The 56,047-nt window shown below is 73.4% G+C and carries 52 protein-coding genes, 3 tRNA genes and 1 pseudogene (1 of these 56 running past the window's edge); 31 read left to right on the forward strand and 25 right to left on the reverse strand.

What is annotated here, in order from left to right:
• Positions 1–338: 338 nt before the first annotated feature.
• From AB0I11_RS00930 to AB0I11_RS00940, 3 genes are all read right to left on the reverse strand, one after another.
• Positions 339–956 (reverse strand): DedA family protein, encoded by a 618-nt coding sequence (locus AB0I11_RS00930; protein WP_357308561.1) that lies wholly within the window; start codon positions 954–956, stop codon positions 339–341.
• Between the two features lie 154 nt (positions 957–1,110).
• Complete coding sequence (locus tag AB0I11_RS00935) at positions 1,111–1,944, reverse strand: MaoC/PaaZ C-terminal domain-containing protein (protein WP_357310050.1); 834 nt, start codon at positions 1,942–1,944, stop codon at positions 1,111–1,113.
• A gap of 401 nt (positions 1,945–2,345) precedes the next feature.
• On the reverse strand, positions 2,346–3,704 hold the full coding sequence (locus tag AB0I11_RS00940; protein WP_357308564.1) for a 3-oxoacyl-ACP reductase: 1,359 nt from the start codon (positions 3,702–3,704) through the stop codon (positions 2,346–2,348).
• Between the two features lie 54 nt (positions 3,705–3,758).
• Here AB0I11_RS00940 and AB0I11_RS00945 point away from each other — a divergent pair, with 54 nt between their 5' ends.
• From AB0I11_RS00945 to AB0I11_RS00955, 3 genes are all read left to right on the forward strand, one after another.
• Positions 3,759–5,051 carry an acetyl-CoA C-acetyltransferase gene (locus tag AB0I11_RS00945; RefSeq protein WP_357308567.1) on the forward strand — a complete coding sequence of 431 codons (1,293 nt, stop codon included), beginning with the start codon at positions 3,759–3,761 and terminating at the stop codon, positions 5,049–5,051.
• Between the two features lie 113 nt (positions 5,052–5,164).
• Positions 5,165–5,683, forward strand: coding sequence for a SigE family RNA polymerase sigma factor (locus AB0I11_RS00950; protein WP_357308570.1), 519 nt, complete (start codon positions 5,165–5,167; stop codon positions 5,681–5,683).
• Complete coding sequence (locus tag AB0I11_RS00955; protein ID WP_357308573.1) at positions 5,680–6,966, forward strand: hypothetical protein; 1,287 nt, start codon at positions 5,680–5,682, stop codon at positions 6,964–6,966. The genes AB0I11_RS00950 and AB0I11_RS00955 overlap by 4 nt, the downstream gene beginning before the upstream one ends.
• Before the next feature lie 101 nt (positions 6,967–7,067).
• Here AB0I11_RS00955 and AB0I11_RS00960 read toward each other — a convergent pair whose 3' ends face one another.
• A complete protein-coding gene (locus AB0I11_RS00960; RefSeq protein ID WP_357308576.1) occupies positions 7,068–9,386 on the reverse strand; it encodes a right-handed parallel beta-helix repeat-containing protein in 2,319 nt (772 codons plus the stop codon).
• 176 nt (positions 9,387–9,562) lie between these two features.
• Between AB0I11_RS00960 and purB the strand changes: the two genes are divergently transcribed.
• Entirely contained in the window at positions 9,563–10,987 is a 1,425-nt protein-coding gene (gene purB, locus AB0I11_RS00965; protein ID WP_357308579.1) for an adenylosuccinate lyase, read from the forward strand.
• A 70-nt stretch (positions 10,988–11,057) separates the two neighbouring features.
• Here the strand turns inward: purB and AB0I11_RS00970 are convergent, their stop codons facing one another.
• Positions 11,058–11,579, reverse strand: coding sequence for a YbjQ family protein (locus tag AB0I11_RS00970; RefSeq protein WP_357310056.1), 522 nt, complete (start codon positions 11,577–11,579; stop codon positions 11,058–11,060).
• 70 nt (positions 11,580–11,649) lie between these two features.
• Positions 11,650–12,333, reverse strand: a complete 684-nt coding sequence (locus AB0I11_RS00975) for a DUF1986 domain-containing protein (protein WP_357308583.1) — start codon at positions 12,331–12,333, stop codon at positions 11,650–11,652.
• Positions 12,334–12,803: 470 nt separating this feature from the next.
• Here AB0I11_RS00975 and purS point away from each other — a divergent pair, with 470 nt between their 5' ends.
• From purS to AB0I11_RS00995, 4 genes and pseudogenes are all read left to right on the forward strand, one after another.
• Complete coding sequence (purS, locus tag AB0I11_RS00980; RefSeq protein ID WP_357308586.1) at positions 12,804–13,067, forward strand: phosphoribosylformylglycinamidine synthase subunit PurS; 264 nt, start codon at positions 12,804–12,806, stop codon at positions 13,065–13,067.
• Complete coding sequence (purQ, locus tag AB0I11_RS00985) at positions 13,064–13,747, forward strand: phosphoribosylformylglycinamidine synthase subunit PurQ (protein WP_357308589.1); 684 nt, start codon at positions 13,064–13,066, stop codon at positions 13,745–13,747. The genes purS and purQ overlap by 4 nt, the downstream gene beginning before the upstream one ends.
• Positions 13,748–13,874: 127 nt before the next feature.
• Positions 13,875–16,253, forward strand: a pseudogene (gene purL, locus AB0I11_RS00990) (phosphoribosylformylglycinamidine synthase subunit PurL); the annotation flags it as partial.
• Between the two features lie 445 nt (positions 16,254–16,698).
• On the forward strand, positions 16,699–17,448 hold the full coding sequence (locus AB0I11_RS00995) for a 2-phosphosulfolactate phosphatase (protein WP_357308592.1): 750 nt from the start codon (positions 16,699–16,701) through the stop codon (positions 17,446–17,448).
• Between the two features lie 239 nt (positions 17,449–17,687).
• Here the strand turns inward: AB0I11_RS00995 and AB0I11_RS01000 are convergent, their stop codons facing one another.
• On the reverse strand, positions 17,688–19,808 hold the full coding sequence (locus tag AB0I11_RS01000; RefSeq protein WP_357308595.1) for a carboxypeptidase-like regulatory domain-containing protein: 2,121 nt from the start codon (positions 19,806–19,808) through the stop codon (positions 17,688–17,690).
• Between the two features lie 163 nt (positions 19,809–19,971).
• Between AB0I11_RS01000 and AB0I11_RS01005 the strand changes: the two genes are divergently transcribed.
• From AB0I11_RS01005 to amcA, 5 genes are all read left to right on the forward strand, one after another.
• Positions 19,972–20,340 carry a sterol carrier family protein gene (locus AB0I11_RS01005; RefSeq protein WP_357308598.1) on the forward strand — a complete coding sequence of 123 codons (369 nt, stop codon included), beginning with the start codon at positions 19,972–19,974 and terminating at the stop codon, positions 20,338–20,340.
• A 152-nt stretch (positions 20,341–20,492) separates the two neighbouring features.
• Complete coding sequence (gene purF, locus AB0I11_RS01010) at positions 20,493–22,043, forward strand: amidophosphoribosyltransferase (protein WP_357308601.1); 1,551 nt, start codon at positions 20,493–20,495, stop codon at positions 22,041–22,043.
• Between the two features lie 60 nt (positions 22,044–22,103).
• Positions 22,104–23,258 carry a phosphoribosylformylglycinamidine cyclo-ligase gene (gene purM / locus AB0I11_RS01015; protein ID WP_357308604.1) on the forward strand — a complete coding sequence of 385 codons (1,155 nt, stop codon included), beginning with the start codon at positions 22,104–22,106 and terminating at the stop codon, positions 23,256–23,258.
• 125 nt (positions 23,259–23,383) lie between these two features.
• Positions 23,384–24,487, forward strand: a complete 1,104-nt coding sequence (amcB, locus tag AB0I11_RS01020; protein ID WP_357310065.1) for a cyclophane-forming radical SAM peptide maturase AmcB — start codon at positions 23,384–23,386, stop codon at positions 24,485–24,487.
• Positions 24,456–24,692: a multiple cyclophane-containing RiPP AmcA gene (amcA, locus tag AB0I11_RS01025; protein ID WP_357308607.1), complete on the forward strand. Its 237-nt coding sequence runs from the start codon at positions 24,456–24,458 to the stop codon at positions 24,690–24,692. Before amcB ends, amcA begins: the two co-directional genes overlap by 32 nt.
• 149 nt (positions 24,693–24,841) lie before the next feature.
• On the opposite strand, the gene AB0I11_RS01030 is transcribed toward amcA, so the two are convergent.
• Both AB0I11_RS01030 and AB0I11_RS01035 read right to left on the reverse strand, forming a co-directional pair.
• Positions 24,842–25,057: a DUF3073 domain-containing protein gene (locus AB0I11_RS01030; RefSeq protein WP_046567332.1), complete on the reverse strand. Its 216-nt coding sequence runs from the start codon at positions 25,055–25,057 to the stop codon at positions 24,842–24,844.
• Positions 25,058–25,359: 302 nt separating this feature from the next.
• A complete protein-coding gene (locus AB0I11_RS01035; protein WP_357308611.1) occupies positions 25,360–26,442 on the reverse strand; it encodes a Glu/Leu/Phe/Val dehydrogenase dimerization domain-containing protein in 1,083 nt (360 codons plus the stop codon).
• A 169-nt stretch (positions 26,443–26,611) separates the two neighbouring features.
• Here AB0I11_RS01035 and AB0I11_RS01040 point away from each other — a divergent pair, with 169 nt between their 5' ends.
• Together AB0I11_RS01040 and AB0I11_RS01045 are read left to right on the forward strand one after the other, a co-directional pair.
• Entirely contained in the window at positions 26,612–27,451 is an 840-nt protein-coding gene (locus AB0I11_RS01040) for a hypothetical protein (RefSeq protein WP_357308614.1), read from the forward strand.
• 254 nt (positions 27,452–27,705) lie between these two features.
• Entirely contained in the window at positions 27,706–27,915 is a 210-nt protein-coding gene (locus tag AB0I11_RS01045; RefSeq protein ID WP_007073996.1) for a BldC family transcriptional regulator, read from the forward strand.
• A gap of 102 nt (positions 27,916–28,017) precedes the next feature.
• Here the strand turns inward: AB0I11_RS01045 and AB0I11_RS01050 are convergent, their stop codons facing one another.
• Entirely contained in the window at positions 28,018–28,398 is a 381-nt protein-coding gene (locus tag AB0I11_RS01050; RefSeq protein WP_357308617.1) for a PPOX class F420-dependent oxidoreductase, read from the reverse strand.
• Between the two features lie 161 nt (positions 28,399–28,559).
• On the opposite strand from AB0I11_RS01050, the gene AB0I11_RS01055 reads away from it, so the two are divergent.
• Positions 28,560–29,300: a class I SAM-dependent methyltransferase gene (locus AB0I11_RS01055; RefSeq protein WP_357310076.1), complete on the forward strand. Its 741-nt coding sequence runs from the start codon at positions 28,560–28,562 to the stop codon at positions 29,298–29,300.
• Positions 29,301–29,349: 49 nt separating this feature from the next.
• Here the strand turns inward: AB0I11_RS01055 and AB0I11_RS01060 are convergent, their stop codons facing one another.
• Positions 29,350–29,637: a hypothetical protein gene (locus AB0I11_RS01060; protein WP_357308620.1), complete on the reverse strand. Its 288-nt coding sequence runs from the start codon at positions 29,635–29,637 to the stop codon at positions 29,350–29,352.
• Between the two features lie 162 nt (positions 29,638–29,799).
• On the opposite strand from AB0I11_RS01060, the gene AB0I11_RS01065 reads away from it, so the two are divergent.
• Both AB0I11_RS01065 and AB0I11_RS01070 read left to right on the forward strand, forming a co-directional pair.
• Entirely contained in the window at positions 29,800–30,657 is an 858-nt protein-coding gene (locus tag AB0I11_RS01065) for a 3-hydroxyacyl-CoA dehydrogenase family protein (protein WP_357308623.1), read from the forward strand.
• Positions 30,654–31,397 carry an enoyl-CoA hydratase/isomerase family protein gene (locus AB0I11_RS01070; RefSeq protein WP_357308626.1) on the forward strand — a complete coding sequence of 248 codons (744 nt, stop codon included), beginning with the start codon at positions 30,654–30,656 and terminating at the stop codon, positions 31,395–31,397. The genes AB0I11_RS01065 and AB0I11_RS01070 overlap by 4 nt, the downstream gene beginning before the upstream one ends.
• Positions 31,398–31,452: 55 nt before the next feature.
• Here AB0I11_RS01070 and AB0I11_RS01075 read toward each other — a convergent pair whose 3' ends face one another.
• Entirely contained in the window at positions 31,453–32,805 is a 1,353-nt protein-coding gene (locus AB0I11_RS01075; RefSeq protein WP_357308629.1) for an ABC transporter substrate-binding protein, read from the reverse strand.
• Between the two features lie 166 nt (positions 32,806–32,971).
• Between AB0I11_RS01075 and AB0I11_RS01080 the strand changes: the two genes are divergently transcribed.
• Entirely contained in the window at positions 32,972–33,361 is a 390-nt protein-coding gene (locus AB0I11_RS01080; protein ID WP_046567346.1) for a hypothetical protein, read from the forward strand.
• Between the two features lie 36 nt (positions 33,362–33,397).
• Positions 33,398–34,102: a DUF2786 domain-containing protein gene (locus AB0I11_RS01085; protein ID WP_357308632.1), complete on the forward strand. Its 705-nt coding sequence runs from the start codon at positions 33,398–33,400 to the stop codon at positions 34,100–34,102.
• Between the two features lie 10 nt (positions 34,103–34,112).
• Here AB0I11_RS01085 and AB0I11_RS01090 read toward each other — a convergent pair whose 3' ends face one another.
• Complete coding sequence (locus tag AB0I11_RS01090; protein ID WP_357308635.1) at positions 34,113–34,628, reverse strand: SRPBCC family protein; 516 nt, start codon at positions 34,626–34,628, stop codon at positions 34,113–34,115.
• Positions 34,629–34,904: 276 nt separating this feature from the next.
• On the opposite strand from AB0I11_RS01090, the gene AB0I11_RS01095 reads away from it, so the two are divergent.
• Both AB0I11_RS01095 and AB0I11_RS01100 read left to right on the forward strand, forming a co-directional pair.
• Positions 34,905–36,008 (forward strand): hypothetical protein, encoded by a 1,104-nt coding sequence (locus AB0I11_RS01095; RefSeq protein ID WP_357308638.1) that lies wholly within the window; start codon positions 34,905–34,907, stop codon positions 36,006–36,008.
• A gap of 102 nt (positions 36,009–36,110) precedes the next feature.
• Positions 36,111–36,548: a VOC family protein gene (locus AB0I11_RS01100; protein ID WP_357308641.1), complete on the forward strand. Its 438-nt coding sequence runs from the start codon at positions 36,111–36,113 to the stop codon at positions 36,546–36,548.
• A 178-nt stretch (positions 36,549–36,726) separates the two neighbouring features.
• Here the strand turns inward: AB0I11_RS01100 and AB0I11_RS01105 are convergent, their stop codons facing one another.
• Both AB0I11_RS01105 and AB0I11_RS01110 read right to left on the reverse strand, forming a co-directional pair.
• Positions 36,727–39,840, reverse strand: coding sequence for a S8 family serine peptidase (locus tag AB0I11_RS01105; RefSeq protein WP_357308644.1), 3,114 nt, complete (start codon positions 39,838–39,840; stop codon positions 36,727–36,729).
• Between the two features lie 185 nt (positions 39,841–40,025).
• Positions 40,026–42,356, reverse strand: coding sequence for a helix-turn-helix domain-containing protein (locus AB0I11_RS01110; RefSeq protein ID WP_357308648.1), 2,331 nt, complete (start codon positions 42,354–42,356; stop codon positions 40,026–40,028).
• Between the two features lie 179 nt (positions 42,357–42,535).
• Between AB0I11_RS01110 and AB0I11_RS01115 the strand changes: the two genes are divergently transcribed.
• The 4 genes from AB0I11_RS01115 (at position 42,536) to AB0I11_RS01130 (ending at position 44,615) form a co-directional block, all read left to right on the forward strand.
• The gene (locus AB0I11_RS01115; protein WP_357308651.1) at positions 42,536–43,381 is read left to right on the forward strand and encodes an MOSC N-terminal beta barrel domain-containing protein; all 846 of its coding nucleotides are present in this window, start codon (positions 42,536–42,538) and stop codon (positions 43,379–43,381) included.
• A 151-nt stretch (positions 43,382–43,532) separates the two neighbouring features.
• Positions 43,533–43,745 carry a hypothetical protein gene (locus AB0I11_RS01120; protein WP_357308654.1) on the forward strand — a complete coding sequence of 71 codons (213 nt, stop codon included), beginning with the start codon at positions 43,533–43,535 and terminating at the stop codon, positions 43,743–43,745.
• A gap of 94 nt (positions 43,746–43,839) precedes the next feature.
• Positions 43,840–44,454: a class I SAM-dependent methyltransferase gene (locus AB0I11_RS01125; protein ID WP_357308657.1), complete on the forward strand. Its 615-nt coding sequence runs from the start codon at positions 43,840–43,842 to the stop codon at positions 44,452–44,454.
• Positions 44,451–44,615 (forward strand): hypothetical protein, encoded by a 165-nt coding sequence (locus tag AB0I11_RS01130; RefSeq protein WP_357308660.1) that lies wholly within the window; start codon positions 44,451–44,453, stop codon positions 44,613–44,615. Before AB0I11_RS01125 ends, AB0I11_RS01130 begins: the two co-directional genes overlap by 4 nt.
• A gap of 117 nt (positions 44,616–44,732) precedes the next feature.
• Here the strand turns inward: AB0I11_RS01130 and AB0I11_RS01135 are convergent, their stop codons facing one another.
• Positions 44,733–45,233, reverse strand: coding sequence for a DUF402 domain-containing protein (locus AB0I11_RS01135; RefSeq protein ID WP_357308662.1), 501 nt, complete (start codon positions 45,231–45,233; stop codon positions 44,733–44,735).
• A 238-nt stretch (positions 45,234–45,471) separates the two neighbouring features.
• Between AB0I11_RS01135 and AB0I11_RS01140 the strand changes: the two genes are divergently transcribed.
• A complete protein-coding gene (locus tag AB0I11_RS01140) occupies positions 45,472–46,002 on the forward strand; it encodes a hypothetical protein (protein ID WP_357308667.1) in 531 nt (176 codons plus the stop codon).
• 220 nt (positions 46,003–46,222) lie between these two features.
• Here AB0I11_RS01140 and AB0I11_RS01145 read toward each other — a convergent pair.
• From AB0I11_RS01145 to AB0I11_RS01180, 8 genes are all read right to left on the reverse strand, one after another.
• A tRNA-Phe gene (locus AB0I11_RS01145) sits at positions 46,223–46,296 on the reverse strand.
• A gap of 75 nt (positions 46,297–46,371) precedes the next feature.
• A tRNA-Asp gene (locus AB0I11_RS01150) sits at positions 46,372–46,445 on the reverse strand.
• Between the two features lie 32 nt (positions 46,446–46,477).
• Positions 46,478–46,550, reverse strand: a tRNA-Glu gene (locus AB0I11_RS01155).
• Between the two features lie 155 nt (positions 46,551–46,705).
• The gene (locus tag AB0I11_RS01160) at positions 46,706–47,494 is read right to left on the reverse strand and encodes a polysaccharide deacetylase family protein (RefSeq protein WP_357308672.1); all 789 of its coding nucleotides are present in this window, start codon (positions 47,492–47,494) and stop codon (positions 46,706–46,708) included.
• A 77-nt stretch (positions 47,495–47,571) separates the two neighbouring features.
• Positions 47,572–48,510 (reverse strand): MerR family transcriptional regulator, encoded by a 939-nt coding sequence (locus AB0I11_RS01165; RefSeq protein ID WP_357308675.1) that lies wholly within the window; start codon positions 48,508–48,510, stop codon positions 47,572–47,574.
• On the reverse strand, positions 48,500–49,126 hold the full coding sequence (gene idi, locus AB0I11_RS01170) for an isopentenyl-diphosphate Delta-isomerase (RefSeq protein WP_357308678.1): 627 nt from the start codon (positions 49,124–49,126) through the stop codon (positions 48,500–48,502). The genes AB0I11_RS01165 and idi overlap by 11 nt, the downstream gene beginning before the upstream one ends.
• A gap of 55 nt (positions 49,127–49,181) precedes the next feature.
• A complete protein-coding gene (crtI, locus tag AB0I11_RS01175; protein WP_357308681.1) occupies positions 49,182–50,663 on the reverse strand; it encodes a phytoene desaturase family protein in 1,482 nt (493 codons plus the stop codon).
• Positions 50,664–50,691: 28 nt separating this feature from the next.
• Positions 50,692–51,846, reverse strand: coding sequence for a polyprenyl synthetase family protein (locus tag AB0I11_RS01180; protein ID WP_357308684.1), 1,155 nt, complete (start codon positions 51,844–51,846; stop codon positions 50,692–50,694).
• Between the two features lie 65 nt (positions 51,847–51,911).
• On the opposite strand from AB0I11_RS01180, the gene AB0I11_RS01185 reads away from it, so the two are divergent.
• The 3 genes from AB0I11_RS01185 (at position 51,912) to AB0I11_RS01195 (ending at position 54,055) form a co-directional block, all read left to right on the forward strand.
• Positions 51,912–52,838 carry a phytoene/squalene synthase family protein gene (locus AB0I11_RS01185; RefSeq protein ID WP_357308687.1) on the forward strand — a complete coding sequence of 309 codons (927 nt, stop codon included), beginning with the start codon at positions 51,912–51,914 and terminating at the stop codon, positions 52,836–52,838.
• Positions 52,839–52,901: 63 nt separating this feature from the next.
• A complete protein-coding gene (locus tag AB0I11_RS01190) occupies positions 52,902–53,486 on the forward strand; it encodes a sigma-70 family RNA polymerase sigma factor (RefSeq protein WP_357308691.1) in 585 nt (194 codons plus the stop codon).
• Positions 53,483–54,055: a hypothetical protein gene (locus AB0I11_RS01195; protein ID WP_357308694.1), complete on the forward strand. Its 573-nt coding sequence runs from the start codon at positions 53,483–53,485 to the stop codon at positions 54,053–54,055. The genes AB0I11_RS01190 and AB0I11_RS01195 overlap by 4 nt, the downstream gene beginning before the upstream one ends.
• A 78-nt stretch (positions 54,056–54,133) precedes the next feature.
• Here AB0I11_RS01195 and AB0I11_RS01200 read toward each other — a convergent pair whose 3' ends face one another.
• Positions 54,134–55,234 carry a serine hydrolase domain-containing protein gene (locus AB0I11_RS01200; protein WP_357308697.1) on the reverse strand — a complete coding sequence of 367 codons (1,101 nt, stop codon included), beginning with the start codon at positions 55,232–55,234 and terminating at the stop codon, positions 54,134–54,136.
• A gap of 91 nt (positions 55,235–55,325) precedes the next feature.
• On the opposite strand from AB0I11_RS01200, the gene AB0I11_RS01205 reads away from it, so the two are divergent.
• A protein-coding gene (locus tag AB0I11_RS01205) for an FAD-dependent oxidoreductase (RefSeq protein WP_357308702.1) crosses the window boundary here: on the forward strand, positions 55,326–56,047 show its start. Its footprint extends 763 nt past the window's final position; only the first 722 of its 1,485 coding nucleotides appear in the window; it begins with the start codon at positions 55,326–55,328; the stop codon falls past the right edge of the window.

Consider the following 56,047-nt stretch of genomic DNA (forward strand, 5'->3'; position numbering starts at 1 on the left):
GCGGGCGGCGTCACGGATTGCGGCAGAGTGGGCCCTCAGGTCGCGCCGAGACCACCCTTTGCCGCATTCCGTGGCCGCTCCGAGCGGCCGAGCGGGTCGAGCTGGTCGGGCCGGTCGAGGCGGTCGGGCGGCGCGGGCGGCGTCACGGATTGCGGCAGAGTGGGCCCTCAGGCCGTGCGGAGAGCACCGTTTGCCGCATTCCGTGGCCGGACCGGGCGGAGCGAGCGGGCCGAGCGGACCGAGCGGACCGGGCGGAGCGAGCGGACCGGGGCGGAGCGGGCGGAGCGAGCGGACCGGGGCGGAGCGGGCGGAGCGGGCGGACGGGTGGGGCGGGTGGGTCAGCGGCGGATGGTGGCGCGGGCTCGGGCCCGCCGGTGGGCCCACCGGGCGGCTTCCAGCAGGCCGGCGACCAGCACCGAGAGGCCGACGCCGACGAGCAGGCCCTGGAACGGGTGGTGGGCGAAGGCGAGGCCGCCGAACCAGCCGAGCAGCCCGCAGTAGGTCCCCCAGACGGCGCAGGCCAGCGCGTCGTACATCAGGAAGGAGCGGATCGGGTAGCGGACCGCGCCCATGGTGAGGGTGACGGCGGTGCGGCCGCCCGGGACGTACCGGGCGGTGGTGAGGATCGCCCCGCCGCGCCGGTCGACCGCCCGGCGGGCCCACTCGGAGCTGGCCCGGCGTCGGCTGTCGGCGGGCAGCCGGGCCAGCCGGTGCGCGCCGCCGCCGCGCCCGATGGCGTACGAGATGTGGTCGCCGACGAGTGCGCCGAAGCTGGCGGCCAGGATCACCCCGACCAGGTGCGGTTCGCCGTTGGCCGCGAAGACCCCGGCGGTGATGGCCACGGTCTCGCCCGGTACCGCCGGGAAGAACGCGTCGACCGCGGTGACCGCGATGATCAGCAGGTACACCCACGGCGAGGCCACCGTCTGGTACAGCAGGTCGAGCGCGTCCCCCATCCCCCCATGCTCGGGGGTGCCCGGTCGGGCGGGGCCTCTTCCGGTGCAAAAGGGGTAAACCGGGGCCCCGCCGGGACTGGCCAGGGCTAGTCGGGGCCCCGCCGGGGCTAGCCGGGGCCCGCCGGGGCTAGCCGTGGGCCGCCGGGGCCCCGGCTCAGCGGATGGTGCCCACCAGGTGCGGTCGGCCGTCCCGGGCGCTGTGCAGCGCGAAGTCCCAGTCCGCGCCGGTGGCACCGGCGCTGAAGGCAACCGTGGACGGCAGCGGCACCGGCAGCTTGAACGCCACGTCCACCGTGTACGCCTCCGGCAGCCGGCCCTCCAGCGCCGCCAGGCAGCGGGCCTTGCTCCACATCCCGTGCGCGATCGGGCCGGGGAAGCCGAACAGCCGCGCCCCGAGCCGTGAGGTGTGGATCGGGTTGTGGTCGCCGGAGACCCGGGCGTAGTCGGTGCCCACCCGCGGCGTCACCCGCCACTGGGCGGACGCGGCCGGCGGTGCCGGGCGGTCACCCCGGTCGCGCCGCGGGCCACCGCCCGCCGAGCGCCCCTTCCCGAGGTACGTCGAGACGCCCCGCCAGACCTCCTCGCCGGCGACCGAGCCGACCAGCACCACGTCGAGCTGCCGGCCCCGCTCGTGCGGGCGCAGGTTCTCGGCGTACGTGCGGAAGTCCACGGTCTCGCCGGCGTCGACCGGCCGGTGCACGGTGATCCGGTTGGCCACGTGCACCACCCCGGTCAGCGGGATGGGGAACTCCGGCACCGTCATCAGTCGCAACGCCAGCGGGAAACCCAGCACATGCAGGTAGGTGGCCGGCAGCCGGTCGGCCAGCCGGAACCCGCACACCCGGTCGTAGTCGGCGAGGTGCCCGGGGTCGACGGTGACCCCGCCGACCGCCAGCTCCACCTCGGGTACGTCCTGCCCGCGCCGGCGGCCCATCCCGGGCAGCACCCCGAGCAGGGCCCGCCGGTAGAGCGCGCCGGGCGCCGGCATCCGCCCCAGCTCGATCCGGGCCCGCCCGTCCGGCCCGCCGGGCGCGGCGGCGGTCAGCGTGGCCGCCGACCGGCTCGCGGCGGACAGGTCGTGGGTCACGCCCGCCAGCGCGGAGAGGTCCTGGGTCGCCTCGGCCGAGAGCGCGGGCGGCTCCGCCGCGCCGGGCTCCGCCGCGCGCGGATCGGCGCCCGCGTCCAGCTGCGCCGGGTGCGGACCGGCGCCCGCGTCCAGCTGCGCCGGGTGCGGACCGGCGCCCGCGTCCATCCGCGCCGGGTGTGGATCGGCGCCCGCGCGCAGGGCGTTGCGGGCGGAGGTGAGGTCCTGGGTGGGGCCCTCGATCAGCTCGTGTACCGACAGTTCCGCGGCCGGCTCCTCCGACGGTCGCTGCTTACGCCACGCCATCACGCCCCCAGCAGGCTCTGGCCGCAGACCCGGACGATGTTGCCGCTGACCGCGCCGGTGGCCGGCCAGGAGAGCCAGCCGATCGTCTCGGCCACGTCCACCGGCAGGCCGCCCTGGGCCATGCTGTTCATCCGCCGGCCCGCCTCCCGGATCATCAGCGGGATCCGCGCGGTCAGCCGGGTCTCGATGAAACCGGGCGCCACCGCGTTGAGGCTGATGCCCCGCTCCCGCAGCACCGGGGAGAGCGAGTCGACCAGCCCGATCACGCCGGCCTTGCTGGTCGCGTAGTTGGTCTGGCCCCGGTTGCCGGCGATGCCGGCGATCGAGGAGACCGAGACGATCCGGCCCCCGGCCGGGATCAGGCCGCGTTCCAGCAGCACGTCGTTGATCCGCTCCTGGCTGGACAGGTTCACGTCGAGCACCGAGTCCCACCGGTCGGCGTCCATCCGGCCCAGCGTCTTGTCCCGGGTGATGCCCGCGTTGTGCACCACCACGTCGACCCGGCCGTGCCGGGACGCCAGGTGCTCGGCCAGCCGGGTCGGCGCGTCCGGCGCGGTCAGGTCGAGTTGCAGCGCGCTGCCGCCGATCTCGTTGGCGACCGCGGCCAGTTCGTCCCCGGCCGCCGGGATGTCCAGCGCCACCACCTGGGCGCCGTCCCGGGCGAGCACCGTGGCCAGCGCCGCGCCGATGCCGCGGGCGGCGCCGGTGACCAGTACGACCTGACCGTCCAGCGGCCGGTCCCAGTCGGCCGGCGCGACGGCGGTGCCGGCGCCGACCCGGATCACCTGACCCGAGACGTACGCGGACCGGCCGGAGAGCAGGAAGCGCAGCGTCGACTCCAGACTGACCGGGGTGCCGGCGTCGGCGTCCTTCGTCACGTACACCAGTTGCGCCGTGACGCCCCGGCCGAACTCCTTGCCGATGCTGCGGGTCAGCCCTTCCAGGGCCCGCTGGGCGGTGGCCTCGCGGGGGGAGCCGCACTCGGCCGGCGGGGTGCCCAGCACGATCACCCGGCCGCTGGGCGCCAGCGCCCGGGCGTGCGGGTGGAAGAAGTCGTAGAGCTGGCGGAGCCCGGTGGAATCGGTGATGCCGCTGGCGTCGTACACCAGGGCGGCGAAGCGGGCGGCGGCGTCGGAGTCGGCGGCCGGGTCGACCAGCTCGACCCCGGCGGCGGTCAGCACCTTGCCCACCGGGTCGGCGAGCCGGCCGCCGGTGGCGGAGCCGAGCAGGACCGGCCCGGGAACGAGTGGGTCGCCGGGCGTGTGTCGGCGCAGTCGGGGCGGGTCGGGCAGCCCGAGGCGCTTGACCAGCGCGCGACCGGCCCCCGTCTGGACGAAGCTCGCGTACCTGTCGGTCATAGGCGTAGCCTACTGGCGAGTAGGGTTCGGGCAACAGCTACCAGGAGGCTGATCGTGCAGAGTGTCCGGCGGGTCGCGGTCATCGGCGGCAACCGCATCCCCTTCGCCCGGTCCAACTCGCGCTACGCGCAGGCGTCCAACGCGGACATGCTCGGCGCGGCGCTGGACGGCCTCGTCGCCCGGTTCGGCCTGGCCGGCCAACGGGTCGGCGAGGTGGTCGCCGGCGCGGTGCTCAAGCATTCCCGGGACTTCAACCTCACCCGCGAGGTGGTGCTCGGCTCCCGGCTCGACCCGCACACCCCCGCGTACGACATCCAGCAGGCCTGCGGCACCGGGCTGGAGGCGGCCATCCTGGTCGCCAACAAGATCGCCCTCGGGCAGCTCGAGGTCGGCATCGCCGGTGGCGTCGACACCACCTCCGACGCGCCGCTGGCGATCAACGAGGACCTGCGGCGGACGCTCATCCAGCTCAACTCCGCCCGCACCCTCGGCGCGCGGCTGAAGCTCGCCGCGAAGCTCCGCCCGCTTCAGCCGTTCAAGCCGGAGATCCCGCGCAACGCCGAGCCGCGTACCGGGCTCTCCATGGGTGAGCACGCCGCGCGGACGGCGCTGCGCTGGAACATCGACCGGCAGGCCCAGGACGAGTTGGCGCTCCGCTCGCACCAGCGGCTCGCCGCCGCGTACGACAAGGGGTTCTTCGACGACCTGATGACCCCCTACCTGGGGCTCACCCGCGACCAGAACCTCCGCCCGGACACCACCCTGGAGAAGCTCGGCTCGCTCAAGCCGGTCTTCGGCACCAGGGGCGCGGACGCCGAGCGGGCCACCATGACCGCCGGCAACTCCTCCCCGCTCACCGACGGCGCGTCCACCGTGCTGCTCGCCTCCGAGGAGTGGGCGCGGGAGCACCACCTGCCCGTGCTGGCCTGGTTCTCCTGGTCCGAGACCGCCGCCGTCGACTTCGTACACGGCGACGAGGGGCTGCTGATGGCCCCCGCGTACGCGGTGCCCCGGATGCTGGCCCGGGCCGGACTGACGTTGCAGGACTTCGACTACTACGAGATCCACGAGGCGTTCGCCTCGCAGGTGCTGGCCACCCTGGCCGCCTGGGAGTCGCCGGAGTTCTGCAAGGAGCGGCTCGGCCTGGACGCGCCGCTCGGCTCGATCGACCGGGACAGGCTCAACGTCAACGGCTCCTCGCTGGCCGCCGGGCACCCGTTCGCGGCCACCGGCGGGCGGATCGTGGCCACCCTGGCCAAGCTCCTGGAGCAGAAGGGCAGCGGGCGGGGTTTGATCTCCATCTGCGCCGCCGGCGGGCAGGGCGTGACCGCGATCCTGGAGCGCTGACCGGCGGGGCGACCGGCCCCCCGCGGTCGGCGAGAAATTTCCGGTGGACCGGGCAACCGGCGCGGCCCGGTCCACCGTCCCTTGGACATGACGCGATCGACGGGCCCCGGCTGGTGAACCGGCGCGACGAGGACGAGTACCGGGAGTTCGTGCGCGTCCGGCTGGAGCCGCTGCGCCGGACCGCGTACCTGCTCTGCCGCGACTGGCACACCGCGGACGACCTGGTCTCCATCACCCTCGGCAAGCTCTACCGCCACTGGCGCCGGGTGCGCGTCGCGGAGAACCCCGACGCGTACGTGCGGGGTGTGCTCACCAACGCGTGGCTGGACGAGCGCCGCCGTCCCTGGCGGCGGGAGCGGGCCACCGACGAACTGCCCGACCAGCCCGACGCGGCGGTCCCGACGGCGGACCTGGCCGACCGGGCGGCGCTGCTGGGGCTGCTGCACGAGTTGCCGCCCGGCCGGCGCGCGGTGATCGTCCTGCGCTTCTACTGCGACCTGTCGGTCGCCGAGACCGCCGACGCGCTGGGCGTCAGCCCCGGCACGGTGAAGAGCCAGGCGGCCCGCGGTCTGGCGGCGCTGCGCGCCCTGGCCGGCACTCCGTCATCTCGTTCCGGCAAGGAGTGGACATGAGCTACCGGCAGGTGCTGGACGAGGCGATCGGCGCCTCTCCCCTCTCCACCATCGATGTCGACGGGGTGATCCGGCGGGAGCGCCGGGCACGGCGGCACCGCTGGGCCGCCACGGGTACCGCCGCGGCGGTGGCGGCGGTCATCGCGGCCGGCTGGATGCTGGCCCCCGGCGGTGCGCCGCGACCGCCAGCCCCGGCCGCTCCCACGGTCGCCCCGGTACCGGGGACGCTGGACGACGAGATCCGCATCGACCGCGCCGTCATCGACGCGGTTACCCGCGTCGCACCGGCGGTGGCGTGGGTACGCCCGCTCGGTGTCGCCGATCCCGACGCGCCCACCCCCCTGCCGCATCCTGGTGGGGTGGACCTGGACACCCGGGTGCTGTACCAGAAGGCGGGCCGGATCGCGGCCGACCGCACGGAGGCGGTGCTGGAGGTGCAGCTGCTGCGGGACGGTGCCCGGTTCTTCCGGCCCCGCACCTGCGACGCCACCGCACTCGCCCCGGATCTGGTCTGCGCGGAGAGCACCGGCCCGGCCGGGGAGCCGGTCCTCACCCTCGAGCGGCGCCTGCGGCAGACGGGCCGTGACGACCGGCGCTCCGGGCAGCACGACCGCCTGGTGCGGGTCCTCCGCTCGGACGGCGCGCTGGTCACCGTGTCGCTCAGCAGCAGGACGCCGGACGATGCCCTGCCGATGACAGTGGCGCAGCAGCAGGCGGTCGCGCTCGACCCCGCCGTCGCGCTGGCTCCGTTGCCTCCCGGCATGGTGACGCCGGCATCGCCGGGCCTGTCCACGTCCGGCCGGTCCGCCGACCAGACCCGGATCGACAACGCGGTCTTCGCCGCACTGCGGCGGCATGTGCCGGGTGTCCGAGGTGCGGGCGGCCCGGACGGCACCTCCGCCGACCTGCGGTCCATCTGGACGGACAGCGGGGGCGAGAACACCGCCGACGCCTACTGGGGGCAGGGGCGGATCCTGGTCGGCACCGCGGCCGGCGTCCTCTCGGTGCAGATCTGGCGGGCCGATCCCGGCATCTTCGGGAACCTGAGCTGCGGAAAGGAGAGCGACGTCTACACCTGCGCGGCCGGGACCGGACCGCACGGCGAGAGGTACCGGACGGTCACCAACACCGGCGGAACCGCCGAGCGGACCGTCGAAGTCCGCCGCCGGGACGGCTCGTGGCTCGCGGTGACCCTTGACAGTGACCAGGACACCTTTCCGCTGACCGTCGCCCAGCACCAGGCCGTCGCCTTCGACACCGCGATCGCGCTGCGCGCGAAGTAGCCGCGGTCGGGGCCGGGCGGCGGGAGCCGCCGTCCCGGCCGACTGGCGCGCCGACGCCCGCCCGGGAGATCCCGGACGGGCGTCGGTTGTGCGGCGCGCGGTCAGCGCAGCAGGAACCGCTGCTGGGTGCCTGTCGTGCTGCCGCTCGCGATGAGCGGGTTGGTCCGCAGCGCCGTGACGTACCGGTTGTTCGCCCCGGCCTTGATGCTCACCGTGCCGTCGGTGTTGCGGACGATCGTGAACCGTTCCCAGGAGCCGACGGTGGCGCGGATCGCGATCAGCGGTTTGGCGCCGGCGCCGTCCGCGCTGACGAAGCGGTTGTTCGCCCCGGCGAAGAGGGCGACCTGCCCGTTGCCGAGATCGACCAGGTCGAACTGCTCCGTGCGGCTGGCGCTGGTACGGCTGGCGGTCAGCGGCTTGGTGCCGGCGCTGTCCGCGGTGACGTAGAGCTTGTTCGACAGCGCCCGGAGCGACCGGTTCGCGTCGGCGACGTTGACCCGGTAGAACTTCTCCGTCGTGCCGATCGTTGTCTTGTCGGCGAGCAGCAGGAAGGAAAAGTCCGGCGCGGCGCTCACGTAGCGGCCGGTGACCACCGACCTGAGGCTGATGCTGCCGTCGGCGTTGGTGACCAGGCTGAACTTCTGCACCTCCGCGATGCTGACAGCGGTCATGCTCACGCTGCGGGTGTCGTAGAGGTCGACCCCGAGGTACTTCCCGGACGCCCGGGACAGGAGGGCGACCTGACCGTTGCCGGCGTCCGCGAGGTCGAAGTGCCCGGTAGTGCCCAGACCGGTGCCGGTCGCGGTGAGGGACGTCGGGACGGTGCCCCGGTCCACGTACCGGAGGTTGCCGAGAGCGAGCAGCCCGACGGTGCTGGTCCGCCGCAGCACGTTGATCGTTTCCGCCCGCGTGCCCGACCGGCCGTCGGTGCCGATGACCGTGGTCGAGATGCCGTAGTCGCCCGGCCCGGCGTACCGGTGCGAGACGACCGGTGAGGTCTGCGTGACGGTCGTCCCGTCGCCGAAGACGAACCGGTAGGACGCGATCGGCGCGAAGCCCGGCTCCGACGCGGAGGCGTCGATCGTCACCTGGATGTCGGCGAGATTGAGGGAGACACTGGTACGGGCCACCGGGTTGCGGATCGTCTCGAGCGCGCCCCGGTCGGCGTACGGGACCGGGCCGGCGCCGGTGTTCGGCACTCCCGGATCGTCGGCGCGGGCGGTGCCCACCCGGTCGGTCTCCGGGTAGCCGGCGGCCGCCGAGTTGGCGGAGTCGATGGCGTCCCGGCTGAGCCCGGTCTCCCGGTCGTGGCCGGCCTGACCGGACACGGTCCGGAACCACGACAGGCTCGTCAGGCTGCCGCCCCACCCGTAGATCGTCCCGGACGTCGTCTCGCGGTGGTAGGCGTTGTTGTAGTCGACCACGGTGTCCTTGACCGCGTCGTCCCGCACCTGGAGCTCCGCGCCGAACTCCACCCCCACCTCGCAGCCGGTCTGCCCGAACGGGCCGTTCATGTAGAGCACGTTGTTCTGCACCGACACGCCGCTCGACGTCCCGTCGACCCGGATGCCGTCGCCGCACCGGTCCCGCACGGTGTTGTTGGTGATCGCCGTGCCGGCGGCGCCGTGGTTGCGGATGCCGTGACCGGGGCCGCCGGCGATCTGGTTGTTCACCACCACCGTGCCGCTCGCTCCGGTCTCGACGGCGATGGCCGTTCCGCTGAAGCCGGAGATGACGTTGCTGCGGACGATGTTGCCGGCCCCGGCGACCTGGATACCGACGCTGTGGTCGGCCAGGGAGGCGTAGGTGGCGCCGGTGAGACTCAGGGCCGACAGGGTGACTCCGCTGGTGGCGGCGTCCAGGGTCACGCCCGCCGCCAGCGCCTGCCCGGTGACGTAGGCGCGGGTGATGGTCGACCGGGTGACGCCGGAGAGCCGGACGGCGGGTTGGGTACCGGCGGAAACGCTGAAGCTGCCGCCCTCGATGACGATGCCGGACGCGTTGCGGATGTCGAGCGCCGGGAGTTCCGTCGCCTGGGTGGCCTGGAACCTCTGGATCGTGATGTCGTGCTGGCCGTCGATGGTGATGCCACCCGTCGCGCCGATCAGGTAGGCGTTGGAGCTCGACGAGCTGCGGAAGACGATCGGCTGCTCCGGCGTGCCCGACCGGGCGATCGTGAGGTGCTCGCGGTAGGTGCCCGACCCCACGTCGACGGTCTGCCCGGGGCCGACGATCGCGGCGGCCGGCGCGATGGAGCAGAACGGCTGGGCCAGGGTGCCGGGACCGGTGTCCGAGCAGGCGGTGGAGAACTGCCGGACGTAGAAGACCGTCGGCTCGTCGGCCCGGGCGGCGGTGGTGGGAAGGAGTAGGCCGCCGGTCACCGCGGCGGCGGTGAGCGCGGCGAGGGATGTTCTGCGCATGCCTGGTCCTCGGGTGGAGAGGATGAGGAGTCGGACCGAGCCGACAGGTGCGCTAGATCATCTCGCATCGGCCGGGTTTTCCGCTGCCCCGCCGGCGCGGGAATCCGCCGCTCAGCCCCGCGCCGCGGTGGTGACCCCGCCCGGCGGTGGCAGGGGCGTACGGGAGAATGAGGGCCGTGACGACGATCCCGAACGTGCTCGCCAACCGGTACGCCTCACCCGAACTGGTCGCCCTCTGGTCGCCGGAGGAGAAGGTCCGCATGGAGCGGCGGCTCTGGCTCGCCGTACTCAAGGCCCAGCGGGACCTCGGCGTGCCGGTGCCGGACGGCGTGGTCGAGGCGTACGAGCGGGTGGTCGACGACGTCGACCTGGCCTCCATCGCGGCGCGCGAGCGGGTCACCCGGCACGACGTGAAGGCCCGGATCGAGGAGTTCAGCGCGCTCGCCGGGCACGAGCACGTGCACAAGGGGATGACCTCCCGGGACCTCACCGAGAACGTCGAGCAGTTGCAGATCCGCGCCTCGTTGGAGCTGATCCGGGACCGGGTGGTCGCCACCCTGACCCGGCTGGGCTGGCACGCGGGCGAGTACTCCGCGCTGGTGCTGACCGGCCGGTCGCACAACGTCGCCGCGCAGGCCACCACGCTGGGCAAGCGGTTCGCCTCCGCGGCCGAGGAGCTGTTGATCGCGTACGAGCGGCTGGAGGACCTGATCGGCCGGTACCCGCTGCGCGGGATCAAGGGGCCGGTGGGCACCGCCGCCGACCAGCTCGACCTGTTCGACGGCGACGCCGACAAGGTGGCCGAGCTGGAGCGCCGGGTCGCCGGGCACCTGGGCTTCGCCCGGGTGCTGGACAGCGTCGGCCAGGTCTACCCGCGCTCGCTGGACTTCGACGTGCTCTCGGCGCTGGCCCAGGTCGCCGCCGCGCCGTCGTCGCTGGCCACCACGATCCGGCTGATGGTCGGCCAGGAGCTGGTCACCGAGGGCTTCAAGCCGGGCCAGGTGGGTTCCAGCGCCATGCCGCACAAGATGAACACCCGCTCCTCGGAGCGGGTGAACGGCTTCGCGGTGATCATCCGCGGCTACCTGTCGATGGTCGGCGAGCTGGCCGGCGACCAGTGGAACGAGGGGGACGTCTCCTGCTCGGTGGTCCGCCGGGTCGCGCTGCCGGACGCCTTCTTCGCCGCCGACGGACTGTTCCAGACCTTCCTCACCGTGCTCGACGAGTTCGGGCCGTACCCGGCGGTGATCAACCGGGAGCTGGAGCGCTTCCTGCCCTTCCTGGCCACCACGAAGATCCTGGTCGCCGCCGTGCGTCGGGGCGTCGGCCGGGAGGTCGCCCACGAGGTGATCAAGGAGCACGCGGTGGCCGTGGCGCTGGCCATGCGGGAGAAGGGCGCCCCGGAGAACGACCTCTTCGACCGGCTCGCCGCGGACGGCCGCCTCGGCCTGACCCGCGCCGAGATCGACTCCCTGGTCGCCGACCGCAACGCCTTCGTCGGCGCGGCCGCCACCCAGGTCGACCGGGTGACCGCCCGCATCACCAGGATCGTCGAGCGCCACCCGGAAGCCGCCGCCTACTCCCCACCCCCCATCCTCTAACCCCCTGGTTGATCAAGGGGTTTGCGACGAAAACTCCCTGATCAACGAGGCGGGGCGCGGGGTGGGGTGGTCAGGCGCCGGGGGTGGGGGTTTCGGCGGCGGTGGCGAGGTTGGGAGCGCTGGCCGGTTCGGCGATGCCGCCGGGCGCGCTGGTGATCTCCGGCTCGTGCGCCGTCTCGGCGGCCACCATGGGCTGGTCGGGCGGCATCACGTCCGGCGTCTTGGGCACCACGATCACCGCGGTGCCGTACGCGCAGATCTCCATCCACATCTCGCCGCAGTCCCGGCTGTCGAACCGCATGCCGATCACCGCGTTCGCGCCGAGCCGGCGGGCCTCCTCGCCGAGCCGGGCCACCGAGTCGGTACGCCAGCGGGTCAGGTTGTCGGGCGCCATCGGGTCGTACGCGCCACCGCGCAGGTTCTTGACGCCCTCGCGGTACGGGTTCCGGGTCCTTGCCATCGAGGAGACCACTTCGCCGAGGATCTGGCGGATCTCATAGCCGGGCAGTTGATCCGTCGTCACGACCAGCACATTTCCGATGCTGTCAGCCGTCCGGCGGCCGGTTCGCGAGCCGTGTTCAGCTGACCGGATGCTGCAAAACGGCGCGGCGCGGACGGTCGGGGTGCCACCGACCCATCCGCGCCGCTCCGGGCGTTAACCGTCAGACACCGGCCACCGAGGTGATCCAGGACCGGTTGTACGCCACACTGCCGTAGTTCTGGATGCTCACGCCGTCGGCCGTGGAGGCCACGCCGACCTGCCGGCCGTTGTAGAACTGCGGCCCGCCGGAGTCGCCCCGCCAGGCGTTGCCGCTGATCTTCGTGCTCCGGATCGCCTGGCCGCCGTACGCGTCGGTGGCGCTGGTGCTGGTGACCTGGACGGTGGCGGTCTTGAGCTGGCTGGCCGCGCTGCACCCGCTGTAGCAGGTCATGCCCCAGCCGTAGATCGAGTTGGTCGACCCGACCGGCGGGTTGCTGGTGGCCAGCGTGACGGCGCTGGTGCTGACCGTGCTGGAGAGCCGCAGCAGGGCCAGGTCGTTGCGGGTGTACGAGGCGCTCACCGTGCGGGTGACCCCGCCGGAGGCGCGGTAGACGCTGCCGACCCGGACGGACATGGTGCCGCTGACGCAGTGCCGGGCGGTGAGCACCCACTGCGCGGCGATGACGCTGCCCGAGCAGGTGAACGATCCGTTGCTGAAGACCGCGGCGGCCCAGGGGGCGGACGAGACGGTGCTGCCACCGATGATCGGCTGCGGACCGGCCGGGGCGGCGACGGCGCCCGTGGTGCTGGCGAGGACGCCGGCCAGGGCGGTGGTCAGGACGGTGAGCAGGGGTCGGAGGCGCATGCGGGGATTCCTTCCGCGCGGTGGCCCGGGGGTGTGGGCCAGGGGTGGTGGCGCCGGGCCCGATGCGGCCCGGCGACGGACATCGATGCCATACATCGATGTACGGCGATGAATGCTAGGTGGTGACCGGCGTCACTCACAAGAGCCGGGGTGATTTCCGCGGCCCGCCGCCACCCGCGCGCCCACCCCGGCCGGCCGATTGTCGGAAACCGGTCCGACCGCCCGTGTGACGCGGGAAAATGCCTGATGAGAGCCGCCAGTGCCGTCGCCCGGCCCGGGTCTCCGGCAACGAATCCGTATCGAGGTCACAACGACTCCGCAACGGCCCTCCGTCCCGGCGGCCGGTCACGCCCATCACTGCCTGAACTGCCCCCGGCCGGTGCCGGGAGGGCGGTATCTGCCAGGTAGGCTGGCTGCGCTCGCCCCGTTGTGGGCCGGCACCCAACTGCGTACACAGTCAGGAGTGCCCCGTGCCTCGCGTCGTCGTCGACGTCATGCTCAAGCCCGAGATCCTCGATCCTCAGGGCCAGGCCGTCGCTAACGCGCTGCCCCGGCTCGGCGTCAACGACGTCGCCTCGGTTCGGATCGGCAGGCGGATCGAGATCGAATTCACCGGTGAAGCGGACCTGGACCGGGCCCGGGAGATCGCCGACAAGCTGCTCGCCAACCCGGTCATCGAGGACTTCACCGTCCGCCTGGTCGAGGCCGACGAGACCGTGGACGCGCGACCGTGACCGCCCGCGTCGGTGTGGTGACCTTCCCCGGGTCGCTCGACGACGGGGACGCGGCCCGGGCCGTCCGGATCGCCGGCGCCGAGCCGGTCCGGCTCTGGCACGGTGACCCGAACCTGCACGGGGTGGACGCCGTCGTCCTGCCCGGTGGCTTCTCCTACGGCGACTACCTGCGCTGCGGCGCCATCGCCCGGTTCGCCCCGGTGATGGAGACGATCGTGGACGCCGCCCGCGGTGGCCTCCCGGTGCTCGGCGTCTGCAACGGCTTCCAGATCCTCTGCGAGGCCCACCTGCTGCCCGGCGCGCTCACCCGCAACCAGCACCTGCACTTCCGCAACCGCGACCAGATCCTCCGGATCGAGGCGGTCGGCACCGCCTGGACCAACGCCTTCCAGGCGGGCCAGGAGGTGCTGATCCCGGTCAAGAACGGCGAGGGCTGCTACGTCGCCGACCCGGCGACCCTGGACCGGCTCGAGGCCGAGGGCCGGGTCGTCGCCCGCTACCTCGGCGGCAACCCCAACGGGTCGCAGCGGGACATCGCCGCGATCACCAACGAGGCCGGCAACGTGGTCGGCATCATGCCCCATCCCGAGCACGCCGTGGAGGCGCTCACCGGCCCCTCCCTGGACGGTCTCGGCTTCTTCACCTCGGTGCTCAAGCACCTGGTGGGGGCGCCGGCGTGAGCGTGCGGAGCGAGCCGGGTCCGCGAGCCCCACAGTCGCGAACGACGATCGGCTCGACGACCGCGCGCGGCGGGATCATCGGTCGGCTCACCCGCCCGTACGGCGGCGAGCGCAGCGAGGAGAGGTCATGACCACCCATCCGGACCCGGCCCTGCGGGAAACCCCGGGCGTGGTGCCGCAGGCCGGCCCGGCCGACTGGGCCGTCGGCGTGGACACCGTGCCCCGGGCCGCGGACACCCCGGACGAGCTCCAGCCGTACGCGGAGCTCGGTCTCCGCGATGACGAGTACGACCGGATCCGGCACATCCTCGGCCGCCGGCCCACGCAGGCCGAGCTGGGCATGTACTCGATCATGTGGAGCGAGCACTGCTCCTACAAGTCGAGCAAGGTGCACCTGCGCCAGTTCGGCGAGAAGGCCCCGCCGAGCGACCGGCTGCTCGCCGGCATCGGGGAGAACGCCGGCGTGGTCCGGGTCTCCGACGAGCTGGCGGTGACCTTCAAGGTCGAGTCGCACAACCACCCGAGCTTCGTCGAGCCGTACCAGGGCGCGGCGACCGGCGTCGGCGGCATCGTCCGGGACATCCTCGCCATGGGCGCCCGCCCGGTCGCGGTGATGGACCCGCTGCGCTTCGGCGCCGCCGACCACCCGGACACCGCCCGGGTGCTGCCCGGCGTGGTGGCCGGCGTCGGCGGGTACGGCAACTGCCTGGGCCTGCCCAACATCGGCGGCGAGGTGGTCTTCGACCCCTGCTACCAGGGCAACCCGCTGGTCAACGCGCTCTGCCTCGGGGTGCTGCCGGTCGACCGGCTGCAGAAGAAGGACGCCACCGGCCCGGGCAACGTCGTGGTGCTGATGGGCGCCAGGACCGGCCGCGACGGCATCGGCGGCGTGTCGGTGCTGGCCAGCGCCACCTTCGACGAGGGCAGCGAGCAGCGCCGCCCGTCCGTCCAGGTGGGCGACCCGTTCATGGAGAAGCTGCTGATCGAGGCGTGCCTCGAGCTGTACGACGCCGAGCTGGTCGTCGGCATCCAGGACCTCGGCGGGGCGGGGCTGACCTGCGCGCTCACCGAGACCGCCGCCTCCGCCGGCACCGGCATGCGGGTGTGGCTGGAGCGGGTGCCGCTGCGCGAGCCCTCGATGGAGCCGCACGAGATCCTGGCCAGCGAGTCCCAGGAGCGGATGCTGCTGGTCGTCGCCCCGGACAAGCTGGAGGCGGTGCTCAAGACCGCCGAGAAGTGGGGCGTCTGGGCCACCGCCATCGGCGAGGTCACCGCGCCCTCCCCGGACGGCCAGCCCGGCCGGCTGGTCATCACCTGGCGCGACCAGCTCGTGGTGGACGTGCCGCCTGGCTCGCTGGTCGACGACGGCCCGGTCTACGCCCGCCCGATGCGCGAGCCGGCCGACCTGATCCTGCTCCAGGCCGACCGGGCGGAGACGCTGCCCCGGCCGAACAACCCGGAGGCGCTCCGCGAGACCGTGCTGCGGATGATCGCGTCGCCGAACCTGGCCGACAAGACCTGGGTCACCGAGCAGTACGACCGGTACGTGCTGGGCAACACCGTGCTCGCCCAGCCGGAGGACTCCGGCGTGATCCGGATCGACGAGCGGACCGGCCTCGGTGTCGCCCTCTCCGTCGACGGCAACGGCCGGTACGCCCGGCTCGACCCGTACCACGGCACGAAGCTCGCGCTGGCCGAGGCGTACCGGAACGTGGCGGTGACCGGCGCGAAGCCGATCGCGGTGACCAACTGCCTGAACTTCGGCTCGCCGGAGGACCCGGGCGTGATGTGGCAGTTCGCCGAGGCCGTGCGTGGCCTCGCCGACGGTTGCCTGGAGCTGGGCATCCCGGTGACCGGCGGCAACGTCAGCTTCTACAACCAGACCGGCGCGGCGGCGATCCACCCGACCCCGGTGGTCGGCGTGCTGGGCGTGCTGGACAACGTCGCCGACCGGGTGCCGATGGGCTTCGTGCCCCGGGCCGGCGGCGACCACGACCAGCTCTTCCTGCTCGGCGAGACGCACGTCGAGCTCTCCGGCTCCGAGTGGGCCTGGGTGACGCACGAGCACCTCGGTGGCATCCCGCCGCAGGTCGACCTGGCCCGCGAGCGGCAGCTCGCCGACCTGCTCGCCGACGCGGCGCGGGTCGGGCACCTCAGCTCCGCGCACGACCTCTCCGACGGTGGCCTCGCCCAGAGCCTGGTCGAGTCCTGCCTGCGGCGCGGGATCGGCGCCCGGGTCGCGCTGCCCGAGCAGTTCGCCGACGGTTCGATGCCGTTCGTCTTCCTGTTCAGCGAGTCGGCCGGCCGGGTGCTGGTGTCGGTGCCGCGCGGGCACGAGAAGGCGTTCACCGCGCTCTGCGCCGAGCACGGCGTGCCGTGGGAGTTCATCGGCGTCACCGATCCGGCCGGCGGCGCGCTCGAGGTGCACGGCCAGTTCCGGATCGGTCTGGACGAGCTGAGCGCCGCGCACACCGCGACCCTGCCGCGCCTCTTCGGCGGGGCGGAGGCCGCCCAGGTCACGGTGGAGGCCGCCCGTACCGGGACCACCACCGTCCTGCCGGCCACCGTCGAGCAGCCGGTGGAGGTCGACACCGACGCCATCGACGCCGAGCCGATCGCCCGGGCCGACGGTGCCCCGGCACCGGCCGCCGACGAGCCGGTCGCGCTGGCCGAGGGCGCTCCCGCGCCGGCCGACGAGGTCGCGCCGGCCGGGTCGACCGCGTCGGACCCGGCGGACGCCAATGCTGTGGCGGACGTCGAGGCTCCGGCAGGGGTCGACGCGGCGGCGGACGCCGAGACGCGGGCGGGCGCGAATGCGGCGGCCGGCGGCGCGGCGGAGGCGGACGCCGGGGCTCCGACGGGCGCCGACGCGTCGTCCGGTCGTGCCGCGGCGGCGCCGGGAGACGCCGCGACGCCTACCGGCGAGCCGGATCAGCGCTGAGACCCCGGCCTTGGCCGTCTTCACCCAACCCGGCTCCGGCGCCCGGTTCGACTGGGGCCTGACCGGGGCGGCGGAACTCGGCCGGGTCTGCGCGGCCCTGGTGGTGGTGGACGTGCTCTCGTTCACCACCGCCGTGGACGTGGCGGTCGGGCGCGGCATGCGGGTGCACCCGTTCCCGTGGGGCGAGCAGGCCGCCGAGTACGCCCGCCGGGTCGGCGCCGTCGCGGCGGTCGGCCGCCGGCAGGTGACCCCGGACCATCCGTGGTCGCTCTCGCCGGCCGCGTTGCGGGCCGCGCCGGTCGTGGCCGACCTGGTGCTGCCCTCGCCGAACGGCTCGGCGATCAGCGCCGCCGCCAGTGCCGCCGGGATGCCGGTGGTCGCGGCCTGCCTGCGCAACGCGCCCGCCGTCGGGCGCTGGCTCCGGGCCCAGGGGTACGGCTCGGTCGACGCCCCGGTGGGCGTGGTGGCCGCCGGCGAGCGGTGGCCGGACGGCTCGCTGCGACCCAGCGTGGAGGACCAGTTGGGGGCGGCCAGCGTGCTGGACGCCCTGGCTGACGTACCGGGTGGGCTGTCGGTGGAGGCGGCGATGGCGCTGGCCGCCCTGGCCAGCACCCCCGACGTGCCGGCGGCGGTCCGTGGCTGCGTGTCCGGCCGGGAACTGGTCGAGGGCGGCTTCGCCGCCGACGTGGAGATCGCCGCGCAGGTCGGCGTCTCGAACGTGGTGCCGGTGCTGCGGCACGGCTACTTCGCCGCCGGCTGACTTCGGGTCCACCCGATCACCGCGCCGGTCGGCGCTCCGGCGACCGGCCCGGTCGGCATGCCGTGGCCGGGATGCGCAGTCGCCGCCCGGGATGTGCAGTGGCCGCCCGGGATGTGCAGTGGCCGCCCGGGATGTGCAGCGGCCGCTCGGGATGTGCAGTGGCCGCCCGGGATGCGCAGTGGCCGCCCGGAGCGATCCGGGCGGCCACTGTCGGTCGGTCGGGGACTCGGCCCCGGCGGTCAGTCGTCCAGCCAGTCCAGGCGGCGGCCGCTCCGGTCCTGCGGGGCGTCCGGCCGGGTGCGCCCGGCCTGGGCCTGGTCGCCGTAGTAGCCGGCCTGGTCGTAGCCGGGGTCGTCGTAGCCGCCGGTGCGCTGCTGCGGCGGCGGCTCCTGGCCGTACCCGCCCTGCTGGCCGTAGGCGTCGCCGCCGTAGCCGGCCCGCTGGTCGTAGCCGTCGTAGCCGGGCTGGCCGCCGTCGTAGCCGCCCTGGGGTGCGCTGTCGTAGCCGCCGGCGGGCCGGTTGTCGTAACCGCCCTGCGGCCCGTTGCCGTAGCCACCCGGGGAACCGCTGTCGTAGGGCGCGCCGGCGTCGTAGCCGCCCTGAGCGCCGTAGCCGCCACCCGTGCCGTAGCCGCCCTGTTCCCCGCCGAGGCCGTGGCGGCCCTGGTCCGGCTGGCCGTAGGCCGGCGCCGGGTCCGGCTGGCCGTAGCCGGGCGCCGGGTCGGGCTGGTAGGTGCTGGTCGGGTACGGGTCGGCCGGCGGGGTGTACTGGGTGCCGTCGCCGGTGTAGCGGCCGGTCGGCTCGTCGTACCGCTCGCCGCCGTAGCCGCCGCCCTGCGCGGGCGGGTAGCCGCCGGCCCCGGCGCCGTAGTCCCGGCTGCCGTAGCCGCCACCAGAGGACGGCGCGTTGCCGTAGCCGCCGCCGGAGGAGGGGGCGTTGCCGTAGCCAGCACCCTGCGGGCCGCTGCCGTAGCCACTGCCGGAGGAGGGGGCGTTGCCGTAGCCGGCACCCTGCGGGCCGCTGCCGTAGCCACTGCCGGAGGAGGGCGCGTTGCCGTAGCCGCTGCCCGAGGAGGGCGCGTTGCCGTAGCCGTTGTTGCCGTAGCCCTGGCCGGGCCCCTCGTCGCCGTAGCCGCCGCCGGCCCAGCCGGCACCCTGGCCGCCGCCGTAGGCGGGGGCGGGCGGGGCGCCGTACGGGTCCGGCGGTACGTCGTCCACGACCGGGCGGTGCATCATCGTCGGCGCGTCGCTGAGCGAGCTGCTGCCGATCATGGTGGGGGCCGCCCCGGCGCCCATCCCGTTGACCACCCGGGTCTGGTCGTCGGCACCCCGGTAACCGCCGCGCGCGGGGGGCACGCCACCGGCCGCCGCGCCGACACCGGCCGGGCCGTCCCCGTCGGCGTCGTCGTTCTTGCGTCGCACGTAGAGCAGCACGATGGTGCCGACGCCCACCGCGACGAACAGGCCACCGAGCAGGATCAGCAGCCAGGAGCTCATGCCGCCGGAGTCCTCGCTGGCGGTGGGCTGCTGGGCGGCGGGAGCCTCGCTGGCCGGCTCCTCGGACGCCTCCTCGGTCGCCTCCTCGCTCGGCAGGGCCTCCTCGCTCGCCGACGGGGTGGGGCTCGGGGTGGCCTTGACCTCGATCGCCAGGCCGATCCGTACGCCGGTCACTGACTGGCCGGCGGCGGCGTCGATCGACTTGACCTCGTTCTTGTTGTCCTTGCTGGCCCCCAGGTCGAGCCGGCCGGGGGCGATCGGGTTCGAGGTCGAGCCGGAGAAGCGGAAGTTCCCGCTACCGTCGGAGGTGGTCCGGTACTGCCTGTTCTGGCTGTCCCGGAGCATCACGAGCGCGCCGGAGACCGGCTCGCTGTTCGCCGAGGCGACGACCTTGCCGGAGACGGACTTGACGGTCTGCGGCTGCTGCGGCGGGGCGGGAGCACCCTTGACGGTCATGTCGCGAGCGTCGCTGGCCTGGTCGCCGCCGGACTTGGCAGAGACCCGCACCTGGCCGGACTTGGTCTCGCCCGTGCCGAGATTGTCGGCGACCAGGGTGACCGTGATCGACGCGCTCTCGTTGGGTGCGATGAGACGGGCCGGCACGTTGCAGTCGCCGCGGCACGACAGCCCATTGAACGTGTCGACGTTGATGCTGAAGGCGGTCGGCGAGTCGTTCTTGTTCGTCACGGAGAATGACATCGGTGTCGACTGACCGCTTTGCAGCGTGCCGGTCGACAGACTGGTGATCGAGACGCTCGGGTCGGTCGCCGATGCGGGTGTGGCGGGGACGGTGAGCAGCGCGCCGAACACCAGCGCCACGATCACACCGGCCCGCTGCTGCCAGGCACGTCGGTGTGTTGACACGTCCACCGCCTTCCGGGTCTGATCGTCCCGCTGGCCGGTCGGCCGGGCCGGGTTGATCACTCACGGTACGAATACGCCGTCGGCAACTATGCCTTGTCTGACCGGATCATCTCTACCCAGGGCCGGCGTCGAACGGGCCGCCGTGGGGTCGTATCGTCCCGTCGTGTCCTCTCCGCACACTAATTCCGCCGCGGTCGCGGCAGCGTTGTCGGCGCTGGATGAGGGGCGTACGCCCGAACGGCCGGTGTTCCGGGAGGCGGTCCGTACCCTCTTGGCCGTCCTCGCGGAGCGCGCCCCCGGCCGATCGGTGGAGGTGCGGGTTCCACCCTACGGTGCGGTGCAGTGCGTGGCGGGGCCGCGACACACCCGGGGAACGCCACCGAACGTGGTGGAAACGGACCCGATGACCTGGCTGGAGCTGGCCACCGGCCGGCTCGGCTGGGCGGAGGCGGTCACCGAGGGTCGCGTACGGGTCAGCGGGGTCCGGGCCGACCTCTCCGCACACCTTCCGCTCCAGCAGCCCCAACCGTGATCACAAGAGGTCACCCAGCGCAAGCGAATCGTGACTGTCGGTGTCGACGCTGATTCGCGTACACTGTCAGGCGACGACGGTCCCGGCCGACCACGCGGAGCTTGACCCCCGACCTCCGCAGGCCAGTCCCAATCAGCATGAGGGAGCGGCACGTGCCCCGAGGCGATGGCCGGCTGAGCCACGACCTTGACCCCCAACGACCCGGCCCACAGGACGCCTGCGGCGTCTTCGGCGTCTGGGCGCCGGGCGAGGAGGTCGCGAACCTCACCTACTTCGGGCTGTACGCCCTCCAGCACCGCGGCCAGGAGGCCGCCGGCATCGCGGTGAGCGACGGTTCGGGCGTGGTGGTCTACAAGGACCTCGGGCTGGTCGCCCAGGTCTTCGACGAGCCGACCCTGGCGAGCCTGCGCGGGCACCTCGCCATCGGCCACGCCCGCTACTCGACGACCGGCGGTTCGACCTGGGAGAACGCGCAGCCGACGATCCGCGCGACCAGTGCCGGCACGACCATCGCGCTGGCCCACAACGGCAACCTGGTCAACACCGCCGAGCTGCAGCGGGAGGTGGTTGAGCGGGGGATCGACCCGGACGGGTCGAGCAACGACACCTCGCTGGTGACCATGCTGCTGGCGAGCCGGCCCGATCTCTCCGTCGAGGCGGCCGCGCTGGAGGTCCTGCCCCAACTGCGCGGCGCGTTCAGCTTCGTCTTCATGGACGAGTCGACCCTCTACGCCGCCCGCGACCCGCACGGCGTGCGGCCGCTGGTGCTCGGCCGGCTGGAGCGCGGCTGGGTGGTCGCCAGCGAGACCCCCGCGCTGGACATCGTCGGCGCGAGCGTGGTCCGCGAGGTGGAGCCGGGCGAGCTGATCGCCATCGACGAGGACGGGCTGCGGTCCAGCCGGTTCGCCGCGCCGGAGCCGAAGGGCTGCCTCTTCGAGTACGTCTACATCGCCCGGCCGGACGCCACCATCGCCGGCCGTAACGTGCACGCGGCCCGGGTGCAGATCGGCCGCCAGCTAGCCAAGGAGCACCCGGTCGACGCCGACCTGGTGATCCCGGTGCCGGAGTCCGGCACGCCGGCCGCCATCGGCTACGCCGAGGAGTCCGGCATCACCTACGGCCAGGGCCTGATGAAGAACCCGTACGTCGGGCGGACCTTCATCCAGCCGTCCCAGACGCTGCGCCAGCTCGGCGTCCGGCTCAAGCTCAACCCGCTGCGGGAGAACATCCGGGGCAAGCGGGTCGTGGTGGTGGACGACTCGATCGTGCGCGGCAACACCCAGCGGGCCATCGTGCGGATGCTGCGCGAGGCCGGGGCGCTGGAGGTGCACGTCCGGATCTCCTCGCCGCCGGTCAACTGGCCCTGCTTCTACGGCATCGACTTCGCCACCCGGGCGGAGCTGCTCGCCAATGGGCTGGACAACGACGGCATCCGGCGGTCGATCGGTGCCGACACGCTGGGCTACGTCTCGCTGGCCGGGCTGATCGCCGCGACCGAGCAGCCGAAGACCCGGCTCTGCCGGGCGTGTTTCGATGGGGAGTACCCGATCGAGCTGCCGGCCGGGAACCTGATCGGCAAGCACATCCTCGAAGCTGTGGGTCGCCGGGTCACCGCCGAGGCGGCCCAGCGCACCGGCACCAACGCCCTACCCGACCTGAACCCGTCGGTAGCCGCTCCGGGCGGCGCGACCCACCGCCCGTAGCACCACCCGACGCGGGTCCGGCACAACCGCGGGCCCGCGAGAACCACAAAGGGGAGAACCGTGACGCACGTGTCCGAGCGCAGCGGCGCAGGAACCAGCCCGACGGGCGCCGGCGGCGACCGCCAGCTCTGGACGGCCGGCACCAGCCGTACGACGCGCAAACGCTCGGTCTCGTACGCCGACGCCGGGGTGTCGATCGAGGCGGGCGACCGCGCGGTCGAGCTGCTCAAGTCCAAGGTCAAGCAGACCCGGCGCCCCGAGGTGATGGGTGACCTGGGCGGCTTCGCCGGCCTGTTCCGGCTGGACACCACGAAATACCAGAACCCGATCCTGGCCTCCTCCACCGACGGGGTGGGCACCAAGCTGGTGATCGCCCAGCAGCTCGACATCCACGACACGGTCGGCATCGACCTGGTCGCGATGGTGGTGGACGACCTGGTCGCCTGCGGCGCCGAGCCGCTCTTCCTGCTCGACTACATCGCCACCGGCGAGGTCGTGCCGGACAAGGTCGCCGAGATCGGCGCCGGCATCGCCGACGGTTGCCGGTACGCCGGCTGCGCGCTGCTCGGCGGCGAGACCGCCGAGCACCCGGGCGTGCTGCGCCCCGACGAGTACGACATCTCCGCCACCGGCGTCGGCGTGGTGGAGGAGAGCGAGATCCTCAGCTCGGAGCGGGTGGAGGTGGGCGACGTCGTCATCGCGATGCGCTCGTCCGGCCTGCACTCCAACGGCTACTCGCTGGTCCGGCACGTGCTGCTGGGCGCGGGCCGGATGCGGCTGGACGTGGTGATCGACGACTTCGGCCGGCAGCGCACCCTCGGCGAGGAGCTGCTCACCCCGACCAAGATCTACGCGCAGGACTGCCTCAAGCTGATCGCCGAGGCCGAGGTGCGGGCGCTGGCCCACGTCACCGGCGGCGGCATTCCCGGCAACCTGGTCCGGGTCCTGCCGGAGCACGTCGACGCGGTGGTCAACCGTTCCACCTGGAAGCCGCAGCCGGTCTTCGACCTGATCCAGTCCAAGGGGCGGATCGAGGACCCGGAGATGGAGGCGACGTTCAACATGGGCGTCGGCATGTTCGCGATCGTCTCCGCCGAGGACGCCGACCGGGCGCTGGCCACTCTGACCGGGCGTGGCGTGGACGCCTGGCAGGCCGGCGAGATCATCGAAGGGTCCGGCAACGTGCAGATGATCGGGCAGCACACCCGCGGATGATCACGCTCCGGTGATCGGCCAAGCACCTGATCGGGGGTTCACCCGAGTGGCCAGTGCCGCCTAGCCTGAAGGGTCTGAGGCTAGGCGGGGGAGGGTTGATGGCTGCTCGTGGAACGCATCACGGGATGCGGGGCATTGCCGCCGTCCCCTCGTACGTGGTGATGCAGCCGACGACGCTGTGCAACCTCGACTGCGCCTACTGCTACCTGCCGATGCGGGCCGTGGACCGGCGGATGCCGGTGGCGGTCGCCGAGGCGGTGGCGGCGTCGGTGAACCCGTGGGCGGCCGCGGGGCGGTTCTCGGTGGTCTGGCACGGTGGCGAGCCGCTCGCGGCCGGGCGGGAGCACCTGGCCGCCCTGCTCGCCCCGTTCGCGCCCGAGGTGGAGCACCACGTCCAGACCAACGCCACCCTGGTCGACGACGCCTGGTGCGCGTTCTTCGCCGAGCACGGGGTGCGGGTCAGCGTGAGCGTGGACGGGCCCCGGGAGCGCAACGCGGAGCGGGTGACCCGGGGCGGCCGGCCGGCGTACGACCGGATCGTGGCCGGCGTGGTGGCGCTGCGCCGGCACGGGTTGCCCTTCTCGGCCCTGGCGGTGGTCTCCCGCCCGGAGCCGGGCCTGGCCACCGAGTTGTACGACTACTTCCTCGACCTCGGCTGCGACGTGCTGGGGGTCAACATCGAGGAGACCGAGGGAGTCAACACCCGGAGCAACGCCCGGGACGCGGCGGCGGTGACCGGGTTCTGGGCGGAGTTGGTCGCCGCCTGGCGGCGGGATCCCCGGATCCACCTGCGCGAGGTCGAGTGGTCGTTGCGGTACGCGGGGGCGGTGCTGGCCGGCACGGCGGACGGGTTGCTGCCCCGCCAGCTGGACCCGATCCCGACCGTCGCCCAGGACGGCTCGGTGGTGGTGCTCTCCCCGGAGCTGGCCGGCTTCTCCGATCCCCGGTACGGCGACTTCAGCAGCGGCAACGTGCTGACCGCCCCGCTGGCGGAGATCCTGGCCGGCGCCGGCGGCACGCCCTGGGTGGGCGAGTTCCTCACCGGTGTGGAGGCGTGCCGGTCGTCCTGCCCCTACTTCGGCTTCTGCGGCGGGGGCCACGCGGCCAACCGCTTCTTCGAGCTGGGGCGTTTTGACGGTACGGAGACCGAGCACTGCCGCAACAGCAAGATCCGCCTATTGGAGGGAGTGTTGGAGCATGCCCGAGACCATGGGTCACCGGCAGCCTGAGCGCGCCGGGGAAGCCGGCCCGGATCCGGTCGCCGACCGGGTGCGGGACGCCGCGGTGGGGTTGACCGCACTGCTCCACGAGGCTGAGGCCGCGCGGCTGCTACGGGCGGAGGTGTCGGGCGGCGACGGGGCCAGCGCGGTGTGCGCGTGGAACCACTTCGAGAACATCCCGACGTTCTACAACTGGAACAACCGACCCCGCTGACGGTCGGTGCCCGCGATCAGGGATCTGCCGCTCGTCCGGAATGCTGCTCCGGGGTGGCAGGTCCCTGATCGTCGGCACTGCGCTGCTTCTGCCGGCACATGCGTGAGCACGCGGGGAGTCACCGCGTGCTCAAGATGCGACCGGAGGTGTCAGCGGGCCGGGCGCGCCCAGGTGTCCGGGTCGTCGTCCGCGTGATCCTCATCATCGTCGTCGACATACTCTTTGTAGTCGTCGTCGAAGTTGTGCTCAGACTTACCAGCACCCGCCAACTCGCGCTGCAAGGCGGTGAGGTCGGTGTTCGGGGAGTGGTACTTCAACTCCCGGGCCACCTTCGTCTGCTTGGCCTTAGCACGGCCGCGCCCCATGGCTCGACCCCCTCGCACAGAATGCGGGGCAGCCCGAAGGCGGGCCCCGATGACGTCAGGCATCTCTCGTGGCTCTTACGGTACATGGGGATGCCACCGTTCGGCACCTCGGGTTACCGCCGGCCGGCCCTGCGCGTCGCAGTTGCCCGGCCGTCACAAATTGTACCCGGTAAGGGGTGACGCTGGGACCGGGCGTGACAGCGGACAAACCGGTACGAAAAGTCCCATTTGCCAGCTTAACCCGGCGCTCCGGCCGGCACGCGCCGGGGGCGGAGTCACGGCTCCGCCCCCGGGGGTGACGTTCAGCTCAGGCGGATGGTGCGGAGCCGGCCGACATCGGCCATCCGGCGCTCGGCGAGCCGGTCCGCGGCCACCGCCGGCGGGACGCCCTCGTCGTCGGCGAGCCGCAGGATCTCCCGGGTGGTGTCGTAGATCCGGGTGGCCCGCAGCTTGGCGCGCTCGAAGTTGAAGCCCTCGATCTCGTCGGCGACCTGGATCACGCCACCGGCGTTCACCACGTAGTCCGGGGCGTAGAGGATGCCCCGGTCGGCGAGGACCTTCTCGATGCCCGGGTGGGCGAGCTGGTTGTTCGCCGCGCCGGCGACCACCTTGGCCCGCAGCACCGGCACCGTGTCGTCGTTGAGGGCGCCGCCCAGCGCGCACGGGGCGTACACGTCGATGTCGGCCGCGACCAGGGCCGCGACGTCGTCCACCAGCTCGACCTGCGGGTGGGTGGCGCGCACCCAGTCGAGCGCCTTCGGGTTGACGTCGGTCGCCACCACCTCGGCGCCGTCGGAGACCAGGTGACCGGTGAGGTACTTGCCGACCTTGCCCAGGCCGGCCACGCCGACCCGGCGGCCGGCCAGCGTCGGGTCGCCCCAGACGTGCTCGGCGGCGGCCCGCATGCCCTGGAAGACGCCCCAGGCGGTCAGGATCGAGGAGTCACCGGCACCGCCGTGCTCCACGCTGCGGCCGGTGACGTAGCGGGTCTCCCGGGCGATCACGTCCATGTCGGCGACGTAGGTGCCGACGTCGCAGGCGGTGTAGTAGCGCCCGCCCAGGGACTCCACGAAGCGGCCGTACGCGCGCAGCAGCGGCTCGCTCTTGATCTGCTCCGGGTCACCCCAGATGACCGCCTTGCCGCCACCCAGGTCGAGGCCGGCCAGGGCGTTCTTGTAGGCCATGCCCCGGGAGAGGTCGAGCACGTCGGCGAGCGCCTCGGCCTCGCTGGCGTACGGGTAGAACCGGGTGCCGCCGAGCGCGGGGCCCAGCGCGGTCGAGTAGATCCCGATGATCGCCTTCAGGCCGGACTGCTTGTCCTGGCAGAAGACCACCTGTTCGTGACCCGTGGCTCCCGGGTCGTCGGTGCTCGCGAATACGCCCATGACTGCTCCTGTGTCGGTGTGCGCCCTTGTGGGGCGCGGCCCTGTGACGCCGGCGGGATGCTGCCGGTGCTGTTGAGCCTAATATCGGCCGCAGCCGTACTGTCGCGCACGTCACGCAGCCCCGTCGCGGCGGCGGCGTACGGGTCCCGTCTCGTGGGAGGATCGCGCCGTGCCGTCGCTCTTCGCTAGTTACCTGCGCGTGTACGAGCCGCTGACCGCCTTCGATCGGGAACGCCAGTCGTTCTGGCGCCGGTACGTCAACGAGGGACGCGCGATCGCCCCGCTGGAAGGCCCGGTCCGGCAGCGGACCGCGGTGATCGAGGCGCTCGGCGCGGGCTGGACCCGGTTGCCGGATCTGCCCGACGAGGCGTACGTGCTGGAGACCGACGACACGCTGCTGGTCTGCCCGTGGAACCTGCGGGTCCGGGTGGCTGAGGCGGCGCTGAGCGCCCGGGACGGGGTGCCCTCGGTGCTGGCCGACGCGTTCGTCCCGCCGATCCTGGCCGGGCAGGCCAAGGCGGTGGTGGAGGACTGGCGCAGCGGGGCCCGGGTGCTGGAGCACGGGGTGCCCCGGGTGCACGAGCAGATCGCCACCTGGGGGGTGCCGCTGCGCTGGTTCGTGCTCTTCGACGCGCAGGAGCGGCATCTGGTGACCGAGCCGGGCCGGCGCGCGTTGCGCTACCGCACGGAGATCTCCAAGGCGCGGCGCCGGTCCTCCCGGGCGCTGTCGGTGCTGCGCAAGTCGGTCGGCGAGGCGCCGATCACGGAGGCGGTCGAGGAGGCCGCCCGCTGGCTGGAGGAGTTCCACCCGCGCTCGGTGGTCGAGCTGGACTACGGCGGCCTGGTGCAGCTACTGCCGGACGAGACGCTCTCCGCCGACGACTCGACCGAGCTGGTCGCCACCGGGCTGGCCGGGCTCTCCCGGGGCGAGGCGGAGGAGGCCTCCGCGGCGTACGACAAGCTGGTCGCCCGGTGGCGCGCGGTGCAGCTGCTGGAGCGCTGCAACTAGCCCGTTTTGCCCCCGGATCGCCCGCAGAGTATGAGACTGTCTCGTAGTTGACGCATCACCACGCGCGATCATGAGTCCGAATAAGGTAGTTTCTGCGACATAAAAGTAGTAAAAATCGGGCATGGTTCATCCGTCCGTCTAGGGACCTTCAGCCGTTCGGCCCATGTCGGACATCGGGGACTAGCCGGACCATGGGAGACGCGTCGGCCGGCGGGACCCCGGCCGATGTCTATAACTGTGGAGGAGTGACCCCGATGGCATCGCGAACGCACGAACCAGAGCCGCTACTCACACCGGCCGAGGTCGCGTCGATGTTCCGTGTCGACCCGAAGACGGTGACCCGGTGGGCCAAGGCTGGCAAGCTCAGCGCCATCCGGACCCTGGGCGGCCACCGCCGTTACCGCGAGTCGGAGGTCCGGGCCCTGCTGCAGGGGCAGATTCCCCAGCAGCGTCAGGGGGACTGAGACCCAGGCGTTCCGATCAGGGGCGGCCGGACGTACGCGCAAGCGTCGATCCCGCCGCCCTTCGTCGTGTCCGGGGCAGGTGCACCCGTCCAGCACGATCCTTCACTCGTCGAGCACGATCCGCAGCCCCACCGTGCCGCTCTCGCCCCGGCGCAGCCGGCTGCCCAGCAGGCTCAACCGGCCGATCATCCGGTACTTCTGCTTCAACAGCCCGCGGATCCGGCGCGTCCCCGCCACGTCGGAGACCGCCGCGTGCCCCGGCACCGGCTCACCGTGTGGCCGCCCACGCACATCGCACGGGGCCACCGTCACCCGGCCGTCCCGCCGGATCCGCTTCACCTTGCCGGAGTCGGACACCGTCCACACCGCCAACGCGTTGCCGTCACGCACCGCCCAGACCGGCGTCGGCACCGCCCGACCGTCCTTCCGGAAGGTCGTCAGCAGCACGTACTTCTCCGCCGCCAGGCGGTCCAGGTCTGTCACGCCGCTCAGGATACGACCGTGACGCGCCGGACGAGGACGGATAGCGTGATCGCCGTGAGCGCGAGGAGTGAGCCGGGTCTGCGAGCCCCGCAGTCGCGAGCCGAGATGGCGCCGTGACCAGCGCGATCGGGGAACCCACGATCGGCGACGTGTTCGGCGAGATGATCCGGGACGCGTACGCCGTCGCCACCGGCGTCGGGCCCCGGCCGCTGGCCGGCGGACGGCTGCCCCGGCCGGTCATCGAGATCATCGAGCGGGACGACGGCCTGGTCAACGGCGCACCCTCCGGGCACTACCTGGATCCGCCCGAGCACTGGCAACCGCACGACCACCGGGCCGTCGCCCGGGTCCACGGTGAGGTGCTGGACATCGGCGTCGGCGCCGGCCGGATCGCGCTGCACCTCCAGGAGCAGGGGGTGCCGGTCACCGGGCTGGACATCTCGGCCGGCGCGCTGCGGGTCAGCCGGCACCGGGGCGTACGCGACCTGGTGTACGGCACGGTCGACGAACACGCCGCGGGCGACCGCCGGTACGACACGTTCCTGCTGCTCGGCAACAACCTCGGGCTGCTGGAGGGGCGGGAGCGGGCACCGGCGTTCCTGGCCGCGCTCGCCGCCCTGGCCCGCCCCGGCGCGCAGGTGATCGCGCACGGCACCGACCCGTACGGCACCACGGATCCGGTGCACACCGGCTACCACGAGCGCAACCGGCGACGGGGCCGGCTGGGCGGTCAGCTGCGGCTGCGGCTGCGCTACCGGCTGCTCGGCACCGAGTGGTTCGACTACCTGGTCTGCTCGGTCGACGAGCTGGCCGAGCTGGTCCACGGCACCCCGTGGCGACTGGCCGACGTGGACGAGCACGACCGCCCCTACTACCTCGCCACGCTCAGCCTGCGGCGTTAGGCGGGGCCCCGCTCATCGGGTACGCGACGAGCGGGGCCCCGCCGGGCACTCAGACCTGGACGGTGGGGGTGGTCTGCTCCGGCGGCAGGCCGCCGTCGCCGTCGACCACCTCGTCCGGGGTGCCGTCCTCGTCGATGTCGACCATGGTGATGTCCACCTTGCCGTCACCGTCGGTGTCGAACTGGAACAGGTCGGCCTTGCCGTCGCCGTCGGTGTCCACCACCCACACGTCGGTCCGCCCGTCGTTGTTGGTGTCCGCGCGCAGCAGGTCCACCCGTTCGTCGCCGCGGGTCTCCACGGTCTCCGTGCGCTCCGCGCTCTCCGGTGCCTGGCTCATCTCGGTCCTTCCTTCGACGTTGGAGGCCGTCGTACCCGATCCGGCGCGCCCCCACGCATGCCGCCCGGGCCGGCCCTGCATAGGGTCGCACCCAGGAACGAGGAAGCGGCCGGCCCGGTGCGGCGGAGACCCCGCGCGCCGCCGCCGCGACGAGGGGACGTCATGAGTGGTCGTTTTGTGGTGGTCGGGGCCGGCACCATGGGCCTCGGCATCGCGTACGTGGCCGCCGGCGCCGGGTACGCCGTCGAGCTGGTCGAGGTGGACCCGGAGCGCGGCGCGGCCGCCGTACGGCGGCTCGGCGAGCTGTGGGACCGCGGGGTCCAGCGCGGCAAGCTGACCGCCGAGGCGGCGACGGCGAGCCGGGAGCGGGTCACCCTGCGGGCCGGCCTCACCGAGGTCGCCGACGGGCCCGACGTCATCGTGGAGGCGGTCCCCGAGCGGCTCGACCTCAAGCGTGCCGTGCTCGGGGAGGCCGAGGCGCGTCGGCCCGCCCTGCTCGGCAGCAACACCTCCAGCATCCCGATCGCCGCGCTGGCCGAGGGACTGGACCGGCCGGCCGACTTCCTGGGCCTGCACTTCTTCAACCCGGTCTGGACGATGGCGCTGCTCGAGATCGTGGTCGGCCCGGCCACCGCGCCGCGGACCACCGAGGCGGCCGTCGCGCTCGCCGGCCGGCTGGGCAAGGACCCCGTCGTGGTACGCGACCTGCCCGGCTTCGCCACCTCCCGGCTCGGGGTCACCCTCGGCCTGGAGGCGATCCGGATGGTCGCCGACGGGGTGGCCAGCCCGGCCGACATCGACAAGGCCATGGTGCTCGGCTACCGGCACCCGGTCGGCCCGCTGGAGCTGACCGACCTGGTCGGGCTGGACGTCCGCCTCGACATCGCCCGCACCCTGCAGGCCGCGTACGGGGACCGGTTCGCGCCGCCGCCGCTGCTGGTCGAGATGGTGGCCGCCGGCCGGCTGGGCAAGAAGTCCGGGCAGGGCTTCTACACCTGGGAAGGCGGAGTAAAGCATTGAGTGGGCTGCGGATCGAGGAGCTGCCGGACCGGCTGGTGGTCACCCTGGACCGGCCGGAGAAGCGCAACGCCATCGACGCCGACCTGATCGGCGAGCTGCACGAGGTCTGCGCCGAGCTGGAGGCGCGGCCGCGGCTGCTGCTGCTGACCGGCGGCACGGACGGCATCTTCGCCGGCGGGGCGGACATCGGCCAGCTCCGCGAGCGGGGCCGGCTGGACGCGCTGGCCGCCATCAACCAGGCCGCCTTCGCCCGGATCCGGGCGCTGCCGATGCCGACCGTGGCGGCCGTGGACGGCCCGGCGCTGGGCGGCGGCGCCGAACTGGCGTACGCCTGCGACCTGCGGGTGTGCACGGGCCGTGCGGTGTTCGGCCAGCCCGAGGTGCGGCTGGGCATCCTGGCCGGCGCGGGCGCGACCTACCGGCTCCCGGCGCTGATCGGCGAGGCCCGGGCCAAGGAGCTGCTCTTCACCGGCCGGCGGGTGGACGCCGACGAGGCGCTGCGGATCGGGCTGGTCAACCGGGTGGTGGCCGAACCGGCGGAGCTGCTGCCCACCGCGCACGGCCTGCTCGACGAGATCGCCAAGGGCTCCGCCCTGGCGGTCCGGCTGACCAAGCTGGCCGTGGACTCCCCGGCCGCCGCCCACCCCCAGCTCGACCTGCTCAGCCAGGCGGTGCTCTTCGAGGACGAGGAGAAGCAGCGGCGGATGACCGAGTTCCTGGAGCGGCGCCGCAGCCGCTGAGCCACCGGACAGCACGAGGGCCGCACCGGCGAACCGGTGCGGCCCTCGTCGTCGCTCAGTGCCGGAGCGGTACCCCGGCGTCGGCCAGCGCGGTGATCACCTTCGCGGACTCGCCGAAGCCGATGACCAGCACGGCGTCCGCGCCGTACGCCTTGATCTCGCGGGCGCCGGTGGAGAAGTCCACCGGCGGTGCCGACGCGCCCTCCGGCGGCACGTACGACAGCAGCTTGACCCGGTCCGCGCCCATGCCGGCCCGCTCCAGCTCGGCGCGGACGTTCTCCTGGAGGCCCTCGCCGTAGGAGTCCTTGCGCGCCACGATGGCGATCTTGTGCGGCCCGTCGCGCATTATCACGTCGGCCAGGGCGCGGCCCTGGAGGCTGTCCGGCGGTGCGGTACGGAAGTAGAGGCCCTTGTCGTCCACCGTGGTCAGGCCGGCGTCGGTGTTCGACGGGGAGAAGAGGATCCGCTTCGCCGCCACCACGTCCGGCAGCACGGCCCGCGAGATGCCGGACGCGGCCGCACCGATGATGACGTGCACCCCGCTGGCGATGTGCGAGGCGACCATCGCCTTGGCCACCTTCGGGTCGGTGCCGTCGTCGCCGTCGATCCAGGTGACCGGCTCGCCGAGCACGCCGCCGGCCGCGTTGATCTCCCGCAGCGCGAGCGCCACCCCGGCCGCGATCGGCGGGTACGCCAGCGCCAGGTCACCGGTCTTCGGCAGCAGCCCGCCGAGCACCAGCGGGGACCCGTCGCCCTTGTACGACTTGCCGCCGCGCTGCTTCTTCCCCGGCGGCGGGGCCTTGGTGCTCGCCCCCGACTCGTCGCCGGCGCCGACGAACTCGGTCTTGCCGTCGTTGAGCTTCTGGTCGTCGAAGTGCAGGGTGGCGTAGCTGGCGGTGGCCGGCTCGCCGGCGTCGGTGAACCCGGCCCGGTCCAGCGACACCCCCCGGTACTCGATGTCGCGCCCCTCCCGGGCCAGCTGGAGGCAGGCCGCCGGCTCCTCGCAGCGCTCGCCACCGTTCGTCACGCCGACGATCTGCTTGGCGATCTCGGTCGGCTCGGTGGTGCCGGCGAGCTGAGCGGCGAGCGAACTGATCACCACCGCGTCGTACGACTCGGCGGAGTAGAGGTAGTCCCGCAGCTTCGGGTCTACCGTGCGTAGCCGTTCCTTGAAGCTCTCCGGCAACTGCGTGAGGGGCGTGGTGCCCTTCATGCCGTTCAGAAGGTCCGCGCGGTCCTTCAGCTCGTCGGCGTACGAGTTCTGCATGTTGCCGTCGGTGCCGTAGAGGCGCACCTGGGTGGTGGTGGCTGCCTCTTCGGGCTGGTCGCTCCCGCAGGCGCTGGTAGCGAGCAGGAGCGCCGCGCAAGCCGTGGACAAGGCCGCGCGCGACGCGCGTGATACGGGCATGGTCGTCCTTCCTCCGGCGAAGGTCCGTTGGGCACGATAGCGTGCCGGCGCTGGACACGGGACCGTGGAGGTGGCTCCGTCGGCACCCCGACTCCCGTTATTACGCAGCGTGACGGTCGGCCCGTTTCGGGGTCACCGCTTGACCCTTCGTCCTACAGTTCGCCAGGTGACCGACGAAGCACAGCAGACGCTGGACGATGCGACCGCCGTGCTCCGCTGGGCGCTGGCCGGTGACGGCGACGGGGTGGTGGGCACCTTTGACGCCGTGGTGGACCGCTCCGGTCTGGCCGGCGCGTACGGGGTGGCCTGGTGCCTGGCCGCCACCATGGTCGGCGACGACGCGCCGGCCGGCGGCGCCGCCCTCGACTTCCCGGGTATCGACCAGGCTGACTACGACACCCGCTGGGTGGCCCGCTTCGTCAGCGCGTACGCCAACGACGACATCGACACCGGGGAAGCCCTGTTCGGGGCCGCGGTGGCCGACGGCCAGCTCCCCGACTGCCTGCTCACCCTCGCCGGTTCGACGGTCGCGACGTTGCGCAGCCGGACGGGCTGACCGCGCGCCGCTGCGGGGCTGTGATAGCTCTGGTGCATGTCCGAGGCGATGCTGAGCAAGGTCCGCAAGCTGCTCGCCCAGGCCGAGGACCCGGCCTGCACGCCCGCCGAGGCGGCGGCGTTCATGGCCAAGGCGACCGAGCTGATCGCCCGCTACGGCGTCGACCGGGCGCTGCTGGCCGCCCGGGCACCCGCCACCGACCCGGTCGGCGACCGGGTGGTCGAGGTGGTCGCCCCGTACGCCCGGGACAAGGCCGGCCTGCTCGCGGCCGTCGCCGAACCGCTGCGCTGCCGCTGCGTGCGGCGCCGCGCGGGGTCCGGCTTCGCCCTGCACCTGTTCGGCTTCGCCAGTGACCTGGAACGGGTCGAGCTGCTCTTCACGTCGCTGCTGGTGCAGGCCGCGCACGGGCTGGCCGGCGCGGCCGTGCCGGCCGACGAACACCCGGCCGCGTTCCGGCGTACCTGGCTGGCCGGCTTCGCGCACGTGGTCGCCGAGCGGCTGCGGGCGGCCGAGGCCGGTGCGGTCGCCGACTCGGTGGCGCCCTCGGTGGCGCTGGTGCTCGCCGACCGCTCGGACCGGGTGCAGCGCCGGCTGGCCGAGGTCTACCCGCGACTGCGGACCGCGCCGCGCCGCCGGCTCGCGGGCAGCGGCTTCACCCCGGGCGCGGCGGCCGGACGCCGCGCCAACCTGGGCGGTACGGGCGTGACCGGCGCGGCCGGCATGCCGGGCATCGGCCGCTGACCGGGCGGCGTCACCTGGCGGCGCGGGTGACCGTGGCGAGGTAGCGGCTGAGCAGCTCCTGCCAGCCGGCGGTGAGCGCCTCGCGGTAGCCCTCGGCCGCCTCGCCGTGCCGGTCGAAGTTGCGGTGCTCGACCTCGACCCAGGTCAGCTCCGGCGCCTCGGGCTGGAAGAGCACCTCCACCTCGCTGGCCCGCGCCGGGTCCGGCACCGGCACCCGGTCCGGACCGATCTGCCAGGTGAAGACCAGCCGGCGGGGCGGGTCCCAGGTGAGCACCCGGCCCCAGTCGCTGCGGAAGCCGTACGGGCCGATCTCGTAGAACATGCCGCCGGCCCGCGGCTCGACGCCGAGCTCGGCCAGCGCGTCCGGTCCCGACCAGGTGTATTCGGGCACCCACCAGTCGGTCAGCGACCCGGTGAAGACGGCGAACGCGGTTTCGGCCGAGGCGGGGACGAGGAGGCTGCTCCGTAGGGTGAACCGGTCGAATTCCTGACGAACCTCATCCGGGTCGGCCATCTCCTGTCCCATAGGCCCGGACCATACCGGCTGATGCCCCGGTGTGCAGCTTCGCGCGCGCCCGGTTTGGACAACCGGCTCCTGTTTTTCCGACAGCCCGTCGGGAGGTGTGCCGGGCCGGCCCGGTTTTCGGCGGGCCCGGTGGGCCGGTTTCCAACGGGTCCGCCGGGGGCAGCTCCGGCGGACCGGTCCACGGACGATCCTCGGGCGGGGACGGATGCGCCGGCCGAAACCGGGTAACCGCGGCTGATCCGGCCCGGACGGACGGGCCAGCGGGGAGCGGGGAGCATGAGCGAGAGCGCAGCCACCGAGCGGGGACCGGACCCGACGAGTGAGCGCCCGGGGCACCGGCCCGAGGGCGCGCCGGAGCCGGACGTCCTGCTGGACATCCCCGAGGTGAGGGTCGACGAGATCCGGCTCGCGGTCGACGGGCTCGACGCCGACCTGTCGCTGCGCGCCCGGCTGGCCAACCTGGTGCAGCTCGACGCGGGCGTCCGGGTGCACCTGGAGGGCGTGGAGCTGGACGTCACCGGCGTGAGCGCCGAGGCGCTGCTCAAGGTACGGCTGGAGAAACTGGTCCAGATCCTCGACCGGGCGCTCACCACCATCGACCGGAACCCGCAGGTCATCGAGGCGCTCGCGCGGTCGGCGGGGGTCTCCCTCGACGACGTGAACCGGGAGGCCCGCAAGCTCGCCGGCGTGGGCGCGCCCGTGGTCGACCAGCGCGGCGAGCAGGTCGGCATGGTGGGCGCGGTGGCCGACCGGGCGCTCCGCGGCGACACCGCGGAACCGGCGTCGGCGGAGTTGACCGGGGCTCGGCCACCCGAACCGCCGACGGGTAACGCCGAGCGGACAGCACCGGGTGCCGGCGGCGGGCCGACGCCGGCCGGTGAGACGGTGGGCGGCGCGGCCGTGGGCGGCCCGGCCGTGGCCGGCCCTCGCAGCGGCGGGTCGGTCGGCGGCCCGCCCGGTGGCCCGTCGGGTGGTGGCCCGCCCGGTGGTGGCCCGTCCGGCGGTGGCTCGTCCGGTGGCCCCTCGGGCGGCGGCGCGGGGAAGCCTGCGGCGGGTGGTGCCGGCGGGGAGCACGAAGCCGGCGGTGGCGGCGCGGGGAAGCCCGCGGCGGGTGGTGCCGGCGGCGGGGAGGGCCGGCCGGAGGCTGGTTCCGGTGGCGCGAAGCCGGGATCCGAGGGTGCCGGTGGGGGGCGGCCGCCGGCGGGTGCGGGGCAGGCACCGGGGGCGCAGCAGCCGTCCGAGGGTGGTCGGCCCAGCGGCCCGAGCGCGGCCCAGCTCGCCGGGCAGGCCGGGGAGACGCTGCGGCAGGCGGGCCGGAGTGTGTGGGAGGCGATCCAGGGCGGCATGGGCCAGAACCGCCAGCAGCGACCCAAGCGCTGAGCGACGTCCGGCCGGCGCTCGTCACCCAGGTTGTGCCGGCGGGCGCGAGGCGGACCGCGATCACCTCACCGCCGCTTCCCGGCGGGGGCCTATGGTGGGCGGATGTCCGAGCAGTGGTCATTGACCGTCGACTGCGCGCGCCCGCGCGAACTGGCCGAGTTCTGGTGCCTCGCGTTGGGATACGTCCCGGCCGCTCCGCCGGCAGGGTTCGCCACCTGGGAGGAATGGCAGATCCACTGCAAGGTTCCCGAGGACGAGTGGGACGACGGCGCCTTCATCGAGGACCCGGACGGCGTCCGGCCCGGTGTCTCGTTCCTGAAGGTGCCGGAGCCGAAGGTGGTCAAGAACCGGATGCACTTCGACCTCCACGTCGGCGGTGGCCGGCAGGAGCCGTCCGGCGTGCGCTGGCCGCGGATCCAGGCGGTGGTCGACAAGCTGGTCGCGGCGGGCGGGGCCGTGCTCCGGGTGGACGAGCCGGACGGTACGCCCGACCACGTGACGATGGCCGACCCGGAGGGCAACGAGTTCGACGTCCTGTAGTCCGTGCGGGCGCTCAGCGCACGAGTTCAGCCGGCGCCGCGAGGTCCGCGCTGTCGTAGAGCCCGGCGATGGCGCCCTCATCGTCGGCGGCGCACACGGCTGCGATCGCCTCCATTGTGCTCGTGACGGTGGGGCGGAGCCGACGGCTCCGCCCCACCGTCAGCGGGGAATCAGCGGGTCACTCCCACCAGAACTGCTCGGTGGAGACCAACTGTCCGGGGATCACCTGCCCGTCGGCGGACAACTCGGTGTACGCCCAGTACTCCAGGTTCTCCGCCAGCGCAGCGTTCGGCCGGAGCTTGTACGAGGCGGTCGTGCCCCGCTCCACCCGGGCCGGCAGCTCCAGCGTGGCGGGGGCGTACCGGCCGTCGCGGCCGAGGACCACGTGGCCGAGCCGGTAGTCGACGACCGGGCCGCCGGAGGCCTGCGCGAAGACGTACGCCGTGTAGGTGCCGGCTTCCGGCATGAAGACCCAGGCCCGCTCACTGCTGTGCCAGCTGGCGGCGCTCCGGTACACGAGCTTGTCGCCCTTGTACAGCCAGAGGTCCAGGTTGGTGTTCGGGTCGTCGGTGGCGGTTTCCACCACGATCCCGGCGCTGCCCGCCGGCACAGTGAAGGTGTGCGTTCGCACGCCGAGCGCCTCCGGGTCGAAGACCCCGCCGTTGACCCCGGCCGGCATCGAGTACGAGTCCCAGCGGATGGGGGCGTAGCCGGTCGACCGCCCGGAGACCTTGCCGGTGAAGCCCGGCTGCATCGACCCGAAGGCGCCGGTGGTGAGCCGGTTGAAGTCCTCCAGGTTGTCGTCGTACAGCCGGGGGGAGATGCCCCACGGGCGGGCGGCGACCGGAACCTTCACCTGGTGGGCGGCGCTGCGCCAGGTGATCGCGCCGGTGACGTAGCGGTCCCACGGCGCGCTGCCGCGGCGCAGTGTGATGGTGACCGTGGCGGTCGTGCCCGGCGGCACCGTGACCACCTTCGGCGTCACGTTGATCTCCATGCCGGGCAGCCCGGTGACCGAGGCCTGGTACGTCTCCTTCTTGCCGCCCACGTTGGTCAGCTTGCGGGTCAGCGTCACCGACCTGGTGCCGTCGTACTCGCGCAACGAGATCGACGGCAGGTTCAGCTCCCGGCCGTCCGGCTGCGCCGCCGAGGCGAACGCGACCAGGTCCGCGGCGGCCGGTTCGAGGACCAGCCCCGGGTCGTCGGCCCGGTCCAGGGCCAGCAGACCGCTGCCCTGGGTCAGCGGGTTGTCGGTGCCCACGGTGTCGACGGCGGTGGTCCGCAGCGCCGAGGCGATCGCGCCGGGCGACCAGTCGGGGTGCTTCGCCCGCAGGATCGCGGCCGCGCCGGCCACGTGCGGGGTCGCCATCGAGGTGCCCGAGTACGCGTCGTAGTACCGGCCGAAGTTTCCGGGCGGGGAGACGGCCGCGATGATGTCGCTGCCGGGCGCGACCAGGTCGGGCTTCATGAGCCCGTTGTGCGTCTTGTCCGGCCCGGTGGACGAGTAGTCGGCGACGCTCGGCACGCCGGCGGGGACGCTGGAGCCGTCACCGCCGGAGGTGACCACCGCGGTGCCGTCGGTCGGGTGGCGCATCAGGTAGTTGAAGATCTTGCCGGCCTGTTCCTTGCTGTTCAGGTAGAGCACCGGGAAGTCGAAGATCGAGTTGACCCGGAAGTTGCCCACGGGGTCGAAGAGGACGAGCGCCGTGGCGCCCTTGCCCCTGGCCTCCGCCACCGCCGCGTACGGGTCGTCGAGGGCGCAGGCGACGACCTTGTCCTTCACCTTCGCCGGGTCCAGGCCGTAGCAGTACGCCGAGCCGTCGTCCAGGTTGCCGGCCTGCTCGCCGAAGACCAGCGGGCGGGGCCGGCCACCGGGGAGGACGTCCAGCGAGGCACCGGCGATCCTGGTGCCGTTGCCGAGCTGGAGGGTCCCCTCGTTCACGTTGGTCACCGCCGCGCCGACCGTGGTCACCCACGGCTGGGCGTTGCTGATCGCGCCGCTGAAGCCGTCGTTGCCGGCGGCCGCCGAGACGAAGACCCCGGCCAGCGTGGCGTTGAGGAAGGCGGTACCGATCGGGGTGTTGGGGTCCCAGTCACCCAACTGCTTCCCGATCGAGTAGTTGAGCACCTGCACGCCGTCGGCCACCGCCGCGTCGATGCCGGCGATGATGTCGGCGTCGTACCCCGCGCCGCCCCAGAGGACCTTGTAGACGGCGATCTGCGCGTCGGGCGCCACGCCGGAGACCGAATCGAAGTCCCGACCCGAGATGGTGACGTGCTCGACCGGCAGTCCGGCCGCGGTCGACGCGGTGTGCGTACCGTGCCCGACCATGTCGCGGGCGGAGAGCACCTCGCCGTCCGGCAGCCCGCCGGTGGCCGCGAGGTACGTGTCGGCGAAGTACCGGGCACCGACGATCTTGCCGTTGCAGTGTTCGGCGACGAACATGACGCCGGTCTGGCAGGTGCCGTGCCAACCGGGCGGGGCCGGCATGGTCCGGGCGAACGACGGGCTGTCCGGCCAGATGCCGCTGTCCAGGACGCCGATCACGATCCCGGCGCCGGTGTCCTTGCCCGGCTTCGCCCCGGCCGGCTGCTGCGCGGGGGCCGTCCCGGCGCCGGTAGCCGCTCCGGTCACCGGCGCGCCGGTGGTCGCCTCAGCGGTCGGAGCGCCGGTGGTCGGGGCGGTGGTGGTCGGCGCGGTGGGCGTCGGGTCGGCCGTGCCCGGCGCGGCCTGGTTGATGCTGTACGCCCGGGACTCGACGACCGAACGGACCCGCTTCTCCCGCTTCAACGCGTCGACCTGAGCGGGCGTCAGCGTCGCCGAGAACCCGTCGAAGGCGGTGGTGTAAACCTGGTCGACCTTGACGTGGGCGGCCTCGGTCACCGCGCTGCGCCGGGCGCCCAGGTGCTCCCGGTACGCCTTCGCCGCCGCCGAGTGCGGCGCCAGCCGTCCGCCGTCCGCCGGCCGGGTCCGGGCCAGCCCCGGGATCTCGCCGGTGTACGCCGCGACCGGCTCGTCGGCCAGTTCGACGACGTACCGGGCCGGACCGGAGGGTGCCTTGCGCTGCGGGTCGGACTTTCCGGTCCGGCCCCCGCCGCCGGTCAGGTCCAGCCGATCGCGGTTCCTGGCCGGTCCGAAGTCGAGACCGCTGTCCGCCACCCGGCCCGCACCCGTCGACGCCGCCGACGCCGTGCCCGCGGTGGCGACCGTGCCGGCGCCGGCCAGGGTGAGTACCAGCAGGGGTATCGCCAGTCTCCTCCGGCGCCGGGTTCTCCTCGTGCTCGTAGTCACGAGACTCCTTCCACTCCTGCCCGGGAGCGCTCCCAGGCCACGGGGCACTCCTCGATCCGGAGGAGATGCCGACGCCACCCGACCGGTCCGGTCCACCACCATCGGCGGGCTGCGATCAGTCGTCGGCAACCTGGATGACGTTCACCGAAACGCTAGGTTCGGCCACCCTGGTCGACCAGGCAAGATCACCGGCAATTTGCCGTACCGGGGCCGGGGCCAGGGCCGGAGCCGAGGTTGAGCAACTGCCGGGCCCGAATCGCCCGTCCCTGGTCGCCGTCGGCCTCGAAACCCCGTACCGCGTCCAGCAGGACCCGCTTCCCCCGGGGGTCGCCGGCCCGCAGCAGCACCTCGGCGAGGCCGAGCGCGGCTTCACCGGAACCGAACGGGTCACCGCCGGCCGCGAAGTCGGCGCCGGCCGCCTCCATCGCGGCGATCGCCGCGGGCCACTGCCCGAGGTCGGCGTGGGCACGCCCGAGCCGATGGTGGATCCAGCCCTGCAGGGGGCGACTGGCGAGCTGACGGTCGGCCGGCTGATTCGCCAGGGCGGTCTGCCAGTCGTCGAGGGCGTACCGCAGATGGGTGATCGCGGCGGTCGCCTCGCCGCGCTGCCGCCGCAGGTCGGCCAGCGTGTACGACGCGATGACGCGCCCGGTCAGGTCCCCGGCCCCGGTCAGCTCCCGCAGCGCCCGGGCGCAGGTCTCGACGGCGCCCGCCAGGTCGCCGTCCCGATGGCGTTCGCCGGTCAGATAGAAGCACGCCCAACCGAGGTTGCGCCGGTCACCGGCCTCGGCGGCCAGCCGGAAGGCCTCGCGGTGCTGCCGGACCGCCTCCGCCGGCCGGCCGAGCACCAGCGCCTGGGTCCAGCCGAGGGCGTTGCGCTGCGCGGCCTCCGCGACCGGGTCACCGCTGGCCTGCGCCGCCGACACGGCGAGGCCGAACAACGCCGACCAGTCGATGACGTGGTGGTAGCGGTCCGAGTACCAGTGGAGCGCCTCGGCGGCCGAGATCACGTCCCGGTGCCGCCCGGCCGCCGCCGCCTGCCGAACGGCCCACCACCAGCCGTGCCGCTCCGCGGTGAGCCACGACATGGCGGCCTGGCCGCTGCCGAACCCGGTGCCGGGGGCCGGCTCCCGCCTGGGGTCGGGGTCAAGCCACGGGCCGGCGCCCTCGACCATCGCGAGCAGCCAGGCCCGTACCCGGGCGGTGGCCTCGTCGCGGTCCACCGGCGGCTCCTCGGCCGCGAGGCGTTCGGCGGCGAAGACGCGAAGCAGGTCGTGCAGCAGGTAACGGCCGGGTGCCGCCGCCGGCGACAGGAGACTGGCGTCCGCGAGCGTCTCGAGCGCCGCCTCCGCCTCGCCGACGTCGACCGCCAGCAACCGGGCCACCGCCGCGGCGGAGTAGTCCGGCCAGGGCAGCAGCGCGAGCCGGCGCAGCGTCCGTCGCGCGATCTCCGGCAGTTGGTCGTACGACAGGCTGAACCCGGCCCGGACCCGGGTTTCTCCGGGATGCAGCTGGTCGAGGCGGCGCGTCTCGTCGCGGAGCCGTTCGGCCAGCCAGCCGACGGTCCAGGACGGTCGGGAGGCGAGCCGGTTGCCGGCCACCCGCAGGGCGAGGGGCAGTCCGGCGCAGAGCCGAACCAGTTCGATGGTGGCTTCCGGCTCGGCCGCCACCCGATCGGCGCCGATGATCTCCTCGATCAGCCTCCTCGCGGTCGCCTCGTCGAGGTCGGCCAGCCGCAGCCGGCAGGTGCTGTCCAGCCCGCCGAGGGCGAACCGGCTGGACACCAGGGTGAGCCAGCCGGGACCGGTCGGGAGCAACGGTCGCACCTGGTCCTCGCTGGCCGCGTTGTCGAGGACCAGCAGCCCGCGGCGGGCGGCGGTCAGCATCCGGTAGCGGGCGATCCGTTCGCCGGGGCTCGTCGGCAAGGGACCGCTGCGCCCCTCGCTGAGGCTGGTGAGCAGCTGTTCCATGGCCTGGTCGGCCGAGAGCGGCGTCAGGTCCATGCCGTGCAGGTCGACGTGGCACGCGACGCCCGGCAGCTCCGCCGCGAGGAGGTGCGCCGCGCGTACCACCAGCGTGGTCTTGCCGACCCCCGGCGGGCCGCTGATCACCACGGTGGCGTTGCCCGGCTGGCCGGCGAGGTGCCGTGCCTGTGCGATCAGTTGATCCAGTTCGGCCTGCCGACCCACGAAGTCGGGCACCACCGGCGGGAGGCTGCTCTGCTGCCAGGCCGGCGCCAGCCCCATCGCGTGCACCGTCTGGAGCAGCCGGGCGCGCGGCTGACCGGTCAGGCCGAGGGCGTTGGCCAGTTCCTCCACGGTCCGGCGGCGCGGCCGGGCGATCCGCGCGCCCTCCAGATTGCGTACGGTCCGCACCGCGACTCCGGCCGCTTCGGCGAGCGTCTCCTGGCTGAGCCGCGCCGCCGTCCGGTGCTCGCGCAGCAGGGCGGCCAGTTGTCGCACGTCGACGGTCTGCCGTCCGGCCGCGACGGCCTGGTCAGCGATGGGGTGACGCAAGCGCCGATCCGCCTCCCGGGTGCCGGTGACGGCCGCGGGCTCGCGGCCGACGACGTGCAGGCTATCCGGGCCCTGTTGCAGGTGGATTGCGGTGGCCGGCGGTGCCGGGACGTGGCGGTCACCCGGACCTGCCGAACGGCCGGTAGTGCCGGCGCCCCGAGCGGTGCGATCCTGACCGGATGCGAGTCGCCTCGATTCACACGTACCCCGTCAAGGGGTGCCGTCGGACGGACCGCGACACGGCGCGGGTCGAACCGTGGGGCCTGGCCGGCGACCGGCGCTGGCTGATCGTGGACGAGCACGGGATCGGCCTCACCCAGCGCCAGCACCGGGAACTGGTGACGGTGCGGGCGGTGCCCCGGCCGGGCGGGCTGACCCTGGACGCGCCGGGGCTGACCCCGCTCGACCTGGCCGAGCCGGTCAACGGCGAAGAGGTCCAGGTCCGGGTGTTTCGCGGGCGACCGCCCGCACCGGTACGCGCCGCCGGCCCCGAGGCGGACGACTGGCTGCACCGGCTGTTGGGGCGCCGGGCCCGGCTGGTCTGGCTCGGTGAGCCCACCCGCAACCGCGTGCCCTGGCCGGTACCGGCGGGCACCGGCGCGGAGGTGAGCTTCGCCGACGGCACCCCGCTGCTGCTGGCCAATGCCGCCTCGCTGGACGCGTTCAACGGCTGGCTGCTCGAATCGGGCAGCACCGAGGGGCCGCTGCCGATGGCCCGGTTCCGTCCCAACCTGGTGGTCACCGGCGCCGCGCCGTGGGCCGAGGGGGCGTGGGTCGGCCGGCGGATCAGGATCGGCGGCGCCGTGTTCCATGGCGTCGGCGAGTGCGGTCGCTGCCTGGTCGCCACCATCGACCAGGAGACCGGGGAACACGGACGGGAGCCGCTACGGATGCTCGCCGCGCGGCGGAACATCGGCCAGAAGCTGCTCTTCGGTCTCCAGCTGACGGTCCAGGCCGAGCCGGCCGGGTCCGCCGGCCCCGCGCGCACGGTCAGCGTCGGTGACGCCGTGCAGGTACTGGACTGACCGGGCCGGTCCCGGTGCCGGACACGGTGTCGTCGCGCAGCGGCCGGGTCGCCGGGCCGCCGGTTCGACCGGGGCTGCGCATACTGAACGCAGTGACATGCGCACCGCTTGTCAATCGGGACCGCGGTCGCCGTACGGACGGAGGTCGACAATGCGTTGGCTCATCGTTCTGATCATCGTGTTGGCGGTTGTCGCGGCGGTCTCGCTGTGGCGTCGTTCCCGGCGGCAGGCGGCACTCGACGACGGCCGGGTCCGCGACCTCCAGGCGTCGACCGAAGCGCGCCGGCGACTCGACGATCACCGCAACCCGACCGACGGCAGCGCGGGCAGCGGCGCGGGTGGGGTCGGCGCCTGGGGCGTCTAGGGTCAGGCCGGCCAGCTCTTCGGTGATCGCCCGGGTCGCTCCCGACGGTAAGTAGGTTGATCGGCGATCGGGCCGCTCATTAGCGTGCTGCGACATGACGAGGAGCGCGGGAGCCGCCGACTGGCGCACGGCCAACCGTGCCAACTGGGATGAGCGCGTCCCGATCCACGTTGCCGGTCCCTTCTACGACCTTCCCGGCTTCGTCGCGGGCAGAAGCACCCTGCACGACTTCGAGGTGGCCGAGGTCGGTGCGGTCACTGGCAAGAAGCTCCTGCACCTCCAGTGCCACATCGGGCTGGACACCCTGTCCTGGGCTCGGCGTGGAGCCGTCGTCACCGGCCTCGACTTTTCCGCACCGGCGGTGGCGGCAGCCGAGGACCTCGCCGCGCAGATCGGCGTCACCACCGCCCGCTTCGTCACCGCCGATGTGTACGACGCGGTGCAGGCGCTCGACGGGCGGACCTTCGACATCGTCTACACCGGGTTCGGCGCGTTGTGCTGGCTGCCGGACATCGACCGCTGGGCGCGGACAGCGGCAGACCTCGTCGCTCCAGGGGCTTCCTCTACCTGGCCGAGTACCACCCGTTCGCCGATGTTCTCGCCGGCGACGGCCGTACCGTCGAGGGCGACTACTTCCAGCGCGACCCGATCGTCGTGGACGCGCCGGGCACCTACGCGGACCCTGACGCGCCCATCACCGCAAGCGTGACGGTCGAGTTCCTTCACGGCGTCGGCGACGTGGTGAGCGCCCTGGCTGCCGCCGGGCTGCACCTGGAGTTCCTGCACGAGCACGACCGCGGCCACTTCCGTCTGGCGGCGGGGCAGCCCGTCCCGCAGGTCTACACGCTGCGTGCGGCGAAGGTCAGGTGACGGAGACCGAGCCGTTCCGACGGTAGCGGCCACCGCTGACTCCGCATGGTGACGTCGGCGATGAGCGGATGGTCGGCTACCGGCTGGTCTGCGGCGCATCGGGGAGGCCGGCCTGGACTAGAGCAACTGCCATCCGCGCTCCTGCCAGGGCTCGTCCCGGCGCCGGAGTGCCCCGGCCCGATCTTCGGCCGTGGACCGTGCGAGCTTGGCGTCCTCCGCGCTCATCCAGCCGTCGCGGCATGCCTGCTCGTACTCGTCCCAGTCCTCGATCTCGACGCGCGAATCCCGCTCATGAAGCACGGGGTCCAGTTCGAGATCGATATACCGCCAGCCTCCTTCGGTCCGCTCCGGTGGGAGGCACACGTCGATCTCAAGCCGCCGATCGGCAGGCTCCCCAACCCACCAGGCAACCCAGGGGCGGTTCGCCGCGAGCAGGACCACGACGGGTACGGCAAGAGCGCCACTGTCATGCGGAGCACCCCATGCTGAACCAGCCGGGCCTCGCAGCCAGGTCCCGTCACCATCCTGACGGACCGGCTTCAGATCGAACCAGAAGACGCCGCCAGGCCGTTTGATCTTGAATAGACGTATGGCCCGGCTGTTCTGAACCTCGCTCACGGGAGAACGCTACGGGCAAACGGAGTAGGTGGCGATCCGGCGCCCCCTCATGCTTCCGCGAGCGGCCCAGGCTTTTCGTGCCGACCCTGCGGGGCCGGTAGGTTCTGGGCGCCCGGGGGCCGAGGGCCTGTGGTTCGAGCCCGGCGATGAGGTGGACCTGCATTTCGCTGTCCACGATCTGCGCCGGGTCTGAGGCGACCGCTGGACCGCCATCGGCGTACTTACCTACCCTCAGCGAATGCCTCAGCAGATCATCGGCCGCATCGCCGTAGTGGGTGCGCTGCTGGTCGGGGTTCTGGCGCTGTGTGGCCCCACCGTGCAGGGACTCATCAAGACGGCCAGCCCGGCGGAGGAAGTCGAGTGCACAGAGAGCGATCACCGTTTGGCCGAGCAGTTGGCACGAGATCCTGCGCTGACCTCGCCTCCACCCGGCACCACCCTCGACCGCATCGAACAGGTTCCGTGCGGCGATGACAGCGACCCGTGGGCCCGCTACGTTACGGCGGACATCAGCTTGCCGCCGGGCGCGTCAATGGATTCGGTCCTTGACCACTACCGCACCTTGTTGACGGCGGGTCATTGGAGGATGGTTCCGATCTCGGATGAGTGGGGAGATCGGTGGTGCGCCGATCGGGTGACGAACGGGCAAAAGGTCCGTCTACTCCTTGAGTATGGGTGGCATAGCACGCCAGGCCCACACACCTACGGCGACGTACTGATCGAGATCAGCTTCAAGCCTGCCGGCGAAGGCATTGCGTGCTCACGCTGACGGCGTGACCCCGACTACGCGCACATCGGTCGAGGGAAGCAGCCTGGCAGCGCCCGTGCAAGCCGGTGGCCTCACGGGCCATCCATGGGCCAGTAACCGTGGCGCGCAGCCGGGGTCAACGAGAGGGGTAGACCGGACAGCCGGGTTTCCGGGGCGTAAAGCAGAACGCCGACCGGCGTTTCCGCTGGTCGGCGTTCCTGTAGCCCGGCGAAAGGCTATGTGGCCAGGGGCGGGGTCGAACCGCCGACCTTCCGATTTTCAGTCGGACGCTCGTACCAACTGAGCTACCTGGCCGGGTTGCTCGGCTCATGCTACCGCACGGGCCGATACGCAGAACGCCGCGCAGGATAGGCGCGGCGTCAGCGCTTGCGGTCCTGACGGGACTTGAACCCGCGACCTCCGCCTTGACAGGGCGGCGAGCACTCCAACTGCTCCACAGGACCTGGCTGGTGTTGCATCCGGCTGAGCCGGACCGTGCCCCCAACGGGATTCGAACCCGTGCTACCGCCTTGAAAGGGCGGCGTCCTGGGCCGCTAGACGATGAGGGCGGCCCCGCCATCATTGCACACTCGCAACTTCAAGCGGACTTGCTCCCATCCGGCCCCGCCGGAGGCATGAGAAGCATATGCCATGCCCGGTCGGTCGGCCAAACCGGTATGGCCCCCGGCTCGCCTGCGGGCATAACCGCAGGTCAGAGCCTATGTCAGTGGAGCTTGGAGATCCGGAACCGGCGGTCGAGGTCGGGGATCAGCTGCCGGCACGCGGCGATCGTCTGGCTCCGGTCGCCACCCCCGTCGTGCATGAGCACGATCGAGCCGGGGCGGGCCGCCGCCGACACCCGCTTGATGATCGTCTTGGCGGTCGGGTGGTCCCAGTCCTGGGGGTCGACGCTCCAGTGCAGCGGCCGCATGCCCAGCTGGCGGGCCACGGTCAGCTCCTCGGCGGTCCACCGGCCACCGGGCTGCCGGAACCAGCCGATCTTGGCGTGCGGCGCGGCTGCCCGGATCGCCTGGTTGGTGCGGAGCAGGTCGGCGCGGATCTCGGCGACCGGGCGCCGGCCGAGGTTGAGGTCGTGCCGCCAACTGTGGTTGCAGAGCTGGTGGCCCTCCCGGACGATCCGTGCCACGAGCTGCGGGTGGCGCTGGGCCTGCCGGCCGATCACGCAGAAGGTCGCGGTGATGTGGGCGGCCCGCAACTGGTCGAGCACCTGCGGCGTCCAGCGCGGGTCCGGCCCGTCGTCGAAGGTCAGCGCGACCGCCCGGTCGCCGCTGCCCCGGCGCAGCCCGGCGGGGAGCGTCTTCGGCAGCGGGCGGAGGGTCGGCTTCGGGCGGCTGGTGCGGCTGGGCTTCGGGGTGGGGGTGGGGCTGGGTGCCGGGGTGGCCGACGCCGCCGGCGGCGCGCCGGCCTGGGGCGGCGTTCTGCCGGGCTCGCCGCAGCCGGTCAGCAACAGGACCAGGCCGAGGGCGAGCGCCAGCGCGGCGCGTGGGCGCATCGTCGCTCCCGAGAGGGGGTCGGGGTACGCGGACTTTCCGACCGTAGCGGACGAAGCGCCGAAAGGGCAGACCCGGGTCAGCCGGCCGCGGACTGGTCGAGCGAATCGCGTACCGCGGTCGCGAGCGAGATCGCCTCGGTGAGGTCCACCGGACGGACCACCCCGCCGGGCAACGTGTCGTCCCGCCAGCCCGGCCCGGCGGCGAGCACCAGCAGCGGCCGGCGTGGGGCGGCGAGCAGCGCGGTGAGTTGGTGGGGGTCGGCGGTGGTCCGGGTGTGCGACCAGAGCACCACGGCGGCCGGCCCGGTCCGGCTGACCGCCTCCAGCAGGGCCGGTACGGGCACCCGCGCGCCGAGCATGCGGTAGCCCACCCCGACCTCGGCGAGCGCGGCGGCGAGCGCTTCCAGCGGCAGGGTGTGCTGCTCCTCGTCGGCGCAGGAGAGCAGGATCCGGGCCGGTCCGGCGACCGGGTGGGCCCGGGCGGCCGCGGCGAGCGACTCGGAGACGCACCGGGACATCAGGTGTTCCACCTCGATCAGGCCGGCGGTGGCGGCGTGCCGCTCGCCGATCCCGGCGAGCACCGGCCGGACCAGCCCGTCCCAGGTGTCCACCACGCCGCTGGTGGCGAGGGCCCGCCCCAGCGTGCCGGTGATGGCGGCCGAGTCCAGGCGCATGGCGGCCCGGGCCAGGCCGCGGGCGACCGGCCCGGCCCGCCCGACCGGGATGGTCGTGCCTCCGCCGTCCCGGACGCCGGGGCGGAGCGCGGCGAGGTCGGCGGGCGCGCCGGGGGGCGCCTGCCGGGCCCAGCGGGCCGCCTCGGCCGGGGCCACCCCCTCGGCGGTGAGTCGCCGCATGACCTCCAGGCGTGCCAGGTCGACCGGCGTGTAGCGCCGGTGGTGGCCCGGTACGTGCTCGCTGGGGCCCAGGCCGTACCGCTGGTGCCAGGTGCGCAGCGTGGTGACCGCGACACCGAGCCGGCGCGCCACCGACCCCGCGCTCAGCGCCTCATCGGCCACCCGACCGCTCCGGTGCCTCGTCGGCCGGTGCGCCTGACCCGGCGGGGTGGGCCGGGCCGGGGCCGGGCGACCCGGGGGCCGGCGTCCGGCTCAGCAGCCGGTTCACCACCCCGCCGAGCCATGGCGCGTACGCCCGGGGGTCGGTGTCGAGCTTGCCGGCCAGCTCGTTCGGGTCGACCCAGCGCAGCTCGGCGACCTCCTCGGGGTCGGGCCGGCTGGGCAGGTCGGCGGGCACGTCGGCGCGGAGCACGTGGTCGTACTCGAACTCGACCCGGCCGGTCGCCGGGTCCTCGGCGTAGTAGACGTAGACGCCGATCTCGGTGAGGTCGACCGGGTCGATGCCGAGTTCCTCGGCCAGCCGCCGGTTGGCGGCGTCCGCCACCGACTGGCCGGGCAGCGGGTGACCGCAGCAGGAGTTGGCCCAGCGCAGCGGGAACCGGGTCTTGGCGGCGGCCCGTCGCTGGAGCAGAACGCGACCCGCCGGGTCGACCAGCAGCACCGAGAACGCGCGGTGCAGCCGGCCCGGCGGTTGGTGTGCGGTGGCCACGGTCGCCTCGCCGAGCATCTGGCCGCCGTCGTCGACCAGCTCGACCAGGTGCCCTTCCCGCGCGGTCACCGTGCCAACCTCTCGTTCGCGACTGCGGGGCTCCGCTCCGCTGCACTCCTCGCGCTCACCGGTCACCGCCGGTGACCCGGGAGGCGGCGAGCTTGCCGCTGATCAGGACCATCGGCACGCCCACGCCCGGCTGGGTGCCGGAGCCGACGAACACCACGTTGTCCAGCGTCCGGTGCAGGTTGGGCGGGCGGAACGGCCCGGTCTGGAAGAGGCTGTGCGCGGCGGCGAACGGGGTACCGGCGGCCATGCCCTGCTCGGCCCACTCGGCCGGGGTGACCGCGCGCAGCACCTCGACGCCCGCCCCGAAGCCCAGGTAGCCGCGCTCCTCCAGCGTGCCGATGAGCTGGTCGCTGTAGCGGCGGGTCAGGTCACCGCGCCAGTCGAAGGGCGCCCGGTCGAGGTTCGGCACCGGGGCGAGCACGTAGTAGGTGTGCCGCCCCGCCGGGGCGACCGACGGGTCCGACCGGCTCGGGTTCGTGACCAGCAGCGATGGATCGGTCATCAGCTCGCCTCGCCGGATCACCTCGTCGAACGTGCCCTTCCAGGCGCGGCCGAAGTGGATGTTGTGGTGGGCGATCTTGCCATAGCCCTGGGTCGAGCCGACGTGCAGCACCACGCAGGAGGGCGAGTAGGTGAGTTTCCGCTGCCGGGCGGGCGGCAGCAGGTCCCGGTAGGCGACCGGCAGGTCGGGGTTGAGCACCACGACGTCCGCCGGGACCAGCTCGCCGTCGGCGGTCACCACGCCGGTGGCCCGACCGTGCGCGGTCTCCACCCGGGTCACCGTGGTGCCGTACCGGATCTGCACGCCGTGCTTCTCCGCCGCGCCGGCCATCGCGCGGGAGACCGCGTGGATGCCGCCGCGCGGGAAGCACACCCCGGCCACCGAGTCGAGGTACGCGATGACCGCGTAGATGGCCAGCGCGTCGTGCGGCGCGAGGCCGGCGTACATCGCCTGGAAGGAGAAGATCCGCTGGGTACGCGGGTCGCGGAAGAACTGGTTGATCTTCGTCTGGAGCCGGCGGAACGCCCCGTTGGCCAGCAGCCGCAGCAGGTTGCCGGTGAGCAGGTCGGTGGGGGCGTCCAGGTTGCGCTCGATGAAGTCGGCCCGCTCCCAGCGCCAGAGGTCGCGGGCGTAGTCGACGAAACGCAGGTAGCCGTCGGCCTCGCGCGGTCCGCAGACCCGGGAGATCTCGGCGGCCATCCGGGTGGTGTCGGTGATGACGTCGAGCGTCGACCCGTCCGGGTAGTACGCCCGGTAGGCCGGGTCGAGCGGGGTGAGGTCGAGCCAGTCGGCCAGCTCCTCGCCGACCGCGCCGAGCGCTTCGGCGATCAGGTCCGGCATGGTGAGCACGGTCGGGCCGGTGTCGAACTCGTACCCGTCGACGCTGAGCCGGCCGGCGCGCCCGCCCGGCACCGGCTCCCGCTCCAGGACGGTCACCTGCCGGCCGCTGCCGGCCAGGTGCAGCGCACAGGCCAGCCCGCCCAGGCCGGCACCGACGATCACCACCCGGTCCGTCCGCCCCTTCACGGCACGCACGTGACCACCTCCATCCCAAAGTTGACCATCATGCCCACCGTGCGGTGGCGGCGGTGGCGAGGGCGGTCAACGCGCTCCGCGCGGTCCCGTCGATCGCCGGGGTGTCCAGCGCGGCCAGCGCGTCGGCCACCCGGTCGGAGATCATCCGCTCGACCCGGGCCACCGCGCCCGTCTCGCGGACCAGGTCGGCCAGCAGGCTCACCTCGCGGGACTCGGTGACCGAGCCGGCCCGCTCGAGGGCCCGGCGCTGGGCCGGGCCGGCGAGCTGCCGGGCCAGCATGAGCAGCACCGTCGGTTTGCCGGTACGCAGGTCGTCGCCGGCCGGCTTGCCGGTGGTGACCGGGTCGCCGTAGACCCCGAGCAGGTCGTCGCGGAGCTGGAACGCCTCGCCGACGGCCAGCCCGTAGCGGGTGTACGCGGCGATCAGCGGCGACTCGGCGTCGGCCCCGGCCAGGTGCGCGCCGAAGAGCAGCGGCCGCTGGACGGTGTAGCTCGCGGTCTTGTAGCGGGCCACCCGCAGCGCCCGGTCGACCGTCCAGCCCGCCGCGTCGTGCTCGCCGAGCACGTCGAGGAACTGCCCGGCCACGGTCTCCACCCGCATCTGGTCGTAGCAGCGCCGGACGTCGAGCAGCCGCGCCGGGGGTACGGTGGCGTGTGCCATCAGCCGGTCGGCCCACACCACGCAGAGGTCGCCGATGAGTACGGCGACCGCCTCGCCGTACCGGTCGGGGTCGCCGGTGTGTCCGGCGGCCCGGTGTCGGGCGGCGGCGGCCCGGTGCGCGGTGGGCAGCCCGCGCCGGGTGTCGGAGGCGTCCATCACGTCGTCGTGGACCAGCGCGAAGGTGTGCAGGAGTTCCAGCGCGGCGAGCGCCGGCAGCACCGAGGGCAGCCGCTCGTCGTCGCCGGCCACGGCGCGCCAGCCCCAGTAGGCGAAGGTCGGCCGGATCCGCTTGCCGCCGGCCAGCACGCAGTCGCGGGCCGACGCGGCGAAGCCTCCCATCGCCGCGTCGATCTCGGTGAGCGAGTCGACTTCGTTGGCGAGGAAGGCCGCCAGGACCTCGTCGATCCCGGTGACCAGATCCTGGGTGAGCCCGGACCGCACGCCGCGGACCGGATCTCCTGTCGCTCCCGGTTGTGCCGGTGCGACGCGGAGGGTGTCTCCCGCAACTGCGTCGTTGGCCATGCGGTGGAGCGTACCCTAGGGTTACGAGTTGCGTCGATTGCTGCGTCGAATTTGAGGAGGGCCCGGTGGAGACAGATCTCGCCGCCGCCTACGAACGCTGCCGTGAGCTGCACCGACGGCACGGCCGCACCTACTATCTCGCCACCCGGTTGCTGCCCGCTTGGAAACGTCGGCATGTGCACGCCTTGTACGGCTTCACCCGCTACGCGGACGAGATCGTGGACCGGACCGAGGACCTGCCGCCCGCCGAGCGCGCCGCGAAGCTGGGCGACTGGTCCGCCCGCTTCCTCGCCGGCCTGCACGGGGAGCCGGTCGACGACCCGCTCCTGCCCGCGGTGCTGCACACCATCGCCGTCTTCGACCTGGACCGCGCCGACTTCGCGTCGTTCCTGCGCAGCATGGCGATGGACCTCACCGTCATGTCGTACCCGACCTACGACGACCTGCTCGACTACATGGAGGGCTCGGCCGCCGTCATCGGCACCATGATGCTGCCGATCCTGGGCAGCTCCGACCCGGCGGCCGCCCGGGAGCCGGCCCGTCAACTCGGCTTCGCGTTCCAGCTCACCAACTTCATCCGGGACGTCGCCGAGGACCTGGACCGGGGCCGCACCTACCTGCCGGACGAGGACCTCGCCAGCTTCGACCTCACCCGGGAGGACCTGCTCGCCGCCAAGGCCGCCGGCCGTGCCACGCCGAAGATCCGCGACCTGATCGAGTACGAGGTGACCCGCGCACGGGCCCACTACCTGGCCGCCGCCCCGGGCATCCCGCTGCTCGCGCCCGCTTCCCAGGCCTGCATGCGCACCGCGTACGCGCTCTACGGCGGGATCCTCGACGAGGCAGCCGCCCAGGAGTACGACGTGTTCGCGCGGCGGGCCGTGGTGCCGCACCGGCGGCGGCTGGCGGTGGCCACGCGGGCGCTGCTCACCCCCGCCGGGACGCCGGTGGTGGTCCCCGCTCCGACGCGGCAACCGGTGCCGGTGGCCTGAACGACCGGACCGCGTGCCCGGCCGGTCATCGCTACCTTCAGTCACCAGGGGGTGGTCGGTTCGGTGGCGGAAGTGCAGCACCCGACCAACTCGTCCCCAGCAATCCGGACCGGAGGTAAGTGGTCCAGCGGGCGCAGGCGTGTACGGGATGTGGGACGTGAGCAAGCACAGTTCGCAGAGTTCTACCGGGTCCACCGCGCCGCCTGTGTAAAGGCGGTGGTGGCCGGTACGGGCGACCGCCAGGGCGCCGAGGACCTGGTGGCAGAGGCCTTCACCAGGGCCTGGATGTCCTGGCGGAAGGTCAGTCGACATCCCGCCCCCCAGGCATGGGTGGTGCGAACCGCCCTGAACGCGCGGGTGTCGGCGTGGCGGCGGCGCCGCCGTGAGATCGCGCTCGCCGATGAGCACGACGTGGTGGTCGGCCTGGGCAGCGGGGGCGTGGACGCGACGCTGATGGCGGCGCTGCGGCGCCTGCCGGCCCGTCAGCGCGAGGTGATCGCGCTGCGGACCTTCCTGGACCTGGACACCCAGACCACCGCTCAGGTGCTCGGCATCGCGGCGGGCACCGTCACCGCTCACCTGTCCCGGGCCGTCGCGACGCTGCGCGGCCAACTCGTATCCACCGGAACCGAGGAGATCGATCAGTGACAGACCACGACGTACTTCGGGTGGTGTCGGAGGGCCTGTCCGGCCTGGACATGGAGAAGCCGGCGGAGGAGATCATCGCCACGGGCAATGCGCGGCGCCGACGGCGGTCGACCGCGGTGGCCGTGGTGGGGGCGGCGCTCGCCGCCGGGCTGGTCGTGGGTGTGCCGGCCCTCACCGGCCGGGGACCCGCCGGGCCGTCGGTCGCCGAGCGGCCGGCGACCTCGGTGCCGGTCAGCATGGCTCCGGTGGCCTTCTCCGTGGTCGGCAACCCCAACGGCACGGTGACCCTCAAGCTCTCCAGTGAGCAGCTCGCCGACCCGGACGAGGTCCGGGAGGCCCTCGCTGGAGCCGGCGTGCCGGCGGAGGTCAGGGTCGGCTCGCTCTGTTACTCCCTGCCCGCCCCGCCCGGCACGGATCAGGTCTTCTCGTCCAGCGGGAACGCGGTCCTGGTGATCACCCCGTCGGCCATTCCGAAGGGGGCGGTGGTGAGCATCGGGTACAAGGGGGGCGACGGCCCGATGGCGTTCGGCATGGCCTGGAAGAACCGGATGACCTGCTACAAACTGTGATCGTCCGGACGGGTCGACGTCGCCACCAGTGCGACGTCGGCCCGTCCCGGCGTGGTCGGCGCGGGTGAGGCAGCCGAATCAGAGGCAGGAGTGCAGGACGTCCACCAGGTCGTCGACCCGGTCGTGGCTGGCCAGCCGGGCCGTCGCGTACGCGAAGACATAGCCGCGGTCGGGATCGGCCCAGGCGCTGCTGCCCCCGAGCCCGGCCATCCCCCAGCTCCCGTCCGGCTCCCGTTGCATGCCCAACGTCCAGCACACCTCCCGGTCCAGCACCAGGTCCGGGCCGTCGTACTGCACCCGGGTCGCCTCGCCGACCAGTTCCGGGCTGAACAACCGCGCCCCGTCCAGGGTGCCGCCGGCCGCCAGGCCCGCGTAGAGGCGGGCGAGGGCCGCCGGCGTGGCGTGCAGGTTCACCGCCGGCATCTCGGCGCCGCGCCAGAGCGGGCTGTTCAGCACCGCCAGGTCCAGACCCCCGGCCGGATTGCCCATCGCCCGGGCCCGCAGCGACCCCGGCTCACCGAGGGACCGCACCGGCCAGTCCGGATCGGCGTACGACAGGTCGGCGCAGCGTGCCTGGGCCGCCGCGTCCAGCCCGAAGGCCAGGTCGAGGCGCCACGGGCCGGCGATCTCCTCGGCCAGGAACCGCCCCAGCGGCCGCCCGTCCACCCGGCGGACGACTTCGCCCACCAGGTGCCCGTACGTCCAGGCGTGCTCGCCCGCGACGGTGCCCGGCGTCCACTCCGGTTCGGCGGCGGCCAGGTCGGCGCAGAGCAACCCCCAGTCGGCGACCGCGTCGGCGGGCCGGGGCACCGGAAAGGCCGGCAGCCCGGCGGTGTGGTCGAGCACCTGTCGCACGGTGGCCGGGGCCTGGAACTCCGGCCAGTACGCCGACACCGGCGCGTCCAGGTCGACCCGGCCCCGGTCGACCAGCATGAGCAGGCAGAGCGCGGCCACCGGCTTGCCCACCGAGTAGACGTCGACCAGGGTGTCCGGCCGCCACGGGTCGACGGCGCCCGTCACCGGGACGGGCACGCCGGGCGCGACGACCGCCCGGGTCCCGCCGAGCAGGTCGACGGCGGGCGCGCCGTCGTACCAGATGCTCAGGGCCGCGCCGGTCTCCCGCCCGGCGCCGAACAGGTCGTGGAAGCAGTCCCGGACCGGGGCAAAGCGTGCGTGCACCCGGCCACGGTAGCCGTCGGGCGGGTGACCGGGGCGGGAATTCCGGCCCGGTGCGATGGCCGGACGCCCGGCGGTGGGTGATGCTGGCGGGATGGCGGAACCGGAACTGGTGGACGTGGTCGTGGTCGGGCTCGGGGTCGGCGGCGAGGAGGTGGCCGGGCGGCTCGCCGAGGCCGGCCTCACCGTCGTCGGTGTCGAACGGGACCTGGTCGGCGGCGAGTGCCCGTACTGGGGTTGCATCCCCAGCAAGATGATGATCCGGGCGGCGAACGCGCTGGCCGAGGCGCACCGGGTCAACGAGCTGGCCGGCACGGCCGAGGTGCGACCCGACTGGGCGCCGGTGGCGAAGCGGATCCGCGAGGAAGCCACCGACACCTGGAACGACCGGGTGGCGGTGGACCGTTTCGTCGGTAAGGGCGGCCGGTTCGTCCGGGGCAGCGGCCGGCTCGACGGCCCGAACCGGGTACGCGTCGGCGACCAGGTCTTCGAAGCCCGGTACGGGATCGTGCTCGGCACCGGCACCCGCCCCTCGGTACCGCCCATCGACGGGCTCGCGGACACCCCGTACTGGACCAACCACCAGGCCATCGAGGTCGAGGAGCTGCCCGGGTCGCTGCTGGTGCTGGGCGGCGGCGCGATCGGGCTGGAACTGTCCCAGGTCTTCGCCCGGTTCGGCGTCCGGGTGACGGTCATCGAGGCGGCCGACCGGGTGCTGGCGGTGGAGGAGCCGGAGGCGTCGGAGGTCGCGGCGGCGGCGCTGCGCGCCGACGGGGTGACCATCGAGACCGGGGTCAAGGCCGAGCGGGTCAGCCA

Origin of the sequence: Micromonospora sp. NPDC050495 (genome assembly GCF_040655175.1) — a bacterium.
Taxonomy (GTDB): Bacteria; Actinomycetota; Actinomycetes; order Mycobacteriales; family Micromonosporaceae; genus Micromonospora.

Excerpts from the sequence above, each read along its gene's own strand:
- AB0I11_RS00930 (WP_357308561.1), bottom strand. The coding sequence starts at position 956 with ATGGGGGACGCGCTCGACCTGCTGTACCAGACGGTGGCCTCGCCGTGG.
- AB0I11_RS00935 (WP_357310050.1), bottom strand. The coding sequence starts at position 1,944 with ATGCCGGCGCCCGGCGCGCTCTACCGGCGGGCCCTGCTCGGGGTGCTG.
- AB0I11_RS00940 (WP_357308564.1), bottom strand. The coding sequence starts at position 3,704 with ATGACCGACAGGTACGCGAGCTTCGTCCAGACGGGGGCCGGTCGCGCG.
- AB0I11_RS00955 (WP_357308573.1), top strand. The coding sequence starts at position 5,680 with ATGAGCTACCGGCAGGTGCTGGACGAGGCGATCGGCGCCTCTCCCCTC.
- AB0I11_RS00960 (WP_357308576.1), bottom strand. The coding sequence starts at position 9,386 with ATGCGCAGAACATCCCTCGCCGCGCTCACCGCCGCCGCGGTGACCGGC.
- AB0I11_RS00975 (WP_357308583.1), bottom strand. The coding sequence starts at position 12,333 with ATGCGCCTCCGACCCCTGCTCACCGTCCTGACCACCGCCCTGGCCGGC.
- amcB (WP_357310065.1), top strand. The coding sequence starts at position 23,384 with ATGCGGGGCATTGCCGCCGTCCCCTCGTACGTGGTGATGCAGCCGACG.
- amcA (WP_357308607.1), top strand. The coding sequence starts at position 24,456 with ATGCCCGAGACCATGGGTCACCGGCAGCCTGAGCGCGCCGGGGAAGCC.
- AB0I11_RS01030 (WP_046567332.1), bottom strand. The coding sequence starts at position 25,057 with ATGGGGCGCGGCCGTGCTAAGGCCAAGCAGACGAAGGTGGCCCGGGAG.
- AB0I11_RS01035 (WP_357308611.1), bottom strand. The coding sequence starts at position 26,442 with ATGGGCGTATTCGCGAGCACCGACGACCCGGGAGCCACGGGTCACGAA.
- AB0I11_RS01045 (WP_007073996.1), top strand. The coding sequence starts at position 27,706 with ATGGCATCGCGAACGCACGAACCAGAGCCGCTACTCACACCGGCCGAG.
- AB0I11_RS01055 (WP_357310076.1), top strand. The coding sequence starts at position 28,560 with ATGATCCGGGACGCGTACGCCGTCGCCACCGGCGTCGGGCCCCGGCCG.
- AB0I11_RS01060 (WP_357308620.1), bottom strand. The coding sequence starts at position 29,637 with ATGAGCCAGGCACCGGAGAGCGCGGAGCGCACGGAGACCGTGGAGACC.
- AB0I11_RS01065 (WP_357308623.1), top strand. The coding sequence starts at position 29,800 with ATGAGTGGTCGTTTTGTGGTGGTCGGGGCCGGCACCATGGGCCTCGGC.
- AB0I11_RS01075 (WP_357308629.1), bottom strand. The coding sequence starts at position 32,805 with ATGCCCGTATCACGCGCGTCGCGCGCGGCCTTGTCCACGGCTTGCGCG.
- AB0I11_RS01085 (WP_357308632.1), top strand. The coding sequence starts at position 33,398 with ATGTCCGAGGCGATGCTGAGCAAGGTCCGCAAGCTGCTCGCCCAGGCC.
- AB0I11_RS01090 (WP_357308635.1), bottom strand. The coding sequence starts at position 34,628 with ATGGGACAGGAGATGGCCGACCCGGATGAGGTTCGTCAGGAATTCGAC.
- AB0I11_RS01095 (WP_357308638.1), top strand. The coding sequence starts at position 34,905 with ATGAGCGAGAGCGCAGCCACCGAGCGGGGACCGGACCCGACGAGTGAG.
- AB0I11_RS01100 (WP_357308641.1), top strand. The coding sequence starts at position 36,111 with ATGTCCGAGCAGTGGTCATTGACCGTCGACTGCGCGCGCCCGCGCGAA.
- AB0I11_RS01115 (WP_357308651.1), top strand. The coding sequence starts at position 42,536 with ATGCGAGTCGCCTCGATTCACACGTACCCCGTCAAGGGGTGCCGTCGG.
- AB0I11_RS01120 (WP_357308654.1), top strand. The coding sequence starts at position 43,533 with ATGCGTTGGCTCATCGTTCTGATCATCGTGTTGGCGGTTGTCGCGGCG.
- AB0I11_RS01125 (WP_357308657.1), top strand. The coding sequence starts at position 43,840 with ATGACGAGGAGCGCGGGAGCCGCCGACTGGCGCACGGCCAACCGTGCC.
- AB0I11_RS01140 (WP_357308667.1), top strand. The coding sequence starts at position 45,472 with ATGCCTCAGCAGATCATCGGCCGCATCGCCGTAGTGGGTGCGCTGCTG.
- AB0I11_RS01160 (WP_357308672.1), bottom strand. The coding sequence starts at position 47,494 with ATGCGCCCACGCGCCGCGCTGGCGCTCGCCCTCGGCCTGGTCCTGTTG.
- AB0I11_RS01180 (WP_357308684.1), bottom strand. The coding sequence starts at position 51,846 with ATGGCCAACGACGCAGTTGCGGGAGACACCCTCCGCGTCGCACCGGCA.